Source organism: Cobetia sp. 1CM21F, from assembly GCF_023161745.1.
Taxonomy (GTDB): domain Bacteria; phylum Pseudomonadota; class Gammaproteobacteria; order Pseudomonadales; family Halomonadaceae; genus Cobetia; species Cobetia amphilecti.
Genome location: NZ_JALNTQ010000005.1, coordinates 114,927 through 172,597 on the forward strand (window position 1 = coordinate 114,927; position 57,671 = coordinate 172,597).

Annotated in this window: 44 protein-coding genes and 3 tRNA genes (2 of these 47 cut by a window edge); 28 read left to right on the forward strand and 19 right to left on the reverse strand. The window is 62.9% G+C overall.

The annotated features are described in order from the left end of the window. Window positions 1-253 carry the 5' portion of a primosomal protein N' gene (locus MSG32_RS15255; protein WP_248380548.1) on the reverse strand. 2,006 nt of this gene lie to the left of the window's left edge, so the window shows 253 of its 2,259 coding nt (coding positions 1-253); the start codon lies at window positions 251-253; the stop codon falls past the left edge of the window. Between the two features lie 240 nt (window positions 254-493). Between MSG32_RS15255 and rpmE the strand changes: the two genes are divergently transcribed. Together rpmE and MSG32_RS15265 are read left to right on the forward strand one after the other, a co-directional pair. Next, window positions 494-706 (forward strand): 50S ribosomal protein L31, encoded by a 213-nt coding sequence (rpmE, locus tag MSG32_RS15260; protein ID WP_054556509.1) that lies wholly within the window; start codon window positions 494-496, stop codon window positions 704-706. A 568-nt stretch (window positions 707-1,274) separates the two neighbouring features. Beyond that, window positions 1,275-2,543, forward strand: a complete 1,269-nt coding sequence (locus MSG32_RS15265) for a malic enzyme-like NAD(P)-binding protein (protein WP_043333076.1) — start codon at window positions 1,275-1,277, stop codon at window positions 2,541-2,543. Window positions 2,544-2,738: 195 nt separating this feature from the next. On the opposite strand, the gene MSG32_RS15270 is transcribed toward MSG32_RS15265, so the two are convergent. After that, entirely contained in the window at window positions 2,739-3,500 is a 762-nt protein-coding gene (locus MSG32_RS15270) for a DUF481 domain-containing protein (RefSeq protein ID WP_043332961.1), read from the reverse strand. Window positions 3,501-3,724: 224 nt separating this feature from the next. Continuing rightward, window positions 3,725-6,241: a penicillin-binding protein 1A gene (locus tag MSG32_RS15275; RefSeq protein WP_248380550.1), complete on the reverse strand. Its 2,517-nt coding sequence runs from the start codon at window positions 6,239-6,241 to the stop codon at window positions 3,725-3,727. Window positions 6,242-6,489: 248 nt separating this feature from the next. On the opposite strand from MSG32_RS15275, the gene pilM reads away from it, so the two are divergent. The 12 genes from pilM to eno all read left to right on the forward strand — a co-directional run bounded on the left by pilM (window position 6,490) and on the right by eno (window position 23,908). Then, window positions 6,490-7,554 carry a type IV pilus assembly protein PilM gene (gene pilM, locus MSG32_RS15280; RefSeq protein WP_107335932.1) on the forward strand — a complete coding sequence of 355 codons (1,065 nt, stop codon included), beginning with the start codon at window positions 6,490-6,492 and terminating at the stop codon, window positions 7,552-7,554. Further along, window positions 7,551-8,141 carry a PilN domain-containing protein gene (locus tag MSG32_RS15285; protein WP_248380552.1) on the forward strand — a complete coding sequence of 197 codons (591 nt, stop codon included), beginning with the start codon at window positions 7,551-7,553 and terminating at the stop codon, window positions 8,139-8,141. Before pilM ends, MSG32_RS15285 begins: the two co-directional genes overlap by 4 nt. Beyond that, window positions 8,138-8,770: a type 4a pilus biogenesis protein PilO gene (locus MSG32_RS15290; RefSeq protein WP_043332958.1), complete on the forward strand. Its 633-nt coding sequence runs from the start codon at window positions 8,138-8,140 to the stop codon at window positions 8,768-8,770. Before MSG32_RS15285 ends, MSG32_RS15290 begins: the two co-directional genes overlap by 4 nt. Further along, a complete protein-coding gene (locus MSG32_RS15295; RefSeq protein ID WP_216060542.1) occupies window positions 8,767-9,318 on the forward strand; it encodes a pilus assembly protein PilP in 552 nt (183 codons plus the stop codon). The genes MSG32_RS15290 and MSG32_RS15295 overlap by 4 nt, the downstream gene beginning before the upstream one ends. 152 nt (window positions 9,319-9,470) lie before the next feature. After that, window positions 9,471-11,528 (forward strand): type IV pilus secretin PilQ family protein, encoded by a 2,058-nt coding sequence (locus tag MSG32_RS15300; RefSeq protein WP_248380554.1) that lies wholly within the window; start codon window positions 9,471-9,473, stop codon window positions 11,526-11,528. After that, window positions 11,528-12,070, forward strand: coding sequence for a shikimate kinase AroK (gene aroK / locus MSG32_RS15305; RefSeq protein ID WP_054556506.1), 543 nt, complete (start codon window positions 11,528-11,530; stop codon window positions 12,068-12,070). The genes MSG32_RS15300 and aroK overlap by 1 nt, the downstream gene beginning before the upstream one ends. A gap of 69 nt (window positions 12,071-12,139) precedes the next feature. Next, window positions 12,140-13,246, forward strand: coding sequence for a 3-dehydroquinate synthase (gene aroB / locus MSG32_RS15310; RefSeq protein WP_248380556.1), 1,107 nt, complete (start codon window positions 12,140-12,142; stop codon window positions 13,244-13,246). A gap of 507 nt (window positions 13,247-13,753) precedes the next feature. Further along, entirely contained in the window at window positions 13,754-18,205 is a 4,452-nt protein-coding gene (gltB, locus tag MSG32_RS15315; RefSeq protein ID WP_054556504.1) for a glutamate synthase large subunit, read from the forward strand. Between the two features lie 77 nt (window positions 18,206-18,282). Further along, on the forward strand, window positions 18,283-19,698 hold the full coding sequence (locus MSG32_RS15320) for an FAD-dependent oxidoreductase (RefSeq protein WP_043332950.1): 1,416 nt from the start codon (window positions 18,283-18,285) through the stop codon (window positions 19,696-19,698). 194 nt (window positions 19,699-19,892) lie between these two features. Beyond that, window positions 19,893-21,533 (forward strand): CTP synthase, encoded by a 1,641-nt coding sequence (locus MSG32_RS15325; protein ID WP_043332948.1) that lies wholly within the window; start codon window positions 19,893-19,895, stop codon window positions 21,531-21,533. 131 nt (window positions 21,534-21,664) lie between these two features. Next, window positions 21,665-22,516 carry a 3-deoxy-8-phosphooctulonate synthase gene (gene kdsA, locus MSG32_RS15330; protein WP_043333068.1) on the forward strand — a complete coding sequence of 284 codons (852 nt, stop codon included), beginning with the start codon at window positions 21,665-21,667 and terminating at the stop codon, window positions 22,514-22,516. Between the two features lie 102 nt (window positions 22,517-22,618). Next, complete coding sequence (gene eno, locus MSG32_RS15335; protein WP_043332946.1) at window positions 22,619-23,908, forward strand: phosphopyruvate hydratase; 1,290 nt, start codon at window positions 22,619-22,621, stop codon at window positions 23,906-23,908. 1,262 nt (window positions 23,909-25,170) lie between these two features. Here eno and fdxA read toward each other — a convergent pair. Beyond that, window positions 25,171-25,494: a ferredoxin FdxA gene (gene fdxA / locus MSG32_RS15340; RefSeq protein WP_043333067.1), complete on the reverse strand. Its 324-nt coding sequence runs from the start codon at window positions 25,492-25,494 to the stop codon at window positions 25,171-25,173. Window positions 25,495-25,753: 259 nt separating this feature from the next. Further along, a complete protein-coding gene (gene mutS / locus MSG32_RS15345) occupies window positions 25,754-28,333 on the reverse strand; it encodes a DNA mismatch repair protein MutS (RefSeq protein WP_248380558.1) in 2,580 nt (859 codons plus the stop codon). 214 nt (window positions 28,334-28,547) lie between these two features. On the opposite strand from mutS, the gene MSG32_RS15350 reads away from it, so the two are divergent. From MSG32_RS15350 to MSG32_RS15390, 9 genes are all read left to right on the forward strand, one after another. After that, window positions 28,548-29,036, forward strand: a complete 489-nt coding sequence (locus MSG32_RS15350) for a CinA family protein (RefSeq protein WP_248380602.1) — start codon at window positions 28,548-28,550, stop codon at window positions 29,034-29,036. 215 nt (window positions 29,037-29,251) lie between these two features. Further along, a complete protein-coding gene (gene recA, locus MSG32_RS15355; RefSeq protein WP_043332943.1) occupies window positions 29,252-30,319 on the forward strand; it encodes a recombinase RecA in 1,068 nt (355 codons plus the stop codon). Between the two features lie 232 nt (window positions 30,320-30,551). Continuing rightward, a complete protein-coding gene (locus MSG32_RS15360) occupies window positions 30,552-31,136 on the forward strand; it encodes a regulatory protein RecX (protein WP_153636995.1) in 585 nt (194 codons plus the stop codon). A gap of 243 nt (window positions 31,137-31,379) precedes the next feature. Next, window positions 31,380-33,983 (forward strand): alanine--tRNA ligase, encoded by a 2,604-nt coding sequence (gene alaS / locus MSG32_RS15365; protein ID WP_248380560.1) that lies wholly within the window; start codon window positions 31,380-31,382, stop codon window positions 33,981-33,983. Window positions 33,984-34,092: 109 nt separating this feature from the next. After that, window positions 34,093-35,340: an aspartate kinase gene (locus MSG32_RS15370; protein ID WP_043332939.1), complete on the forward strand. Its 1,248-nt coding sequence runs from the start codon at window positions 34,093-34,095 to the stop codon at window positions 35,338-35,340. 358 nt (window positions 35,341-35,698) lie between these two features. Continuing rightward, on the forward strand, window positions 35,699-35,890 hold the full coding sequence (gene csrA / locus MSG32_RS15375; protein WP_043332937.1) for a carbon storage regulator CsrA: 192 nt from the start codon (window positions 35,699-35,701) through the stop codon (window positions 35,888-35,890). Between the two features lie 463 nt (window positions 35,891-36,353). After that, a tRNA-Ser gene (locus tag MSG32_RS15380) sits at window positions 36,354-36,446 on the forward strand. 22 nt (window positions 36,447-36,468) lie between these two features. Beyond that, window positions 36,469-36,545, forward strand: a tRNA-Arg gene (locus MSG32_RS15385). 96 nt (window positions 36,546-36,641) lie between these two features. Next, window positions 36,642-36,718 (forward strand) — tRNA-Arg (locus tag MSG32_RS15390). Window positions 36,719-37,024: 306 nt separating this feature from the next. Here the strand turns inward: MSG32_RS15390 and MSG32_RS15395 are convergent. Further along, window positions 37,025-38,107: a tRNA-dihydrouridine synthase family protein gene (locus tag MSG32_RS15395; protein ID WP_248380603.1), complete on the reverse strand. Its 1,083-nt coding sequence runs from the start codon at window positions 38,105-38,107 to the stop codon at window positions 37,025-37,027. Between the two features lie 256 nt (window positions 38,108-38,363). Here MSG32_RS15395 and MSG32_RS15400 point away from each other — a divergent pair, with 256 nt between their 5' ends. The 3 genes from MSG32_RS15400 to MSG32_RS15410 all read left to right on the forward strand — a co-directional run bounded on the left by MSG32_RS15400 (window position 38,364) and on the right by MSG32_RS15410 (window position 42,061). Beyond that, window positions 38,364-38,630 (forward strand): OadG family protein, encoded by a 267-nt coding sequence (locus tag MSG32_RS15400; protein ID WP_215823509.1) that lies wholly within the window; start codon window positions 38,364-38,366, stop codon window positions 38,628-38,630. Between the two features lie 205 nt (window positions 38,631-38,835). Further along, window positions 38,836-40,671, forward strand: coding sequence for a sodium-extruding oxaloacetate decarboxylase subunit alpha (oadA, locus tag MSG32_RS15405; protein ID WP_248380562.1), 1,836 nt, complete (start codon window positions 38,836-38,838; stop codon window positions 40,669-40,671). 70 nt (window positions 40,672-40,741) lie between these two features. Next, the gene (locus tag MSG32_RS15410; RefSeq protein WP_166018651.1) at window positions 40,742-42,061 is read left to right on the forward strand and encodes a sodium ion-translocating decarboxylase subunit beta; all 1,320 of its coding nucleotides are present in this window, start codon (window positions 40,742-40,744) and stop codon (window positions 42,059-42,061) included. 85 nt (window positions 42,062-42,146) lie between these two features. Here MSG32_RS15410 and MSG32_RS15415 read toward each other — a convergent pair whose 3' ends face one another. The 6 genes from MSG32_RS15415 to MSG32_RS15440 form a co-directional block, all read right to left on the reverse strand. Next, a complete protein-coding gene (locus MSG32_RS15415) occupies window positions 42,147-43,262 on the reverse strand; it encodes a metal-dependent hydrolase (RefSeq protein WP_248380564.1) in 1,116 nt (371 codons plus the stop codon). A 50-nt stretch (window positions 43,263-43,312) separates the two neighbouring features. Next, on the reverse strand, window positions 43,313-43,897 hold the full coding sequence (locus MSG32_RS15420; protein ID WP_248380565.1) for a DNA-3-methyladenine glycosylase I: 585 nt from the start codon (window positions 43,895-43,897) through the stop codon (window positions 43,313-43,315). Further along, a complete protein-coding gene (locus MSG32_RS15425) occupies window positions 43,897-44,301 on the reverse strand; it encodes a DoxX family protein (RefSeq protein WP_043332928.1) in 405 nt (134 codons plus the stop codon). Before MSG32_RS15425 ends, MSG32_RS15420 begins: the two co-directional genes overlap by 1 nt. Before the next feature lie 65 nt (window positions 44,302-44,366). Continuing rightward, window positions 44,367-44,810 (reverse strand): GNAT family N-acetyltransferase, encoded by a 444-nt coding sequence (locus tag MSG32_RS15430; protein WP_153636581.1) that lies wholly within the window; start codon window positions 44,808-44,810, stop codon window positions 44,367-44,369. A gap of 44 nt (window positions 44,811-44,854) precedes the next feature. Next, window positions 44,855-45,460 (reverse strand): glutathione S-transferase family protein, encoded by a 606-nt coding sequence (locus tag MSG32_RS15435; protein WP_248380566.1) that lies wholly within the window; start codon window positions 45,458-45,460, stop codon window positions 44,855-44,857. 133 nt (window positions 45,461-45,593) lie between these two features. Continuing rightward, window positions 45,594-46,196 (reverse strand): LysE family translocator, encoded by a 603-nt coding sequence (locus tag MSG32_RS15440; RefSeq protein ID WP_043332923.1) that lies wholly within the window; start codon window positions 46,194-46,196, stop codon window positions 45,594-45,596. A 157-nt stretch (window positions 46,197-46,353) separates the two neighbouring features. Between MSG32_RS15440 and MSG32_RS15445 the strand changes: the two genes are divergently transcribed. Next, a complete protein-coding gene (locus tag MSG32_RS15445; protein WP_248380567.1) occupies window positions 46,354-47,805 on the forward strand; it encodes a PLP-dependent aminotransferase family protein in 1,452 nt (483 codons plus the stop codon). A 13-nt stretch (window positions 47,806-47,818) separates the two neighbouring features. Here the strand turns inward: MSG32_RS15445 and MSG32_RS15450 are convergent, their stop codons facing one another. The 4 genes from MSG32_RS15450 to MSG32_RS15465 all read right to left on the reverse strand — a co-directional run bounded on the left by MSG32_RS15450 (window position 47,819) and on the right by MSG32_RS15465 (window position 52,875). Continuing rightward, window positions 47,819-49,114 (reverse strand): methylated-DNA--[protein]-cysteine S-methyltransferase, encoded by a 1,296-nt coding sequence (locus MSG32_RS15450; protein WP_248380568.1) that lies wholly within the window; start codon window positions 49,112-49,114, stop codon window positions 47,819-47,821. A gap of 150 nt (window positions 49,115-49,264) precedes the next feature. Next, entirely contained in the window at window positions 49,265-49,789 is a 525-nt protein-coding gene (locus MSG32_RS15455) for an acyl-CoA thioesterase (protein WP_043332919.1), read from the reverse strand. A gap of 272 nt (window positions 49,790-50,061) precedes the next feature. After that, window positions 50,062-51,372, reverse strand: a complete 1,311-nt coding sequence (locus MSG32_RS15460; protein ID WP_153636577.1) for a short-chain fatty acid transporter — start codon at window positions 51,370-51,372, stop codon at window positions 50,062-50,064. Window positions 51,373-51,540: 168 nt separating this feature from the next. Continuing rightward, complete coding sequence (locus MSG32_RS15465) at window positions 51,541-52,875, reverse strand: MATE family efflux transporter (protein ID WP_248380569.1); 1,335 nt, start codon at window positions 52,873-52,875, stop codon at window positions 51,541-51,543. A gap of 273 nt (window positions 52,876-53,148) precedes the next feature. Here MSG32_RS15465 and MSG32_RS15470 point away from each other — a divergent pair, with 273 nt between their 5' ends. Beyond that, complete coding sequence (locus tag MSG32_RS15470; protein ID WP_234368090.1) at window positions 53,149-53,430, forward strand: hypothetical protein; 282 nt, start codon at window positions 53,149-53,151, stop codon at window positions 53,428-53,430. Window positions 53,431-53,537: 107 nt separating this feature from the next. On the opposite strand, the gene MSG32_RS15475 is transcribed toward MSG32_RS15470, so the two are convergent. The 3 genes from MSG32_RS15475 to coaD all read right to left on the reverse strand — a co-directional run. Continuing rightward, window positions 53,538-56,468 (reverse strand): MASE3 domain-containing protein, encoded by a 2,931-nt coding sequence (locus MSG32_RS15475; RefSeq protein ID WP_248380570.1) that lies wholly within the window; start codon window positions 56,466-56,468, stop codon window positions 53,538-53,540. A 539-nt stretch (window positions 56,469-57,007) separates the two neighbouring features. Next, window positions 57,008-57,265, reverse strand: a complete 258-nt coding sequence (locus MSG32_RS15480) for a YfhL family 4Fe-4S dicluster ferredoxin (protein ID WP_043334597.1) — start codon at window positions 57,263-57,265, stop codon at window positions 57,008-57,010. A 10-nt stretch (window positions 57,266-57,275) separates the two neighbouring features. After that, window positions 57,276-57,671: the 3' portion of a pantetheine-phosphate adenylyltransferase gene (coaD, locus tag MSG32_RS15485; protein WP_043334599.1), read on the reverse strand. 114 nt of this gene lie beyond the right edge of the window; only the last 396 of its 510 coding nucleotides appear in the window; its start codon lies beyond the right edge, outside the window — the gene reads right to left on this strand; its stop codon occupies window positions 57,276-57,278.

Consider the following 57,671-nt stretch of genomic DNA (forward strand, 5'->3'; position numbering starts at 1 on the left):
CGTCATCGATGACTTCGCTGACAGGCTTGAGCTTGTCGATGGGGAAGCTTGAGTCGCTGCGCAGCTCGGCGATCACCCCGACCAGCTGGCGACGCCCGAATTCGACGCGCACGCGCAGGCCCACCTGCCAGCCGTGGCGGGGCGGTTGGCGGGATGGCAGGTAGTCGAACAGATCGCGCAGCGGGCCGGGAATCGCGATGCCCAGCACACGTCCCGGCAGGTGAGTCGCAGTCTTGTCGGTAGTGTCAGGCACGCAAGGTATCCGGATATGAGGTGATATGAGGCGTTCAGTAAAACAGGGATATGCCGTGGCACGCAGTCTACAGAGTGTTGCCCGCAATAAACGGCACAAAGTTTGGTCTTGCGGCAGATGACTGGTAAAATGCGCGGCCTTCCGTCGGAAACGGCGGAATGACCGGTTCAATCCAAAACCCGTGTACGGTGCCTGGCAAGTGATCAGGTGGCGGTGCACAGCGACCTGAGGTTACACATCATGAAACAGGGTATCCATCCGGACTACCAGCGCCAGACCGCAACTTGCTCCTGCGGCGCGCAGCACGAAATCGGTACCACTTCCAAGCAGACTTTCGCGCTTGACGTGTGCTCCGAGTGCCACCCGTTCTACACCGGCAAGCAGAAGCAGGCTACCACCGGTGGTCGCGTCGAGCGCTTCAACAAGCGTTTCGGTGCTGCCATCAAGCGCTGATACCTTCAGCTGCTTGTCGCTTTCATGGCGCTGCGCATCTTGCAGCGTCATGGACGAAAAACCCGCTCACGAGCGGGTTTTTTTGTGCCTGTCGTTCAGGCCGCTCTGAAGAGAGCCACGACCATGGCAGCCGGCCCGGGATGCCCTTGTCGTGATGGTCTGGTCGCAATGGTCTGACGTGATGGTCTTGCCGTAATGCTCTTGCGAAGATCTCACCCCTGCGCTGCGCTTGCTGAAAGGAAAGATTGTTTCCGATTTGGCACTTTTTCTGCTCTGCCTCTGCATCAAGTGCGCCGGAATGGCGGGTTGCGTCAGCGAACGGCCGAAAATCGAGGATCTTGCGCGAATCGTGGCGTCATCTCGGGCCGAAATCGACGCGAAAGCCGGTCAGTGATAAGGAAAGGTTTATGGCTGAGTAGGGCATCCATAACGTTAGACGAATGGCTAAAATGTTTTTTAAACAAACGTTTTAAAGTCATGCATAACAGCAAGTTGCGTCGGTTGTTCAGAGGTGTCTTTTTCTATATTCTGGAGCAGCCAACCCCCCGCCAAATACCGGATGACACGCATGTCTGATGCCATGAAGAAAGCAGCACTGCAATATCACGCCGAACCGATTCCCGGAAAGCTCTCCATCGAGCTGACCAAGCCGACCGAGACCGCCAAGCACCTGGCGCTGGCCTACAGCCCGGGCGTTGCCGAGCCGTGCCGCGAAATCGCCGCCGATCCGGAAAATGCCTACCTGTACACCGGCAAGGGCAACCTGGTCGCGGTCATCTCTGACGGGACTGCCATCCTTGGCCTGGGCAACCTGGGGCCGCTGGCTTCCAAGCCGGTCATGGAAGGCAAGGGCGTGCTGTTCAAGCGCTTCGCTGGCATCAACTCCGTCGATGTCGAAGTGGATGCGGAAAGCCCGCAGGCCTTCATCGACACCGTGCGTCGCATCCACACCACCTACGGTGGCATCAACCTGGAAGACATCAAGGCACCGGAGTGCTTCGAAGTCGAACAGGCGCTGATCGAACAGTGCAACATCCCGGTCTTCCATGACGACCAGCACGGTACCGCCATCGTCACCGCGGCCGGCATGCTCAACGCCCTGGATATCGCCGGCAAGAAGCTGGAAGACGCGCGTATCGTCTGCCTGGGCGCCGGCGCTGCCGCCATCGCCTGCATGAAGCTGCTGGTGGCCAGTGGTGCCAAGGTCGAGAACATCTTCATGCTCGACCGCAAGGGCGTGATCCACAGTGGCCGTGACGACCTGAACCAGTACAAGGCGATGTTCGCCACCGAGACCGAGCTGCGCACCCTGGACGACGCCATCGATGGTGCCGACGTCTTCGTCGGTCTGTCCGGCCCGAATCTGCTCAAGGCAGAGCAGCTCAAGAAGATGTCCGCCAATCCGATCGTCTTTGCCTGCTCCAACCCGGACCCGGAGATTCATCCGGATACCGCTCGCGAAGCACGCCCGGACGTCATCATGGCGACAGGTCGCTCCGACTACCCGAACCAGGTCAACAACGTGCTGGGCTTCCCGTTCATCTTCCGTGGCGCGCTGGATGTACGTGCGACGCGCATCAATGAAGAAATGAAGCTGGCCGCCGTTCACGCCCTGAAAGACCTGGCGCGTGAGCCGGTCAGCCAGGATGTGCTGGATGCCTACGAGATCGACAGCCTCGAATTCGGCCCGGGTTACATCATCCCGACGCCGATGGACTCGCGTCTGCTCGAGCGTCTGCCGGCCGCCGTGGCCCAGGCGGCCATCGATTCCGGTGTCGCACGCAAGCCGTACCCGGCGCACTACCCGCTGACCAGCACGGATCAGGTCTACGGTTAAGCGTCAGCGGTCGAATGGCCGGTTGGCGGCGTCGCTGAAGCGACGCAAGACATGAAAAAGCCCTCGTCGGAGTTTCCGGCGAGGGCTTTTTGTTGGTGGCTGCTTTCAGCCTTGAGCCTAGAGCCTTGAGCCATGAACCGCGAGCCATGAGCCACCAGCGACTGGCACCTGGGTAGGCAGGCGTCAGGCCTGTGCTCAGAAGCTGTAGAGGATGGAGGCCGCCGTGGTGGTGTCGGTCTTGGCATCCGACTCGTCGGGCGGGTTGGTGTTGTTCTCGATCTCGTGCGAGAGCTTGAGAGCGAGGCTTGCATTGATGGCGACCGTCAGCGCGGTATAGCTGCGACTGATCACGTTCTCGCGCGTGGCCTCCGCCGAGAACTGCTGCTCGAACTTGGAGGTGTCGGAAAGCTGCCAGCGGTAGTCCATCGCGCCATAGCCCAGCAGGTAGTTCTCGTGATCCCCCGCCGTGATGTCATCGAAGCGATAGCCCGGCCCGGCCTCGAGGGAGAGGTTGTGCTCGGGGCCATCCAGTATCGTGATGCCCTCGCCGACGATGGAGGTGACCTGGTGGTTGTAGCCGGAGAAGCGCTCCTTCTCCCAGCGCAGCAGCCCGAAGGCGTAGTGGTCATCGCTGAGGTCATAGCGCTCGCGCTGGCCGACCAGGTACTTGTCGGTCGTGGTCTCGCCACTGCTGGAGACATGCTTGGCCTCCACACGGAAGGTGTGGGTCCAGGGCTTCAGGTGCCAGGAGAGGCTGGTCTTGCCCAGCAGGGTCTCGCTGTTCGAGTTGCCCGACAGCTTGGTGAAGCCCAGCTCGGCCTGGCCGCTGAAGGGTTCAGAGTCCTCGCTGGCGGGTGGCGGTGCATAGAAGAGGTCGTCTGCGACAGCCGTGTCGAGGGGAAGCAGGGCCAGGCACAGAAACGCGGTCCTGCGCAGTGTGGGCAATGGGTGAAGCATGCGAACTCCGGCATGTTTGAGGCATGACATCATCATCGGGAATATGGCTTGCGAGATGACGCTTGCTGAGCGAGGCGGCCTGGCGCGTCATCCGTACGCTACCAGTGGATCGCGATACGGGGGAGCCTTGCGAATGCTCAGATGGCAGAAGAGCGACCAGCGGCCGCTCTTCCTTGGGCTCTCCCCCTGCCGATGAGGCTGGCAGGCGAGGTCTGGAGATCAGATCAGAAGATGGCCTCGAAAGTTCCGGTACCTTCCGAACCGCTTTCCTGCTCCAGCTCCTTGCGGATGGTGCGTTCCTTGTAGGGCGGCAGATTATCCTTGCGGAACAGCTCACTGATGCCGCCGGACTGACCGCTGCGCAGGCGCTTGCCAGAGTCCGGGTCGATGGTCGCCGTCACGATGTTGTCCGGACGCTCCATGGTGGAGGACGGCATGCCCTTGAGAGCGCCGCGCATGTAGTCGACCCAGATGGGCAGGGCAGCCTGGGCGCCATACTCGGCCAGGGTGTCGTTGGAGTCCTTGCCGACCCAGACCGTGGCCACCAGCTTGCTGTTGAAGCCGGAGAACCAGGCATCACGCTGGTCGTTGGTGGTGCCGGTCTTGCCGGCCAGGTCATCACGACCCAGCGCCAGGGCGCCACGGCCAGTACCGCGCTTGATGACATCCTGCATCATGTCACGGATCAGATACATGGCTTCGGGGGAGGCGACACGCTCGGCCAGCGGGTACTGGCGACCGTCACGATTGACGGTGACCATGCCCGGCGCACAGTTGGCGCAGGCAACCGGCGGATGCGCTTCATAGTCGGTCTCGTCATCGCCACGCGTGATGGTATCGATGTACCAGGGCTCGACACGGAAGCCGCCATTGGAGAGCACGGCATAGCCGCGTGCCATCTCCAGCGGGGTCAGCGAGGCGCTGCCCAGGGCCAGTGACAGGCCATTGGGCAGCTCGTCACGCTGGAAGCCCAGCTTGACCAGGAAGTCGAGGGTCTTGTCGAGGCCGACCGTCTGCAGCAGACGCACGGAGACCAGGTTCAGCGAGCGATACAGGCCAACGCGGATACGGGTCGGGCCGGTGAACTTGCCGCCGGCATTTTCCGGACGCCACACCTTGCCGCCATCCTGAAGCACGACGGGGGCGTTGTTGATGATGGTCGCCGGTGACATGCCAGCCTGTTCGAGCCCGGACAGATAGACGAACGGCTTGAAGATCGAGCCTGCCTGACGGCGTGCCTGGATGGCGCGGTTGAACTTGCTGGCGGAATAGCTGAAGCCGCCTTGCAGGGCGAGGATGGCGCCACTTTCCGGGTCCAGCGAGACGATGGCGGATTGCGCGTCCGGCAGCTGGCCCAGACGGTAGCCGTCGTCCTGCTTGATCACGCGTACCAGATCGCCGGCCTTGGCGATCTCGGCGGCCGAACCCGGCACGCCACCACGCCATTTGGCGCTCTTGTACTCGCGTGCCCACTTCAGGCCGTCCCAGTCGAGGGTCACGACCGTGGCGTCGGCCAGCAGTGCCTTCATCTGCTTGCCGGTGCTTTCGACCACGATGGCGGCCTTCAGCGGGCCGTAATCCGGGGTGCGATCGAGCACTTTCAGCCAGTTCGAGACATCACGGTCGATGCCGGCGATGCGCTTCTCGCTCTTCTGGGCCGCCTGCTTGGCGGTTTCCAGCACTTCCGGTGACTTGGAGAGTTCTTCCTCGAGGCCGGCCTGATCGGTCTGGTCCTGAGCTTCCGCCAGCGAGGCGGCGATGTCGGATTCCTCGACCCCGCGCCAACCGTGGCGGGTATCGTAGGCGATCAGCCCCTTGATCAGCGCATCACGTGCCATTGGCTGCAGCGAGCTGTCCAGCGTCGTGGTGATGCGGACGTTGTCGGTGTAGGCCTTGTCGCCGAAGCGGTCGACGGCGAAGCTGCGTGCCATTTCCGCGACGTAGGGTGCCTGCACTTCCGGCCGGGAGTAGTGGCGTGCCGCGGTGATCGGTGCCTTGACGGCTTCGTCATAGGCCTGCGGCTCGATGTAACCCAGCTCCTTCATGCGCAGCAGGATCCAGTTGCGACGGATCAGTGCGCGCTGCGGGTTGGTCAGCGGGTTGAAGCTCGACGGCGCCTTGGGCAGGCCGGCCAGCATGGCCTGCTCGGCCAGGGTCAGTTCATCCAGGGACTTGTCGTAGTAGGTGCGCGCAGCGGCGGCGATCCCGTAGGCGCGATGGCCCAGGAAGATCTTGTTGACGTAGAGCTCCATGATCTCCTGCTTGGAGAGGATCTCTTCCATCTGCAGCGACAGCAGAATCTCGCGAATCTTGCGCGTGAAGGTCTGGTCCAGCGTCAGCAGATAGTTGCGCGCCACCTGCATGGTGATGGTACTGCCACCGGACTGGATGCTGCCGCTGGAGGCCAGCTGCACGGCCGCGCGCGCCAGCCCCTTGGGGTCGATGCCCGGGTGGGAGAAGAAGTTGCTGTCCTCGGCGGCGAGGAGGGCGTCGACGAAGGTCTCGGGGATCTCGTCGTAGGTGACCGGGATGCGGCGCTGGTCACCGTATTCGCCGATCAGCTTGCCATCGCGGGTATAGATGCGCAGCGGCGTCTGCAGCTTGGTATCCTGAAGCTGGTGGACGTCGGGCAGGCCCGGCGAGAAGTACAGCGAAGCGCCAACGATGGCCAGAAGTCCCGCGGCACATAGTGATAGCAGCAGCCAGAACACTGGCGAAAATAGTCGTCTCAATAGCTTCATGGGCAAGACAGGGTCCGTGGGTAAGAAAAGCGAGTGGCTGCGCGGGGATTGGCAATTCCATTGCTGGGGCATTATAAGTAGCGGGTTCAGATGCGGCCAGCGTTGAACCCTGACTTGCGCGTCTGTTGTGTTATTCTGGGAAACATAATGTAACATCCTGGAATGATAGAGGGTGTCGCGGCAACGTCGTCAGGGAACCGGCGGCCAGCCAGTCTGGCAAGATCGTCATCAGAGCAGGGGAACGCCAATTGCTGGGACTCAAATCCGCCGGCAAGGGACTCATCGGGGTCGATATCACGTCGGCCACGGTGAAGCTCCTGGAGCTGTCCAGGCAAGGAAATCGATACCAGATCGATAGCTATGCGGTGCGTCCACTCAAGGAAGGCGCAGTCGTCGAGCGACGTATACGGGACATGGACGAAGTCGTGCTGGCCATCAAGCGCGCGGTCGAGCAGGCACAGCCGCGCTCGAAGCGTGCCGTGGTCGCGGTTCCCGCGAGCGCTGCCATCACCAAGACACTGAGCTTCCCGGCCAATCTCGCCGATGACGAGATCGAGCAGCGCATCGCGCTCGAGTCCGAGAAGCACTTTCCCTTTCCGCTGAACGATGTCGCGTTCGACTTCCAGCATCTGGGCGTCAATCCGCGCAATCCCGATCAGCAGGACCTGCTGCTGGTGGCGTGTCGCAGCCTGGATGTCGATCAGCTGACCTCGGCACTGTCCCAGGCCGGCCTCGAGCCGGCTGCCGTCGATGTCGAGACCTTCTCCCTCGAGCGCGCCTTTGGCGAGCTGCGTCATCAGTTGCCGCCGACCTACGACAACGAAGAGTGCGTTGCCGTCGTTGATATCGGCGCGACGATGACCGCCTTCCACGTCATCCAGAATGGCCGCATCGTCTACAGTCGCGACGCCGTCTTCGGGGGGCGTCAGCTGACGGACGAGATCATGAATCGCTTCGATCTCTCCAATGATGAGGCGGGCCTGGCCAAGAAGCGTGGCGGTCTGCCGGATACCTATGACAGCGAAGTGCTGGGTCCGTTCCGCGAGACGCTCATCCAGCAGATCGCACGCTCACTGCAGCTCTATTACACCGCCGGCAAGCGCCGCGAGGTGCAGCGTATCCTGCTCGGGGGCGGTACTGCCGCCATCGTCGGGCTGCGTGAAGGCCTGGCGGAGCACACCGGGCTTGAAGTGATCATGGCCAACCCCTTCACTCACATGAGCGTCAATCCGCGCGTCGACATCCAGGCGCTGGCGGGCGATGCCCCGGCGATGCTCACGGCCTGCGGTCTTGCGATGAGGAAGCGCTCATGACCATCGAGATCAATCTGCTTTCCTGGCGTGAAGACCGGCGTGAGAAGCGCAGCAAGCGCTTCATGGGCATACTGGCGCTGGCGGCTGTCATCGGTATCGGTGGTGGCTATGGCATGAGCGAGTATTACCAGAGCCAGCTCGAGGCGCAGCAGCAGCGCCATGCCTTCATCGAGAAGGAAATGGCCCGCCTCAATCGTGACATCAAGGAAGTCGAGGACATCGAGGCACGCCGCACCCAGATGCTCGACCAGATAGAGCTGATCCGCAGTCTGCAGTTCTCGCGTCCGGAAACGGTGCGGGTCTTCAATCAGCTGGTGACGTCTCTGGTGGACGGCGCCTGGTATCAGAGCATCAGTCGCAGCGGGCGCCAGCTCAAGGCGAATGGCACGGCGGAAAGCACGCGTCAGGTCTCGGGCCTGATGCGCGCCATCGCCCTGTCGGATTCCTTCGGCACCCCGACGCTATCCGATGTGCAGAGCAATGACGACGATCAGCGCAGCTTCAACATCATGATTCCGGAGCGCCCGACGGGGTCGGCGCTGAACGCTGCCGATGCGGAAAATGACAAGAAAGGAGGTCGGCGATGAGTTTCATCGATGCTGAAATCCGCCGCCTCAAGTCGACGGATTTTCGTGATCTTGACCTGAAGGAAGCCGGCATCTGGCCGGTCACGCTGCAGGCCGTGCTGGCACTCATCGTGCTGGGCGCTCTGTTCTGGGCGTCCCATTGGTTCCTTGCGGCGCCCAAGGCAGAAGACCTCGAGCGTCTGCGTGCTCAGGAAAGTCAGCTGCTCCAGCAGTTCGAGAGCAAGGCATTCAAGGCCGCCAACCTGCCGGCCATGCGCGAGCAGATGGTGGAGCTGGAGTCCCGCATGGGGCAGCTGCTGGAAATGCTGCCCACCGACGCGGAAGTCCCGGCGCTGCTGGATGATATCAGCGAGACGGCGATCAACAATCAGCTGGCGGTCGAGTACATTCGTCTGAAGCCAGCGGAGAATCGCAACTTCTACGTCGAACAACCTTTCGATATCAAGGTGCGCGGCGACTATCATCGTATCGCCGCCTTCATTTCCGGTGTCGCGGGGCTTTCACGCATCGTGACGCTGCATGATTTCGTGCTGACGCCGGTCGCCAACAGCGATGACCTCGAGCTTTCGCTGCTGGCCAAGACCTACAATTATCGTCAGACCCCGGCAACATCAGGAGGCAAGCAATGAGCCTGATGACACGTCGAAATACCGTGTTGGGAAGTGCGTTGCTGGTCACTTTGCTGGCGGGTTGTGGAGATCCGCAGCTGGGCGCGCTGGAGGGGGAGCTCGAGTCCTTGAGAGGGCGTCCTTCCGGCAAGGTGCAGGAGTTGCCGCCGCAACCCGAGTATCATCCCGTCACCTATGACATGGCGGATGCGCGCAGTCCTTTCCAGTCACGCCTGCCGGAGCCCGAAGAGGAGCTGACGGCCGTCGACAACGGTGTACGACCGGACCTCGATCGCCCTCGTGAACCACTGGAAGCCTGGCCGATGGAGCAGCTCAGCATGGTCGGGACGCTGGATGTCGATGGCGCGCGTTCGGCGTTGATTCTGACGCCGGAGCAGGAAGTGCAGCGTGTGCGGGTCGGCAACCATATGGGCAGCAACTTCGGCAGGATCACCCGTATCGGTGATACGCAGATCGATATGGTGGAAATCGTGCCCAATGGTCAGGGCGGTTGGATAGAGCGGTCTCGCGCCATGGCGCTGAAAGAGCCCGTGTCGCAAGGTGGTTGAGATCACTGGCGTTGGCAGTAGCCATATTGTCACGGAAGACGAACGGTCGACCCGCAAGAGTTGGCGACCGACACCATAACGCTTCGATAAGAATAAGGCGCGATCAGCCCGACGGTTGAACGGAGCCACGGCGAGACAGGGGACTAGGGAACATGACGCGATTGCAACGAATGAGTCTGCTGGGGCTGGCGGCAGTCGGTAGCCTGATGGCGAATGTGGCGATGGCTGCGTCGTCGCTGCAGGATCTCAACTTCACCGCCCTCGGGGGTGACCGTATGGAGCTCAAGCTCGACTTCGTCGGCGGAGTGCCGGAGGTCAAGGGCTACCGTATCGAGACGCCGCCGCGCATCACCATCGACCTCCTGGATACCAGCAGCCAGCTCGACAAGCGTCGCTTCGACCTGGGGCTCAGCGGCGTGGATGAGCTGGTGGCGCTGGAGGCCGGCTCGCGCACGCGTCTGGTCATGAAGCTCAGCCAGTCCAAGCCGTACGTCACGCGCACCGAGGGCAACAGCCTCTACGTCATCATCGGCGAGCAGGGCGGTGCGCCGGGCGCTCAGCCTGCGGCTGCCTCCCAGGCGAACGCCGCCAACGTGCCGCCGGACAACCGTGCCCTGGAAGTGGCCAGCGAGCCGGCCGTCAGTGGCATCGATTTCCGTCGTGGCACGGACGGTGAAGGTCGCGTCGTGATCAACTTCAACCGCTCCAACGTCGAGTCACGCGTTACCGAGCGCGGGCGCAAGATCTACGTCGACATCAAGGGCGTGAAGCTGCCGCCGGAGATGAATCAGGTGCTGGATGTCGGCGATTTCGCCACGCCGGTGACGCGTATCGACCCGCAGCGTACCCGTGATGGCGTGCGCATGGTGGTGGATGCCAGTGGCTACTACACCCAGCTGGCCACCCAGGCAGGCAACGAGCTGGTGCTCGAGGTCAAGCCGCTGACGCGTGAAGAGCAGGCGGAGCGCATCAAGGACAAGTTCCCCTACACCGGCAAGAAGATCTCGCTCAACTTTCAGAACATCGAAGTGCGCTCCGTGCTGCAGATCATCGCTGACTTCACGGGGCTCAATCTGGTCGCCAGTGACAACGTCACCGGCAACGTGACCCTGAACCTGAAGGAAGTGCCCTGGGATCAGGCGCTGGATCTGGTGCTCAAGTCCAACGGTCTGGCCAGTCGTCGCATGGGGAACGTGCTGATGGTCGCCCCGGCGGAAGAGCTGGCGGCACTGGAGCGCAAGGAGCTCGAGGCGAATCAGCAGGTCAAGGAACTGGCGCCGATGACCACCGAATACATCCAGGTGCGTTATGCCAAGGCGGCGGATCTGGCGGCGTTGCTGCGTGGTGAAGGCGGTATCGGTCTGCTGTCCGAGCGGGGCCGCGTGATGGTCGATGAGCGCACCAACACCATGCTGATCCAGGATACCCGCGATACGCTCGAGTCCATTCGCGGCACGTTGGAATATCTCGATATCCCGGTGCGTCAGGTGCAGATCGAGGCGCGCATCGTCATCGCACGCAGCAGCGTCTCCAGCGAGATCGGTGTCAATTGGGGGCTTTCCAACAGCAGCAACGGCAAGTTCGGCCTGGAAGGCGCGTCGACCGGTACGACCAGTGATGGCGGCCTGAGTGTCAATCTCGGCGATGACAGTGATCCGGGCAGCACCTTCAGCTTCGGTTACCTGTCCGGCGATATCCTGCTGGACCTGGAGCTCTCGGCGCTGGAAAGCGAAGGCAAGAGCCAGACCATCTCCCAGCCCAAGATCATCACCGCCAACCAGAAGAAGGCCGTCATCAAGCAGGGTCAGGAAATTCCCTACGAGGAGGCGACCTCCAGCGGTGCGACCAACATCGAGTTCAAGGAAGCGGTGCTGGCATTGGAAGTGACGCCGCAGATCACGCCTGACAACCGCATCATCATGGATCTGTTGATCAACAATGACGATGTCTCCGATGACAGCTTCAATGGCGAACCGGCCATCGATACCAATGAAATCGAGACGCAGGTGCTGGTCAATGACGGCGAAACCGTGGTACTGGGCGGCATTCTGACCTCCGAGCAGATTCGCAGCGTCTTCAAGACGCCCTTCCTCGGGGACCTGCCGGTGATCGGGAATCTGTTCCGCTATACCGAAGAGTCCAACGAGAAGGTAGAATTGCTGGTATTCATTACCCCGAAGATCATCGAGGACGGCCTGGCGGTGCGCTGATGCATGTGATTCCCAACGTATTCCTTGTCGGCCCCATGGGGGCCGGCAAGAGCACTATCGGCCGCCTGCTGGCGGCCGACTTGCATCGTGAATTTTGCGATAGCGACCATGTGATTGAAGACCGCTGCGGAGCCAGCATTCCGTGGATTTTCGACGTCGAGGGCGAGTCCGGCTTTCGTGAACGTGAGCAGGCTGTCATCGATGAGCTGACCTCGCTCAGGGAAGTCGTGATGGCCACCGGTGGTGGCGCCATCATGGCGGAGGCCAATCGGCGCGTACTGCGCGAACGCGGCACTGTCGTGTATCTCTACGCGCCTGTCGAACAGCAGCTCAAGCGAGCCGGCCGTGATCGCAATCGTCCGCTGTTGCAGCAGGATGACCCCGGGCGGGTGCTCAAGCGCCTGTTCGAGTTGCGTGACCCGCTCTACCGCGAGACGGCCGATATCATCGTGCGTACCGATCGGCGCAGCCCTCGGGCGGTCACCAACGAGATCCGTCGCCGCATCAAGGCACTGGCGGACCCGTTGCACGCCCCTGGCTAGTCTCATCAGCGGCTGGTGGCCCTGGCGGGCATCAGTCGCTGTCATCTGTTTCGCCCAAGGAGAATTCTGATGTCCCTGGCACCTGCTCATCGTCTTGATGTCGCGCTCGGCGAGCGTAGTTACCCCATTCATATCGGGCCGGGCCTGACCGCACGTGGTGATCTGATTCGGGAGCACCTTGCGGGGCGTCAGGTGATGATCGTCACCAACACCGTGGTGGCACCGCTGTATCTGGACGCACTGAAGGCCTCGTTGGGCGAGGGGCTCGATATCCGCGAGGTCATTCTCGACGACGGTGAGCAGACCAAGCACATGGCCAGCATCGGCCTGATCTGGGATGCCCTGCTCGAGGCCGGCTTCAATCGCCGCTGCACCCTGATCGCCCTCGGTGGCGGTGTGATCGGTGACATGACCGGCTTCGCGGCGGCCTGCTATCAGCGGGGCGCAGCCTTCATCCAGGTGCCGACCACGCTGCTGTCGCAGGTGGATTCCTCGGTGGGCGGCAAGACCGGCGTCAACCATCCGCGCGGCAAGAACATGCTGGGCGCCTTCTGGCAGCCGCGTCTGGTGCTGATCGATACCGCAAGCCTCAAGACATTGCCGCAGCGTGAGCTGTCAGCGGGCATGGCCGAGGTTATCAAGTATGGTCTGCTGTGGGATGAAAGCTTCCTGAGCTGGCTTGAAGACAACATGACGGCCCTGATGGCGCTGGACGAGACCCTGCTCGGTGAAGCCATTCGCCGCAGCTGTGCCATCAAGGCGGATGTCGTGGCGCAGGACGAGACAGAGCAGGGCGTGCGTGCGCTGCTCAATCTGGGTCACACCTTCGGGCATGCCATCGAGACGGACCAGGGCTATGGCGTCTGGCTGCACGGCGAAGCCGTCGGCACCGGCATGCTGATGGCGGCTGAGCTTTCGGCGCGCATGGGCTGGCTGTCGAGTGGGGATGTGGAGCGTGTCTCGCACATCATCGCCAAGGCAGGCTTGCCGCTGGCGGCTCCGGAAGACATGGGCGTCGAGGACTTCCTCAAGCACATGCAGCTGGACAAGAAGAATGTCGATGGCCGTCTGCGCCTGATCCTGCTTGAGCGTATCGGCCGAGCGGTGATTACCGAAGAGGCGCCAGCCGGTGTGCTGGCCGACATGCTGGAGCACTGGCCACGCAGCTCTCGCTGATATCCCGGCCAGCCAACGGCTGGTACATGGGCGCTGCACGACCACGCAAGCCGTCACCCTCTGGGTGGCGGCTTTTCTTTTGACGGGTGTCAGCGCGCCGTGGCGGAGTCAATGGTGGAGAGTGATTCCTGAATTGGTATGCCGTATGCGTAATCGGTATGGGGTAAATCGAATAAAAACGCTGTTTTTTATTCAACCAATACTAAAGTTGCAAGGCGAAATTCATGAGGCATGTCTACCCGCTAAGCGCTTGAGCCTACAGGGTTTTTTGGTTGAAGGTTCTTCTAACCTTCGGTTTTGTCAGGTTTTTTTGGTCGATGGGCGACCTGTGGAGAATTGCGCAGGCGGGAAGCTGGGGGATATGCTCGAGGGAAATCTGGCGTCGTGTAGCGACACTGATGGCGCCACTATCGGCAGGTATAAAAATAAAGATAACCGATAACTATAACCGGGAAAATGCTTGAAAAAAAGCATCTGGACACATGATTTCTCCGTGAGGCACGCCCCATGAACAAAGGTCTCCACCATCCGGGAGAGTTCCGCGACAACTGCGGCTTCGGTCTGATCGCCCATATGGAAGGGCAGGCGAGCCACGAACTCCTGCAGACCGCCATTGAATCCCTGACCTGCATGACCCACCGTGGCGGGATTGCCGCTGACGGCAAGACCGGCGATGGCTGTGGCCTGCTGCTCAAGATGCCGGACGGCTTCATGCGCCAGATCGCTCGAGAGACCCTCGGGCTGGAACTGGGCGCCCGCTATGCCGTCGGCACGCTTTTCCTGCCTGACGATGACGCGCGTGAACAGTCCGCGCGTGACGCCTTCGAGTCGGCGCTGAGCGCGCGCAATCTCGAGGTGCTGGGCTGGCGCGACATGCCGGTAGATGACAGCGTGTGCGGCCCGATGGCCCGCGACTGCCTGCCGCGCATCCGTCAGGTCTTCGTCGGCGCCGCCGACGAGCGCACTGACATCGCCTTCAATGTCGATCTGTTCATGGCGCGTCGCTATGCCGAGCAGGCGCTGAAGAGCGAAGAGGACTTCTACGTCTGCTCGCTCTCCGGCAAGGTCATCTCCTTCAAGGGTCTGGTGATGCCGGAAGACCTTCCGCGCTTCTACAAGGACCTGGGCGACCCGCGCCTCGAGACCGCGATCTGTGTCTTCCACCAGCGCTTCTCGACCAACACCGCGCCGCGCTGGCCGCTGGCCCAGCCGTTCCGCTTCCTCGCCCACAATGGCGAGATCAACACCATCGAGGCCAACCGCGGCTGGGCCAACGCGCGCAAGGAGAACTTCGTCTCCGAGCAGCTGCCCGAGATCGCCGAGCTGGACGAGATCGTCAACACTGTCGGCTCCGATTCCTCCAGCATGGACAACATGCTGGAAGTCCTGCTGACCGGTGGCATGGATATCTATCGCGCCATCCGCATGATGGTGCCGCCGGCGTGGCAGAACGTCGAGCAGATGGACTCCGATCTGCGTGCCTTCTATGAATACAACTCCATGCACATGGAGGCCTGGGACGGCCCGGCGGGCATCGTGCTCACCGACGGTCGCCACGCCGTGTGCATGCTGGACCGCAACGGCCTGCGTCCGGCGCGTTGGGTCATCACGCGCAATGGTTTCATCACCCTGGCTTCCGAGATCGGCACCTACGACTACAAGCCGGAAGATGTCGTCGCCAAGGGGCGCGTCGGGCCGGGTCAGGTGCTGGGTGTCGATACCGAGACCGGTGAAGTGCTGCACACCGATCAGGTCAGTGAGCGCCTCAAGGGCGCGCATCCCTACAAGCGCTGGCTGCGCGAGAACGCCAACTATCTCGAGTCGGCACTGACCGAGCTGGCGCGTTTCCAGCCGATGGATGCCGATCAGCTGGACGTCTACCAGAAGATGTTCCAGGTCAGCTTCGAGGAGCGCGATCAGCTGCTGCGCCCGCTGGCCGAGAGCGGTCAGGAGGCGGTCGGCTCCATGGGCGATGACACGCCGATGGCCGTGCTGTCGCGCCAGAACCGCGTGCTGACCGACTACTTCCGTCAGAAGTTCGCCCAGGTCACCAACCCGCCGATCGATCCGCTGCGCGAAGCGATCGTGATGTCGCTGGAGACCTGCTGTGGTGCCGAGCTCAACATCTTCGACGCGACGCCGGAGCACGCGCATCGCCTGATCCTGACCACGCCGGTGCTGTCACCGCGCAAGTTCAATGCGCTGGTCAATCACGAAGATCCGGCCTTCACCTCGCAGACGCTCAAGCTGCACTACGATCCGGCGCAGGACTCCCTCAAGCAGGCCCTCAAGGGCCTCTGCCAGCAGGCTGAGGAAGCGGCGCGCAATGGCAAGGTGATCCTGGTACTCAGCGACTGTGGCTTGAAGAAGGGGCAGCTGCCAATCCACGCCGCTCTGGCGACCGGCGCCATCCATCATCATCTCGGTGCACTGGCCCTGCGCCCGCGCGTCAACCTGGTGATCGAGACCGGCTATGCGCGTGACGCGCACCAGATGGCAGTGCTGTTCGGGGTGGGCGCCACGGCGGTCTACCCGTACCTTGCCTATCAGGTGATGGCTGACATGCATCGCACCGGCGAGCTGTCCGGCAACCCGGCAGATGCCCGCGAGAACTATCGCAAGGGCATGCAGAAGGGGCTCTACAAGATCCTGTCCAAGATGGGCATCTCGCACATCGGCTCCTACCGTGGCTCGCAGCTGTTCGAGGCGGTCGGCCTCAACAGTGAAGTCATGGACATGTGCTTCACCGGCATGGCCTCGCGCATCGAAGGTGCCGGCTTTGCCGAGCTGCAGTTCCAGCAGGAGCTGCTGGCCCGTGAAGCCTGGCTGCCGCGCAAGCGCATCAAGCAGGGCGGACTGGTCAAGTACGTGCATGGTGGCGAATACCACGCCTACAACCCGGATGTGGTGGTGAAGCTGCAGCAGGCCGTGCAGCAGGGTGACTACGGCAAGTGGAAGGAATTCGCGCGCCTGGTCAACGAGCGCCCGGTGGCGACCATTCGTGACCTGCTGACCCTCAAGCCGGTCGCCGAGCCGCTGCCGATCGAGGAAGTCGAGTCCGTCGAGTCCCTGTTGCCGCGCTTCGACAGTGCCGGCATGTCGCTTGGTGCACTGTCTCCCGAGGCACATGAAGCGCTGGCCCAGGCCATGAATGAGGCCGGTGGGCGCTCCAACTCCGGTGAGGGTGGTGAGGACCCGGCGCGTTACGGCACCGTGCGCTCCTCCAAGATCAAGCAGATCGCCTCCGGTCGCTTCGGTGTCACGCCGGCGTACCTGGTCAATGCCGAGGTACTGCAGATCAAGGTCGCACAGGGCGCCAAGCCCGGTGAGGGCGGTCAGCTGCCGGGCGGCAAGGTCAACGACCTGATCGCACGTCTGCGCTACGCCGTGCCGGGGGTGACACTGATCTCGCCGCCGCCGCACCACGATATCTATTCCATCGAGGATCTGGCGCAGCTGATCTTCGATCTCAAGCAGGTCAATCCGTCGGCGCAGGTCTCGGTCAAGCTGGTCTCCGAGCCGGGGATCGGCACCATCGCCACCGGTGTCGCCAAGGCGTACGCCGATCTGATCACCGTCTCCGGCTATGACGGCGGCACCGCGGCCAGCCCGATCACCTCGATCAAGCACGCTGGTTCCCCGTGGGAGCTGGGGCTACCCGAGGTGCATCAGGCGCTGCGCATCAACCAGCTGCGCCACAAGATCCGTCTGCAGACGGATGGTGGCCTCAAGACCGGCCTGGACGTGGTCAAGGCCGCGATCCTGGGCGCCGAGAGCTTCGGCTTCGGTACCGCGCCGATGGTCGCGCTGGGCTGCAAGTACCTGCGTATCTGCCACCTGAACAACTGTGCCACCGGTGTCGCGACCCAGCACCAGGCGCTGCGTGACGAGCATTTCCGCGGCACCGTCGAGATGGTCAAGCACTACTTCCGCTTCATCGCCGAGGAAGTGCGCGAGCTGATGGCACTGCTGGGCGTGCGTCAGATCACCGACCTGATCGGTCGTACCGATCTGCTCGAAGTGCTGGAAGGCGAGACCAACGCGCAGCGTCGTCTCGACCTCACGCCGTTGCTGGGCAATGACTTCGTGCCCAAGGACGCGCCGCAGTTCTGCCAGGTCAGCCGCAATGAGCCGCATGATCCCGGCGCCAAGAACCTCGAGATGCTGGCCGCGATGGAATCGGCGATCGACAGCCGCAGCGGTGGCGAGTTCAGCTTCCATGTCACCAACTGTGATCGCTCGGTGGGCGCGCGTGTCTCGGGTGAAATCGCCAAGCGCTATGGCGAGGCCGGGCTGGCAGGCTCGCCGCTCAAGGTCAGCCTGACCGGTGTGGCAGGCCAGAGCTTCGGTGTCTGGAACGCGCACGGACTCGAGATGCATCTGGAAGGCGACGCCAACGACTATGTCGGCAAGGGCATGAACGGCGGCAAGCTGACCATCGTGCCGCCGCGTGGTTCGCGCTTCGAGAGCCACAAGACCGCCATCATCGGCAACACCTGCCTGTACGGCGCGACCGGCGGGCGGCTGTATGCCGCAGGCACCGCCGGCGAGCGCTTCGGGGTGCGCAACTCCGGTGCGCACGCCGTGATCGAAGGCGCGGGTGACCACTGCTGTGAGTACATGACCGGTGGTCTGGTGTGCGTGCTGGGCGAGACAGGCGTCAACTTCGGTGCGGGCATGACCGGCGGCTTCGCCTACGTGCTGGACGAGAATCGCGACTTCGTCGACAAGTACAACCACGAGCTGGTGGAAATCCACCGCATCAATACCGAAGCCATGGAGGCCTATCGTCGCCATCTGCGCGAAGTCATCGAGGAATATGTGGCCGAGACCGGCTCCGAGCGCGGGCGCGACATCCTGCGTGATTTCCCTGACTTCGTGCGTCACTTCTGGTTGGTCAAGCCGAAGGCGGCAAGCCTCAACGGCCTGCTGGACCAGTCACGGCGTCAGCCGGAGTGATCGCATCCCTCACCCCAGCATGCCTCGGGTGAGGGCCCGCACCGCGACGGTGCCCGGATTTTGAAGGAGGATTCATCATGGCCAATCAGCTCGCCAACGACTTCCAGTTCATCGATGTGGGTCGTCAGGACCCGCAGAAGAAAGATGCTCGCGTGCGCGCACGTGAGTTCAACGAGATCTATGCCGAGTTCAAGCCGGTAGAAGCCGCCAGCCAGGCGCATCGCTGCCTGGGCTGTGGCAATCCCTACTGTGAGTGGAAGTGCCCGGTACACAACTACATTCCCAACTGGCTGAAGCTGGTCTCCGAGGGCAACATCCTCGAAGCTGCCGAGCTTTCGCACCAGACCAACTCGCTGCCGGAAGTCTGTGGTCGCGTCTGCCCGCAGGACCGTCTCTGCGAGGGCGACTGCACCCTGAATGACGGCTTCGGTGCCGTCACCATCGGCTCGGTGGAGAAGTACATCACCGACACCGCCTTCGCGATGGGCTGGCGCCCCGACATGTCCAAGGTCAGCTGGACCGACAAGCGCGTCGCCATCATCGGTGCAGGCCCGGCGGGTCTCGGTGCCGCCGATATCCTGGTGCGCAATGGCGTGCGTCCGGTGATCTATGATCGCCATCCGGAAATCGGCGGTCTGCTGACCTTCGGTATCCCGGAGTTCAAGCTCGAGAAGGGCGTGATGACGCGTCGCCGCGAGATCTTCGAAGAGATGGGCATGGAGTTCCGTCTCAACGTCGAGGTCGGGCGTGATGTGACCTTCGATGCACTGCTCGAGGAATACGATGCCGTCTTCCTGGGCATGGGGACCTACAACGCCATGAGCGGCGGCTTCCCGGGCGAGGATCTGCCGGGCGTGCACAAGGCGCTCGACTTCCTGATCGCCAACGTCAATCACTGTCTGGGCTTCGAGAAGGACCCGGCGGATTACGTCTCCATGGAAGGCAAGAAGGTCGTGGTGCTCGGCGGTGGTGATACCGCGATGGACTGCAACCGCACCTCCATCCGCCAGGGCGCGGAAAGCGTGACCTGCGCCTACCGTCGTGACGAGGCCAACATGCCGGGCTCACGTCGTGAGGTGACCAATGCCCGCGAAGAGGGCGTCGATTTCCTCTTCAACCGTCAGCCGGTGGCAGTGGTCGGCGATGGCAAGGTCGAAGGCGTCAAGGTCGTGCGCACCCGTCTGGGTGAGCCGGATGCCAATGGCCGTCAGCGTCCGGAAGTGGTGCCGGGTTCCGAAGAGATTCTGCCGGCGGATGCCGTGGTCGTGGCCTTCGGCTTCCAGGCAAGCCCTGCGCCGTGGTTCGCCGACTTCGACATCGCCGTCGATGAGCGTGGCCGCATCGCGACCAGCGCCGAGCGTCATGCCTTCCAGACCACCAACGCCAAGGTGTTCGCTGGCGGTGACATGGTGCGCGGCTCCGATCTGGTGGTGACCGCCATCGATGAAGGTCGCCGTGCCGCTGAAGGGATTCTTGATTTCCTGGAAGTGTGAAGGTCATGTGACGTCACGCATCAGGCCCGCCACGGCGGGTCTGATGCGTTATGGCGGGTGCATCGGATGGTGACGCGAGATGGGCAGGTGGTGGCATTCAAATTGAGCCGGAGCAGCCTTTCCGCTAGACTGGCGACCCATCCTGATCCGTTCCCCCGGATCTCTCCTACAGCTCACGTTTTCGGCAGGTTTCCATGACACGATTTATCTTCGTGACGGGCGGCGTTGTGTCCTCGCTTGGCAAGGGCATCGCATCCGCTTCGCTGGCGGCTATTCTCGAGGCCCGTGGCCTCAAGGTCACCATCCTCAAGCTGGATCCGTACATCAACGTCGATCCGGGCACCATGAGCCCGTTCCAGCACGGCGAAGTCTTTGTCACCGAAGATGGCGCGGAAACCGACCTCGACCTCGGTCACTACGAGCGTTTCATCCGCTCGCGCATGACCCAGGGCAACAACTTCACCACCGGTCGCGTCTACGAGCACGTGCTGCGCAAGGAGCGCCGTGGTGACTACCTCGGTGGAACGGTGCAGGTCATCCCGCACATCACCGACGAGATCAAGCGTCGCGTGATCGCCGGCGGTGAAGGCTATGACGTCGCACTGGTCGAGATCGGCGGTACCGTAGGTGACATCGAGTCGCTGCCGTTCCTGGAGTCCATCCGTCAGCTGCGTGCGCAGCTGGGTGGCGAGCGTGCGCTCTTCATGCACCTGACGCTGGTGCCGTACATCAAGACGGCCGGCGAGACCAAGACCAAGCCGACCCAGCACAGCGTCAAGGAGCTGCGCTCCATCGGTATCCAGCCGGATATCCTGATCTGCCGCAGCGAAGTCGAGATCGAGGAAAGTGAGCGTCGCAAGATCTCGCTGTTCACCAACGTCGAAGAGCGTGCCGTCGTCTCCCTGCAGGATGCCGACACCATCTATCGCATTCCGTTGATGCTCCACGAAGCCGGCCTCGATGAGATCGTCTGCGACAAGTTCCGCCTGGAGGCCAAAGAGGCCGACATGTCCGAGTGGGTCGCGGTGCTCGACGCCAAGCTCAACCCGCTCAAGACCATCAACATCGCGATGGTCGGCAAGTACATGGAGCTGCTCGACGCCTACAAGTCGCTGAACGAGGCGCTGATCCACGCCGGTATCCAGGGGCGTGTGAAGGTCAACGTCGACTTCATCGACTCCGAGGAAATCGAGCGCAACGGCACCGACCGTCTGATCGGCAAGGACGCGGTGCTGGTACCGGGCGGCTTCGGCGAGCGTGGTGTGGAAGGCAAGATCGCCACTGCGCGCTTCGCGCGTGAGAACAAGGTGCCATATCTGGGCATCTGCCTGGGCATGCAGGTTGCCGTCATCGAGTTCGCGCGTAACGTGGCGGGCTGGAGCGATGCCAACTCCACCGAGTTCACCCATGACACCCAGCACCCTGTGGTCGGTCTGATCACCGAGTGGCTGACGCCGGAAGGCAAGATCGAGACCCGCGACGCGGCGTCTGATCTGGGCGGCACCATGCGTCTCGGCGGCCAGGCCTGCAGCCTGCTCAACGGCTCCAAGGCGCATCAGGCCTATGGCAGCGACGAGATCGTCGAGCGTCACCGTCACCGCTATGAGGTCAACGACCAGTTCGTGCCGGCCCTGGAAGAAGCGGGCCTGATCTTCTCCGGTCGCAGCGTCGACAACTCGCTGGTCGAGATGGTCGAGCTGCCGGATCACCCGTGGTTCGTGGCATGTCAGTTCCACCCGGAATTCACCTCCACGCCGCGTGATGGCCATCCGCTGTTCACCGGCTTCGTGAATGCCGCGCTCAATCACAAGGCGGCGCGTACTCGCGGCGAGTGATAGGGTGTTGAGCGGGCGCCACCTCGGGTGGCGCCCGTAGGTCTTCTCCGCGGTGGTTGCATGTATTGATGTTCGCCAGAGCATCATCAGGCAGACTGCCGATGGACAACGATTTGATGGACGGTGCAGAGATGAGCAACGAACAACGCGTGATCGAATTTGCGGGTCTGCAAGTCGCCAACGATCGTCCGATGACGCTTTTCGGTGGCATGAACGTGCTCGAATCGCGGGAGCTGGCGCTGGAAGTCGCCGAGCAGTACGTCGAAGTGACGTCACGCCTGGGCATGCCGTACGTCTTCAAGGCCAGCTTCGACAAGGCCAACCGCAGCTCCATGCACTCCTACCGCGGTCCCGGGATGGAGAAGGGGCTCGAGATTCTGGCCGAGATCAAGTCGCGCTTCGGTGTGCCGATCATCACGGACGTGCATGAGCCGCATCAGGCGGCGGCCGTGGCAGAAGTGGCCGATGTCATCCAGCTGCCGGCCTTCCTGGCGCGGCAGACGGACCTGGTCGTGGCCATGGCGCGCACCGGCGCCGTCATCAACGTCAAGAAGCCGCAGTTCCTCGCGCCGCACGAGATGCGCCACATCGTCGCCAAGTGCGGTGAAGCGGGCAATGACCGGATTCTGCTGTGCGAGCGTGGCTCCAGCTTCGGTTACAACAACCTGGTGGTCGACATGCTCGGCATGGCCGAGATGAAGGATAGCGGCCTGCCGGTATTGTTCGATGTCACCCACTCGCTGCAGCGCCCGGGCGGGCGAGCCGATTCCGCTGGCGGCCGTCGTGAGCAGGTCTTCGATCTGGCACGCTCCGGTGTCGCATTGGGGTTGGCGGGTCTGTTCCTCGAAGCGCATCCGGACCCGGACAACGCCAAGTGTGATGGCCCCTGCGCCTTGCCGCTGGACCAGCTCGAACCCTTCCTGCGCCAGCTTCAATCGCTGGATGCGCTGGTCAAGGGCTTCGCGCCGCTGGACATTCGTTGAGCAGGACTACTGGCCGTTCACCCCTGTGTGAGCGGCCTTTTTGCACTATGGGCAAGATGCCCGTCGTGGTGTTTCAATCCCCCGTGTAGAGGACGACACAAGATGGCCAATATCGTCGAAATCCGCGCCCTTGAGGTGCTCGATTCCCGTGGTAACCCGACCGTACAGGCCGAGGTCGTGCTGGAGGGTGGCCAACGCGCCAGTGCCTGCGCTCCTTCCGGTGCCTCCACCGGTTCGCGTGAAGCGCTGGAATTGCGTGATGGCGACAAGAGCCGTTATCTGGGCAAGGGCGTGCTGAAGGCAGTCGAAGCCGTCAATGGCGCGATCCGCGAGCGCCTCGTGGGCATGGATGCACTCGACCAGCGCGCGCTGGACGATGCCATGCTGGCGCTGGACGGTACCGAGAACAAGGAATCGCTGGGTGCCAACGCGATTCTTGCCGTCTCTCTGGCGGCTGCCAAGGCGGCAGCGCAGGCCAAGGGCATCGAGCTCTACGCTCACATCGCTGAGCTCTACGGCCAGCCAGGCCAGTACTCCATGCCGGTGCCGATGATGAACATCATCAACGGCGGTGAACATGCCGACAACAATGTCGACATCCAGGAGTTCATGGTCCAGCCGGTCGGCGCGCCGACCTTCCGTGAAGCACTGCGCACCGGCGCCGAGATCTTCCACGCGCTGAAGAAGGTGCTGCAGGGTCGCGAGCTGAGCACCTCCGTGGGCGATGAAGGTGGCTTTGCACCGAACCTTGCGTCCAACTCCGAAGCACTGGCCGTCATCAAGCAGGCCGTCAGCGATGCGGGCTACACCTTGGGCACCGATGTGACCCTGGCGCTGGATTGCGCGTCTTCCGAGTTCTACAAGGACGGTCAGTACAACCTGTCCGGCGAAGGCAAGAGCTTCGACGCACGTGGTTTCGTCGACTATCTGGCCGGCCTGGCCGCGGAATATCCGATCGTCTCCATCGAAGACGGCATGGATGAGTCCGACTGGGAAGGCTGGAAGATGCTGACCGACGAGCTGGGCGACAAGGTGCAGCTGGTCGGCGACGATCTGTTCGTCACCAACACGCGCATCCTGAGCCGTGGTATCGATGAAGGCATCGGCAACTCCATCCTGATCAAGTTCAACCAGATCGGCTCGCTGTCCGAGACCCTGGATGCGATCAAGATGGCGCAGGCCGCCGGCTTCACCGCGGTCATCTCCCACCGCAGTGGCGAGACCGAAGATACCACCATCGCCGACCTCGCCGTCGGTACCTGTGCTGGCCAGATCAAGACCGGCTCTCTGTGCCGCTCTGACCGTGTCGCCAAGTACAACCGTCTGCTGGTGATCGAGCAGCAGCTGGGTGACGTGGCTTACAACGGCCTGAAAGAGATCAAGGGTCAGTAATCGCCTGTGATGAGAGGGCTCAACGCCCAGCATCGCAGAGGTAACTTGCAACGGGGTCGTGCCTTCTGGCACGGCCCCGTTGTGCATTGCAGGCGATGATTGCGTGCGTTTGAGGGGGAGGCAGGAAACAGGCCGCTTTCAGGCACTGATTTCGTGTAAGCCATCTCTTACAAATCCCGCAGGACAATCGAGACACTGGCTGCGAGTTGCCTGCGGATATGAACGTATGTTCTTCAATATCTATTTGATTTTATTGAATATATTTTCTTTGACGGCCTGTTCAGGTATAGCGGGTTAAGCGGTTTGGCTAGTTGCCTCGCCGGCGAATGCTGCCCAGAATGGCTGCATGGACGTGAGGGTGCGGCGGGACACCGCAGTCTCGGCAGGATGCCAACGGGATGATCAGAAAAGACTTGATGGCGAGACAGGACGTTTCGCCCCGCTGAGCAGGACGCTCGGCGGAAAAGGACCTGACATGGACGTCGGTAGCAGAGAGCTGCATATCTTCGCTTGAAGGAGTCAGGCGAGAGATGCCAGGGAAGCAAGGATAGCGGGCATGACACCGGAGTGTGTCAGGATCAGGATGATCCGTCGGCGATGGGAAGCGCCACACAGGCAGGAAGCACGATAACGACACGGAGTGTCGAAGAGCCCCAGGCTCTGATATGCAGTCAGGAAGCTTGCCCTTCACAGGAAGTGACGGATGACGGGACATCATCCGCGTCAGGAATGATGGGGCAGACAGCGGCAGCATCAAGTGGCAGGAAGCCACGACAAGGATGGTCGGACAAGGAATGTCGTGAGGCTGTCAGCTGCACAGGCAGGGAGCGGTACAGGCAGGACGCCGGGCAATGCATGGGCAGGACAGCAGGACAGGCAAATATCTGCACTAACGGGCATTGCGGTGGGACAGCTGCGCGAGCAGTGCTGCAATGCCCGCCACGCGTGACGGTGCGCCCCGAATGACAGGACGTCGTGAAGGGCAGGGACAGCACTCAGGAGTGCGATCCAGGATGGATCGACAGGGACACGCTTGGAGCGGGCGACCTTACGGGGTCGCCCTTTTTTATGCCCGGATGTCAGGGGGCTGAGCTCCTGACATGAGCTTGAGTCTCCGACTTCAGGCACCGACTTCAAGCATCAGATACAGAAACGGCAGCGGCTCCCGGGGGAATCGCTGCCGTTTCTGTCGTGAGACCCGGGCTTGCCCGGTCAGGGCGGGCAAGCCGCTTGCCACGTGAGATGCGGTTTGCTTGAGGGGCTTACTGCTCCAGATACTCAAGCTTGCCATCGACACCATCCCACTTCTCGGCGTCTTCCATGGCGTCCTTCTTCTCGCTGATGTTCGGCCAGACTTCGGCCAGATCGGCATTCAGCTCGATGAATTCCTTCTGGTTCTCCGGCACTTCATCTTCGGAGAAGATGGCTTCGGCGGGGCATTCCGGCTCACACAGCGCGCAGTCAATGCACTCATCCGGGTTGATCACCAGGAAGTTCGGGCCTTCGTAGAAGCAATCCACCGGGCAGACTTCCACGCAGTCGGTGTATTTGCAGCGAATGCAGTTCTCGGTGACGATGAATGCCATGCAGGTCTCCTGACGCGGATTGGCGTCTCTCTCGTAGGTCGTGGTCCAGGCGCCCACCATGTGTCGTCTCGGCGACATCATGGTCTTCAGGTTATAAGCGGCGCAGATGTTATAAGGCGTTATTCTAGTGGCGCTCTGCCGCCCCCGCAATCAGCAGGGGCGGATCGTTTTGGAATGGTGCTATGCCCGAAGGTTGCTGTCGAGCCTTGCCGCTCATTCTCGGGCCAGGCGCGCCAACGCTGGCTCGGTGTGACGGTGCTCAGCGCTGACGGTGCCATTCGTAGATCAGCTCCAGCGCTCGCTTGGGGCTCAGGTCATCCGGGTCAAGACCATTGAGGGCCTCGACGACCGGATGCGGCGGTGCCGCGAACAGGTCATTCTGCTGCGGTACCGGCTGGCCCAGCGCATCCTCGCGCGCCACCTGCGGACGATCGACTTCCTGCTGCTCCAGGCTGGTCAGCTTCTCGCGTGCCCGCAGGATGACGCTCTGCGGCACCCCGGCCAGCTGGGCCACCTGCAGGCCATAGCTCTGGCTGGCAGGGCCTTCCTCGACACGGTGCATGAAGACGATGCCATCGCCGTGCTCGGCGGCCGTCAGGTGCACGTTGGCGACGGCATCGGCATGCTCGGGCAGCGCTGTCATCTCGAAGTAATGAGTCGCGAACAGGGTGAAGGCACGCGTGCGCGCCAGATGCTCGGCGCTGGCCCATGCCAGTGACAGGCCATCGAAGGTCGAGGTGCCGCGGCCGATCTCATCCATCAACACCAGGCTCTCATCAGTGGCGTTGTGCAGGATGCTGGCGGTCTCGGTCATCTCGACCATGAAGGTCGAGCGTCCGCCGGCCAGGTCGTCCGAGGAGCCGATGCGCGTGAAGATGCGGTCCAGCGGGCCGATGCAGGCGCGCGACGCCGGCACGAAGCTGCCGGTATGCGCGAGCAGAGCGATCAGTGCCGTCTGGCGCATGTAGGTGGATTTACCGCCCATGTTGGGGCCGGTGATCACCAGCATGCGCCGCGCATCATCGAAGCGCACATCGTTGGGAACGAAGGGATGATCGCTGACATGTTCGACCACCGGGTGGCGGCCGCCTTCGATATCGATGCCCGGGGTCTCGCTGAGTTCGGGGCGCACGAAATCGAGCGCGGCAGCGCGATCGGCGAAGGCGGTCAGCACATCCAGTGACGCCAGTGCGCGGGCCGTCTGCTGCAGGCCATCCAGTTCGGTATTCAGGTCATCCAGCAGGTGCTCATACAGCAGCTTCTCGCGCGCCAATGACTTGGACTTGGCGGACAGCGCCTTGTCCTCGAACTCCTTGAGCTCGGGGATGATGAAGCGCTCGGCATTCTTGAGGGTCTGGCGGCGGATGTATTCCGGCGGGGCCTCGGCCGATTGCGAGCGCGGCAGCTCGATGAAGTAGCCATGCACGCGGTTGTAGCCGACCTTGAGGTTGCTCAGGCCGGTGCGCTCGCGCTCGCGGGTCTCGAGTGCGACCAGATACTGGCCGGCGTTTTCGGACAGGCCGCGATACTCGTCCAGCTCATCGTCGTAGCCATCGGCGATCACGCCACCATCGCGCAACACTACCGGCGGATTCTCGACCAGCGCCTCGCTGAGCATCGCGGAAAGTGCCGGGAACAGGCGGATGGCATCGCGCAGGTCATCGATGGCGCTGCCTTTCTCGACGCTGGCGAGCACGGCGCGCAGCTCGGGCAGGGTGTTGAGGCCATCGCGCAGGCGTGCCATGTCACGGGGGCGTGCGCTGCGCAGTGCGACACGGGCGAGGATGCGCTCCACATCGCCGATGCGCTTGAGCAGGCCTTGCAGCTCGAAGGGATAGTCGCCATCCAGCAGACGTTGCACCGCCGCCTGACGCTGGCCGATCTGGAGCTGATCGCGCAGCGGGCGGTTGAGCCAGCGCTTGAGCAGGCGTGAACCCATCGCGGTCGCGGTGACGTCCAGCACGCTGGCCAGCGTGTTGTCGCTGGTGCCGCCCAGGTTGGTATCGATCTCGAGGTTGCGACGGCTGGCGGCATCGATCACCACCGAGTCATCGCGGCTCTCGACGGCCAGCGCGGTCACGTGGGGCAGGCCGGTACGCTGGGTGTCGCGAGCGTAGTCGAGCAGGGCACCGGCTGCCGTGACGGCGCGCGTCAGGTGGCTGCAGCCGAAGCCGTTGAGGTCCTGGACGCCGAACTGATCGCACAGCAGGCGCAAGGCAGTCTCGTGATCGAAGTGCCAATCGCTCTGGCGGGTCAGGCCCGGGCGCGAGGCCAGGCTGGCGGGGAGGGTACGGCTTTCGCCGACCATGACTTCGGCAGGCGACAGACGCTGGATCTCGGCCAGCAGCTCGTCATCACCATTGACCTCGAGCACGCTGAAGCGACCGGAGGAGAGCTCGAGAGCGGCCAGGCCCCAGGTCTCGCCATCACGGTGCAGCGCCACCAGCAGGTTGTCACGGCTGGCATCCAGCAGCGCCTCATCATGCAGTGTCCCCGGGGTGACGATACGCACGACCTTGCGCTCGACAGGTCCCTTGCTGGTCGCCGGGTCACCGATCTGCTCACAGATGGCCACCGATTCGCCCATCTTGACCAGGCGTGCCAGATAGCCTTCGGCGCTGTGGTAGGGCACCCCTGCCATGGGGATCGGTGAGCCACCGGAGCTGCCGCGCGCCGTCAACGTGATATCGAGCAGTTGTGCTGCGCGCTTGGCGTCCTCATCAAACAGTTCATAGAAGTCGCCCATGCGATAGAACAGCAGCACGCCGGGGTGCTCGCGTTTGATCTTCATGTACTGCGTCATCATCGGCGTCATCTGGGGCGCGCTGTTCTTGGCCATGGCCATGGACTTCCTTGACTGCACTGCAATGGGAAAAAGCACACATGCGAGAGCACGGCATGCGGGATGCGCGATATTCTACGGACTGGCGCGGCCGGCTCCAATGCCTGTGATGTCTCATGCTCGCTGCCCTTTTCACCCGATGACCTCCACAAGGAGAAAGTTCGTGAGCCAATTGACTGGTACGACCCCTGAGGCTGCGTGCGCGAATGCCCTGGCTGAGCAGCTGCAGGCGCTGGCGGTCGCGCGCGGCGTGCGTGTCACTACCGCCGAGTCGTGCACCGGGGGCGGGGTGAGCGCCGCGATCACGGCGATTGCCGGCAGCTCCAGCTATTTCGATGCGGGCTACGTGACCTATTCCAATGCCACCAAGCAGCGCCTGCTGGGGGTCAGTGAGGCATCGCTTGAAGAGTTCGGTGCCGTCTCAGAGGCGGTCGTGTGCGAGATGGTGCGGGGCGCCTGTCGCGAAAGCGGCGCTGAGCTGGGGGTGGCGATCAGCGGTGTGGCCGGCCCCGGCGGGGGAAGTGACGAGAAGCCCGTCGGCACCGTGTGGCTGGCGTGGGGGAGCGAGGCGCGCCAGCAGGCACGCTGCTGTCACTTTCCCGGCGACCGGCAGGCCGTGCGCGACGCCGCGGTGCGGGAAGCGTTGCAGGGCTTGATCGAGCGCGTGGAGGCCTTGCAGATCGGCACCGAAGAGGCGTGAGCCCGATGCAAGCCCCGCGTTGAGGGTGCTGCCTGAAAAAGCGCATCACCGGACTGGCAGAGTGACGCAACTTGCGGCATTATACTGTCCATGTATACAGGGTTTTGCCACGACACCTCAGCCGCTAGTCTGACGGTGTCTGCTCAGCTCTCAGTGACAGAATTCTCTATTCCAGGTGGCAGCCCGTGTGGCTCCGCCGTTTGACAGGAGGCCACATGGCAAAGGACGACAATCGTACCAAGGCGCTGAACGCGGCGCTGTCCCAGATCGAGCGCCAGTTCGGCAAGGGCGCCGTCATGCGCATGGGCGATGCCCCGCGTGTGGCCATCCCGTCGGTTTCCACCGGTTCTCTGGGGCTGGATATCGCACTCGGCATCGGCGGCCTGCCCTTCGGGCGCGTGGTCGAGATCTATGGCCCGGAATCCTCGGGCAAGACGACACTGACCCTCTCGGTCATCGCCCAGGCGCAGAAGCAGGGCAAGGTCTGTGCCTTCATCGATGCCGAGCACGCACTGGATCCGTCCTACGCCGAGAAGCTGGGCGTCAATCTGGACGAGATGCTGGTCTCCCAGCCGGACACCGGTGAGCAGGCGCTCGAGATCGTCGACATGCTGGTACGCTCCGGCGGCGTTGACGTCATCATCGTCGACTCCGTGGCAGCACTGACGCCGCGTGCCGAGATCGAAGGCGAGATGGGCGACTCCCACGTCGGCCTGCAGGCGCGTCTGATGTCCCAGGCACTGCGCAAGGTGACCGGTCACATCAAGAACGCCAACTGCATGGTGGTGTTCATCAACCAGATCCGCATGAAGATCGGCGTGATGTTCGGCAGCCCCGAAACCACGACGGGCGGTAACGCACTGAAGTTCTACTCCAGTGTGCGTCTGGATATCCGTCGTACCGGCTCCGTGAAGTCCGGTGATGAAGTCACCGGTAACGAGACCCGCGTCAAGGTCGTCAAGAACAAGGTCGCACCGCCGTTCCGTCAGGCCGAGTTCCAGATTCTCTACGGCAAGGGCATCTATCACGCCGGTGAGGTGATCGACCTGGGCGTGCAGTGTGGTCTGGTCGGCAAGTCCGGCGCCTGGTACAGCTATCAGGGCAGCAAGATCGGTCAGGGCAAGGCCAATTCCGCCCAGTACCTGGAAGACAATCCCGCCATCATGGAGGAGATTGAAACCCAGATCCGTGCCCAGTTGCTGGCAGCACCGGAAGCCAAGGAAGAGCCGAAAGAGACCGCGGCCGCCGAGAGTGAAGACGACCTGGATATCGATCTCGATTGAGGTTCGTCCAGAAGAAAAAGCAAGAGCGCCAGCCGCCAGGCTGGCGTCATCGCACCGTGTCGTTTCCGACCCGGTGCGATGATCCCAAGGCGCCCGCCCCGATGACTCGGAGGCGGGCGCCTTGCGTTCACGTCCATCGATGTCCTTCTGCTCAACCCCGGGGAGCATGACCATGCACGATGACAGCGCTGAAATGGGTGGGTCTGAGTATCAACCGCTCGATTCAGGCGAGATGACGCCGCAACGGCGTGCGCGCAATGATGCCATCGCGCGTCTGGCGCGCCGCGAACATAGTCGCCGCGAGCTGCACGACTATCTCAAGGAGCGTGACTACCTGCGGGCGGTCAGCGATGACGAGTTGGCAGAGCGCCAAGCCGCGGGCGAGGAGGGCGCGCAGGCGGCCTTGAGTCGCGATGAGGTCGAGCTGCTGATCGAGGAGGTGCTGGAGCGCATGGCCGAGGAGGGCCTGCAATCCGATGAGCGCTTTGCCGCCAGTTTCCTGCGGACGCGAGTGCTGCGCGGGCAGGGGCCGAGGCGTATCCAGCAGGAGCTGCGCCAGCGTGGTATCGATAGCGAGACGCTCAATGCCGTGATGCGTGCCGCCAGTGACCCGACGCCGGATGCCTTCGGTCATGTCGAGGCGGTGGATTTCTTCGAACTGGCGCGCGAGACGCTGGCCAGGCGCTTCTCCGGCCCCGGCGAGGGGCACAAGGAGCGCGCACGGCGCGAGCGCTTTCTGCTCCAGCGCGGCTTCGACTATGAGCAGCTGCGCTATGCCATGGAGTCCGCCTGGAGTGATGAGGGCGAAGAAGGCTAGCTGGCGGGTGGCTGTTTGGCTCTCATGACGCGCAAACCGGCGCTTCAAGACATTCCCCCCCCCTTTAGCTTGCGCGAACAGGCGTTATACTAGGTCGTCTTGCGACGGCACGGGGCAGGCGCCTTCTTTCATGCTTTTCATTGCACCTCCATGCATACCCACATGGATGAATATGCAGAAACCATGCGGAAGTCATGCAGAAGACCCCCGGAGCGTCTTTACGCACATCGCTACGGAACCTCTATGAAAAGCGCAGAAATCAGAAACGCCTTCCTGACCTATTTCGAGAAGCAGGGCCATACCATCGTTCCCACCAGCTCCCTGGTGCCGAACAACGACCCGACCCTGCTGTTCACCAACGCCGGCATGGTGCCCTTCAAGGATGTCTTCCTGGGCCGTGATCCGCGTGGCTACAGCCGTGCGACCTCCGCGCAGCGCTGCGTGCGCGCCGGTGGCAAGCACAATGATCTGGACAACGTCGGCTATACCGCCCGTCACCACACCTTCTTCGAGATGCTGGGCAACTTCAGCTTCGGCGACTACTTCAAGCGCGAAGCCATCCAGTTCGCCTGGAAGTTTCTGACCGAAGAGCTCGGCCTGCCGAAGGAGAAGCTGTGGGTCACCGTGCACGTCAGCGATGACGAAGCCCGTGACATCTGGTTCAACGAGGTCGGCATCGATCAGAACCGCTTCTCGCGTCTCGACGAGGACAACTTCTGGCAGATGGGCGACACCGGCCCGTGCGGCCCGTCCTCCGAGATCTTCTATGACCACGGCGAAGATGTCGCCGGTGGCCCGCCGGGCAGCCCGGACGAAGATGGCGATCGCTACATCGAGATCTGGAACCTGGTCTTCATGCAGTTCGACCGTGACGCCGAGGGCACGCTGCACCCGCTGCCCAAGCCGTCCATCGATACCGGTATGGGTCTGGAGCGTGTCGCGGCCGTGATGCAGGGCGTGCACTCCAACTACGAGATCGATCTGTTCCAGAATCTGCTGGCCGCAGCAGCCGAGATCATCGGTCACGACAACATCGCCACGCCGTCACTGCGCGTGGTGGCTGACCACATCCGCTCGTGTGCCTTCCTGATCGCCGATGGCGTGCTGCCGTCCAACGAAGGCCGTGGCTACGTGCTGCGTCGCATCATTCGTCGCGCCGTGCGTCACGGTCACAAGCTGGGGGCGCGTGGCAGCTTCTTCTACAAGCTGGTCGCGGCTCTCGACAGCGAGATGGGCGATGCCTATCCGGAACTGCGCGCCGCTCGCGAGCAGATCGAACGTGTGCTGCTCAAGGAAGAGGAGCAGTTCGCACGTACGCTGGAACACGGCATGAAGCTTCTTGAAGAAGCCATCGCTGGCCTCGAGGGCAATACCCTCGACGGCGAGACCATCTTCAAGCTCTACGACACCTACGGCTTCCCCTATGACCTGACCGCCGACATCTGCCGCGAGCGCGAGCTGATCCTCGATGAGGCAGGTTTCCAGGCGGCCCTGGAAGCACAGCGTGATCGCGCCCGTGCCGCCAGCAACTTCGGCGGCGACTACTCCGCCAACCTGGTGCTGGAAGGCGAGACCGTCTTCACCGGCTACGACCAGCTGGAAGGGGAAGCCACCGTCACCTCGCTGTTCGACGCCGAAGGCAATGCCGTCGAGCAGCTCGAGGTGGACACCAAGGGCATCGTGGTACTCGATACCACCCCGTTCTACGGCGAATCAGGCGGCCAGGCCGGTGACACCGGTTATCTGCATCTGGATGGCGGCCGCTTCCAGGTCAGCGATACCCAGAAGCAGACCGGCCATCACCTGCACCACGGTGTGCTGATCGAAGGCACTCTCAAGGTCGGTGACAAGGTGCGTCCGCAGGTCGATGCCGAGCTGCGCGCGGCTTCCGTGCGCAACCACTCCGCCACGCACCTGCTGCACGAAGCGCTGCGTCTGGTGCTGGGCGAGCACGTTCAGCAGAAGGGCTCGCTGGTCACGGCCGAGCGTCTGCGCTTCGACTTCAGCCACTTTGAGGCGATGACGGCCGAGCAGCTGTCCGAGGTCGAGCGCATCGTCAACGCGCAGATCCTGGCCAACGCCGAGACCACCATCGAGTTCATGAGCCTCGATGAGGCCAAGGCGCGCGGCGCAGCGGCGCTCTTCGATGCCAAGTATGGTGAGGAAGTCCGCGTGCTGACCATCGGTCAGGATGCCTTCTCCATCGAGCTGTGTGGCGGGACTCACGTCAAGCGCAGCGGCGACATCGGCCAGATGCACATTCTCGCCGAGACCGGCATTGCATCCGGCGTGCGCCGTATCGAGGCCATCACCGGTCGCGCCGCGCGTGACTTCCTGCTCGCGCAGGAAGCGACTCTGGCTCGCCTCGGTGAGCGCCTCAAGGCCAAGCCGGAGCAGGTCGAGGAGCGCGTCGGCAGCCTGCTGGAGCGCAACCGCGGCCTCGAGAAGGAGCTTGAACGCCTCAAGGCCAAGCTGGCGTCCGCCTCTGCCAGCGACATGCTCAGCGACATAGCGAATGTCCAGGGCATCAAGGTGCTGGCCAAGCAGGTCGAAGGCGTCTCCGGCAAGGAGCTGCGCGGCCTGATGGATGACCTCAAGTCCAAGCTCGGCTCCGGCATCCTGGTGCTCGGCGTCGCGGACGGTGACAAGGTCAGCCTGATCGCCGGTGTCACCGACGACCTGACCTCGCGCGTCAAGGCGGGTGACCTGGTGCGTCACGTGGCCGAGCAGGTCGGTGGCAAGGGTGGCGGTCGTGCTGACATGGCCCAGGCCGGTGGTAGTGACGCCGCCTCGCTTCCGGGCGCACTGGCCGGTGTGCCATCATGGGTAGACGCCCAGCTGGGCTGACAGTACAAGATGAAGGCCGGGCTCCTCTTGGGGAGACCCGGCCTCTTTTTGGGCTCACATGAGCTTCATGTGGGGACAACGCAAACGGACACGGATAACGGAAACGCACATGGCGCTATACGTTCAGAAGTTCGGAGGCACTTCGGTCGGCTCGGTGGAGCGGATCAAGGCCGTTGCCGAGAAGGTCAAGCGATTCCGCGATGAAGGCCATCAGATTGTCGTGGTCGTCTCTGCCATGAGTGGCGAGACCAACCGACTGATCGGTCTCGCCAGCGAGATCAATGATGACCCGACACCGCGCGAGATGGACATGCTGGTCTCCACTGGCGAGCAGGTCACCATTTCCCTGCTGGCCATGGCGCTGCAGAAGATCGGCGTCGACGCGACCTCCTACACAGGGGCGCAGGTGGGAATCCGCACCGATAGCGCGCACACCAAGGCGCGTATCCAGCACATCGATACCGATGACCTGCGTGAAGACCTCGACGATGGCAAGGTGGTCGTGGTGGCAGGCTTCCAGGGTGTCGATGAAGAGGGCAACATCACGACGCTGGGTCGTGGTGGCTCTGACACCACCGGTGTCGCCCTGGCTGCCGCACTGAAGGCGGATGAGTGCCAGATCTACACCGATGTCGATGGTGTCTATACCACTGACCCGCGCGTGTGCTCCAAGGCACGTCGTCTGGAAACGGTGACCGTCGAGGAAATGCTGGAAATGGCGAGCCTGGGCTCCAAGATCCTGCAGATCCGTTCGGTGGAATTCGCCGGCAAGTACAATGTTCCCCTGCGTGTGCTGTCTTCCTTCGAGGATGGCCCGGGTACCCTGATCGTCGCTGAGGAAGAAGACAACATGGAAGAACCGCTGATCTCCGGCATCGCCTTCAATGTCAACGAAGCCAAGCTGACTCTGCTCAACACGCCGGATATCCCGGGTGTCGCTTCCAAGATTCTGGGCCCGATCGCCGATTCCAACATCGAAATCGACATGATCGTCCAGAACGTCTCTCCGGACGGCAATACCACTGACTTCTCCTTCACCGTCGCCAAGACCGACTTCAAGGCGACCCAGCGCATCCTGACCGAGACGGTGATTCCGTCCGTCGGTGGTGGTGAGATGCGCGGTGATGACAACATCGCCAAGGTCTCGCTGGTCGGTGTCGGCATGCGTTCTCACGCCGGTGTCGCCTCCAAGATGTTCCGCGTACTGGCGGAAGAAGGCATCAATATCCGCATGGTCTCCACTTCAGAGATCAAGATTTCCGTCCTGATCGACGAGAAATTCATGGAGCTGGCGGTTCGCTCCCTGCACACCGCTTTCGGGCTGGATGCAGAAGCGATCAGCGACGAGACTGCTTGAGTCTCACCACGGAGCGTGCAGCAAGGAAGTCGTAAAGACACCGACAATCAATGACTTGCCAAAGTCGTGAAGCGTCGGTGCCCAGGCCGGGGAGGTTGGTCTGGCAGACGTGCGGCACGTGAAGTCGATAGCGCCCGATGCATTTTCTGTCATTCTTCTGAATGTCAGTCTGTGCATCGGGCGCTTTCATTCAACGTGTCTATCGGGTGTGATGAAGGTATGGCATTGGCCGTCGGAGCATGCATAGCGCATAATTCGAGCTTCATGCATCAGGGTGGTCGACTTGTCCCGGTCGATCGCCGCCTCCACATCCCGTTGAAGTCCCAGCTGTTTTGAATTTCTGACAAGGAGATCAGTCATGCTCATCCTGACCCGTAGAGTGGGTGAAACTCTGATGATCGGAGACGACATCACTGTCACCGTTCTCGGAGTGAAAGGTAATCAGGTGCGTATCGGTGTGAACGCGCCCAAGGACGTTGCCGTCCATCGAGAAGAGATCTATCAGCGCATCCAGCGTGAGAAAGAAGACAATGGCGATGCCATCGCCTGACGGCATGCTGCGCCTGCACGTCGCACGACCCTGCACGACCCGATGAACGCCAGCCATTGTCCCCATGGCTGGCGTTCGCGTGTGTGGGCCTGGCGCAGGCGAGGGCGGCCCGCTTAGCTCATGAACAACGGCGTACTTACCTCCATGAGCAGCGGCTCATGCGGGGTGATGAGAGGGCGGCTTGTTCAAGTCTGTGTTCCGTAAGGGAAAAATTTGGCTTTTTTCTCAAAAAGGGGGAGACAAGCCGATTCTGGTTCGGTAATATGCCCGCTCCCTCGAACGAGACGCGACGACAGGCTAGCCATCGTCATGTTCTGGTTCATGCGGGGAGATTGCTTGGGGGCGCGCAGCCTCGAGCCTGTTGTCGAGTGGTGATGAGATGTTCAGCATCGAAGCCAAAAAATCGACACAGGGGCTGGACAAAGCCCAATCAAATGAGTAAGATATGCGCCGTACCTGATGAGGAGAGGTGGCCGAGTGGCTGAAGGCGCTCCCCTGCTAAGGGAGTATAGGGTTTATAGCCCTATCGAGGGTTCGAATCCCTCTCTCTCCGCCATTAGGTACAAATGCAGTAAGATGCGCCCTTAGCTCAGCTGGATAGAGTACCTGACTACGAATCAGGCGGTCGGAGGTTCGAATCCTCCAGGGCGCGCCACTGCAACGCAACACATGAAGTTGGAAAGACGCAGTACTCGCACGATAAAGTCCTGAAGTCATTTGAAATGCTCAGGCCACAGATTTCAAGGTTTATGCGCCCTTAGCTCAGCTGGATAGAGTACCTGACTACGAATCAGGCGGTCGGAGGTTCGAATCCTCCAGGGCGCGCCAATTGAAAAACCCGCTTCACTGAAGCGGGTTTTTCTTCGTCTGAAGAAAAGTCAGGCAATGAAAGAAGCCAGGCTATTGAGCCAGGCTATGAGGCAAGATCAGTGCCGAGTGATCGCCGCCTGCACGGCGCCGATCCCCGCATTGCTGACGATCTGAGTGTTCTACCGCTTTCCTTGACTGTGATGTCACGCCTTCGGGCGGACGATCGCCAGGGCGCCCTTTTCGCGAGGGGCGCCCTTTTTTTGTTCACTGATCGGGGCAGCGGCCGGATCGGGTGTTGGCCGGTGCTGATGTTCAGGTTCCGGTTCAGGCCCCGGCCAGGGTAGCCGCGGCTTCCGTTTCCGATGCCTGGGTCGATTCCGATGCCTGAGGCGATGCTGGTACCTGAGCCGGTTCCGGCATGCGAGTCACCGACGTCAGAAGACTCGGTGCCAGCTCCAGCGCAGTGCCGGCCACCAGGCCGGTGAAGAACTCGGCGCGCCCCTTGTGACGCTTGATGGCCTGGAAACGGCTTTCGGCTTCCGCGTTGCCGCTCTGGCGCATCATGTTCATCCACTGCTTGAGCAGCGGCACCATCACCTTGTCGGGGAGGTGGGCGCAGCGTTCGGCGTGGGAGAGCAGCACCTGCGCACGCTGTGTCCAGTCCGTCTCGGGCAGCAGCTCGCCGGTCGCTTGCCAATGCTTGATGCGCGCCGCCAGGAAGGGGTCAGCCAGGGCGGCACGCCCCAGCATGACATCGCGACAGCCGGACAGGGAGCGCGCCCGCCAGTAGCAGTGCATATCCCAGATATCGCCATTGGCGACCACCGGAATGGAGAGCTCGGAGGTGATCTTGCCGATCCATTCCCAGTGCGCCGGTGGGCGATAGCCTTCCTGTTTGGTTCGCCCATGCACCACCAGCTGAGTCGCACCGCCTGCCTCGGCCGCCTGAGCGCAGGCCAGCGCCAGGCGCCGATCATTGAAGCCGAGACGAATCTTGGCGGTGACCGGTACGCCCGTCCCCTCGAGTGCCTTGCGCACGCCTTCCACTGCGCGGAAGACGCGTTCCGGCGAGCGCAGCAGTGCCGCGCCACCATCATGTCGGTTGACGGTCTTGGCCGGGCAGCCGAAATTGATATCGACGCTTGGGGCCCCCAGGCGCGCGGCGACCCGGGCATTGATGCCCAGTGCCTCGGGATCGGCCCCCAGCAGCTGCAGGGCGACCGGGGTCTCGTGTCGTGTTCGTGCCGTCTGTGTCGGGGAGGCTTCGAGCAGCTCCGGACAGATGCGCTTGAAGACGCGCGGCGGTAACTTGACGTGGGTCACGCGCACGAATTCCGTCACGCACCAGTCGTAGCCGCCAAGGCCGGTGAGACATTCGCGCGTGATGTCATCTATCACGCCTTCCATCGGCGCGATGCCGATGCGGCCGGCCCGCGCGAGGGCCTGTGGGGTCAACGATGGTGTCATTGCAATTGCCGTGGAATCAGGCACTTTAGAGCGACCAACAAGCATTGAATGCAGCTGCATGGGCATACCGACAGAGGCTATCGGCGGCGGAGCCTATCCGTCGTGCCGTGTCCGGCGTGACCGAAGACATTGGCGTTCAGCGCAGGCGCTGCGCCGTAGTGCGGCTCGATAACGAGAAAGACTCGAGGACACTGGCATGCAAGAGAATGATCTGCTCGGTGAAGGCTTGAACCTGATGGTGTTCGGGATGGGGTTCGTGTTCGTGTTTCTAAGTCTGCTGGTGGTCGCCATGATGGCGATGGCCAGGCTGGTGGATCGCTTCGCGCCTGCACCAGTGCCCGCTGCGCCAGGTGCTGCGCGGGCGCCGGCTGCCCCGGCACCTGCGGCAGAGGACGACAGCGAACTGACGGCCGTCATGGCCGCGGCGATTCACCGCTTCCGGCAGGACCAGCACAAGCACTGACGCTTGCGCGGCTTCGCCGATAGCGTCTGGGCTCTGCCGAGCGTCTGACCACTGCCGAGAGTAGCAGGCGGCGATTCTATCACGAGCAGTACGGTGGGTAGACCTCCCCCCGAGTGCAATATTCTGTGTTGCAGGCTGACGCAACAGGCTGCCTGCAGCGCGCGCAGAACTCGATATCCACAATATAAAGAACAAGGGATCACTCATGGACAAGCAACCGCTGGGCATCACGGATGTGGTACTGCGCGACGCGCATCAGTCACTGCTGGCCACGCGCATGCGCCTCGATGACATGCTGCCGATCGCCGCCAAGCTGGACGACATCGGCTTCTGGTCGCTGGAGAGCTGGGGCGGCGCGACCTTCGACGCCTGCATTCGCTACCTGGGCGAAGACCCCTGGGCACGCATTCGTGCCCTGAAGGAAGCGATGCCCAAGACCCAGCAGCAGATGCTGCTGCGCGCCCAGAACCTGCTCGGCTATCGTCATTACGCCGATGATGTGGTGGATACCTTCGTCAAGCGCGCCGCGACCAGCGGTGTCGATGTCTTCCGTGTCTTCGATGCCATGAATGACCCGCGCAACCTCGAGCGTCCGCTCAAGGCGGTACTGGATCAGGGCAAGCATGCCCAGGGCACCATCTCCTACACCGTGAGCCCCGTGCACACCCTGGAGATGTGGGTCGAGCTGGCGCAGAAGATCGAGTCCATGGGCGCCCAGTCACTGGCGATCAAGGACATGGCGGGCCTGCTGACGCCGTACACCGCCTTTGAACTGGTCTCGCGCCTCAAGGCGAGCCTGTCGATCCCGATCCACATGCAGTGCCACGCCACCACAGGGCTTTCCACCGCCACGGCCCTCAAGGCCATCGAGGCGGGCATCGACAACGTCGACACCTCCATCTCTTCCATGTCGATGACCTACGGCCATAGCCCGACGGAATCCGTGGTCGCGATGCTGGCGGGGACCGAGCGCGATACCGGGCTCGATCTTAAGAAGCTCGAGGATATCGCCGGCTATTTCCGCGAAGTGCGCAAGAAATACGCGGCCTTCGAGGGCAGTCTGCGCGGTATCGACTCGCGCATCCTGGTCGCGCAGGTGCCGGGTGGCATGCTCACCAACATGGAAAGCCAGCTCAAGGAGCAGGGCGCCGGTGACAAGCTGGATGACGTGCTCGCCGAGATTCCGCGTGTGCGCAAGGACTTGGGCTATATCCCGCTGGTGACCCCGACCTCACAGATCGTCGGCACCCAGTCGGTGATGAACGTGATGATGGGCGAGCGCTACAAGTCGATCTCCAAGGAAGTGCAGGCGCTGCTCAAGGGCGAATATGGCGCGGCGCCGGCGCCCTTCGACAGTGAGCTTCAGTCCCGCGTGCTGGAAGGCGGCGAGCCGATCACCTGCCGCCCGGCCGACAACCTGACGCCGGAGATGGAGCGTCTGCGTGAGGAGCTCAAGGGCAAGGCCAGTGAAGAGGGCATCACCCTGGAAGGCGGCGAGCGCGAGACCGATGACGTGCTGACCTACGCGCTGTTCCCGCAGATCGGCCTCAAGTTCCTGCGCAACCGTGGCAACCCGGATGCCTTCGAGCCCGCCCCGCAGGCTGTCGATGACAAGGCGTCCAAGGCTGCAAGTGCGCCGGTCTCCAGTGCTCCAGCCGTCAGTGCTCAAGCCGCGTCCAGCGGTCCGCAGACCTACACCCTGAACGTCAACGGCAAGCAGTATGTGGTCGAGGTCGCCGAAGGCGGAGACATCACCCAGGTGCAGGCCAGCGCGCCAGCGGCGCCTGCTCCGGCCGCCGCAGCGGCGGCACCTGCCGCACAGGCCGCCTCCGGTGAGCCGGTGAGTGCGCCGCTGGCGGGCAACATCTTCAAGGTCAATGTCAGTGTCGGTGACAGCGTGGCCGAAGGGGATGTGGTCATCATCCTCGAGGCGATGAAGATGGAGACCGAGATCCGTGCCCACCAGGCCGGTACCGTCTCCGCGGTGAAGGTCAAGGAAGGCGACAGTGTCAGTGTCGGCGACGTTCTGATCACCCTCTGAGCCGGTGTGTCCGGCCCGTCGTCATGCACGGCGGGCCGGTCGGTGATGCTCCTCTGCAAGGCGACACGACATGGACAAGATACTCAACCTCTGGCACGGCTCGGGGCTCTACAACATGAGCTTCGGCCAGCTGGCGATGATCGTCATCGGCCTTGGCCTGCTTTATCTGGCGATCCGCAAGAACTTCGAACCCCTGCTGCTGGTGCCGATCGGCTTCGGCGGCATTCTGGCCAACATCCCGGAAGCGGGGCTGGCGCTGTCTGCCGCCGAGCAGGCGGCCCATCTCGGCAAGCCGGAGCTGCTGGCTGCGATGGCCAATCTGCTCAACGTCAACATCGCCAGCCTGCCGCTGGATGAGGCGCGCCACGCGGTGGAGCAGGCGCTGCATGGCGAGATTCCCGCCGCGCTCAAGCAGCAGGCCAGCAACATGGCGCTGGATGGCGGCTTCTCCAACGGCATGCTCTACAGCTTCTACAGCGTGGCGATCGCCTCCGGCATCGCGCCGCTGGTGATCTTCATGGGCGTGGGCGCGATGACGGACTTCGGCCCGCTGCTGGCCAATCCCAAGACCCTGTTCCTCGGTGCGGCGGCGCAGTTCGGCATCTTCGCGACCCTGCTGGGCGCTGTGGCGTTGACCTCGATGGGCCTGATGGACTTCAGCCTGCAGCAGTCGGCGGCCATCGGCATCATCGGTGGCGCGGACGGCCCGACCTCCATCTACGTCGCCAGCCTGCTGGCGCCGGAGCTGCTGGGCGCGATCGCCGTGGCGTCCTACTCCTACATGGCACTGGTGCCGATGATCCAGCCGCCGATCATGCGCGCGTTGACCACCGCCAAGGAACGCAGCCTGGTCATGACCCAGCTGCGGCCGGTGTCCAAGACCGAGAAGATCCTCTTCCCGCTGGTGCTGTTGATCATGGTGGCGATGCTGCTGCCGGACGCCGCACCGCTGCTGGGCATGTTCTGCTTCGGTAACCTGATGCGCGAGTGTGGTGTGGTGGAGCGTCTGTCGGATACCGCCCAGAACGCGCTGATCAACATCACCACCATCTTCCTGGGGCTGTCGGTGGGCTCCAAGCTGCAGGCCGACAAGTTCCTGGCGGTGGAGACGCTGGGCATTCTGGCCCTCGGCGTGGTCGCCTTCGGTATCGGCACGGCCTGCGGGGTACTGATGGCCAAGCTGATGAACAAGGTCTCCAAGACACCGATCAATCCGCTGATCGGGTCGGCCGGTGTCTCGGCGGTGCCGATGGCGGCACGTGTCTCCAACAAGGTCGGGCTCGAGTACAACCCGCATAACTTCCTGCTGATGCATGCCATGGGGCCGAACGTGGCCGGCGTGATCGGCTCGGCGGTTGCCGCGGGGGTGATGATCAAGTACCTCGGCTGATCGTCTTTGCAGCACTGATACGACAACGCCCGCCATGGCTACCATGGCGGGCGTTGTCGTATCTCGGGCCTTCATCAGCGGCGCTTTATCTTGTCTCGGCCGAGGGATTTGAGGGCGTGGCAGAGACGGTGCGCTGATTCGGCTGCATGCGCGTCTGCGGGTCGTGGACTGCCTGCCAGAGGCTTAGCAGGGCGGCGCGATCGACAGGCCGGCTGGGCAGGCGCTGGCTGTTCTCGAGCCCTTGCCATTCCCCCGCGGCGCTCTGGCGTGCGAGGGCAAAGCGGAAGGGGTGATAGCCGGGTGAGCCCAGACGTGTATCGGTCACTGCCAGCAGCGTCTCACCTTCCGGGGTCCGCTCGCGGCTCGCGCGCAGATAGGGCGCCGCGAACCAGCGCAGACGCTGGCCGTCCTCCAGCTTCGCGACCTCGGCATCCAGCGTCGGATGGCGCGGATAATCACGGCGTGCGAGAGACGCCAGCTGTGCGTCGGAGTCGAACACGCTGACCATCCATTCGTGATCGGCCTGCGGCGTGGTTGCGCTGACACGCCACAGCAGGCTGTTGAAGGGAGTCGGCTGCACCATGCGCGGAGCGTCGGCGAAGCCCTGGCTGGCCAGCAGCGGCGCCACGCGATGTTCGACCCAGCTCTTGGCGGCCAGTCCCCAGCCCAGATAGAGGCTCGAGAGCATGAGGCCCGTGGTCAACAGGTGCCCGGCGCGACCACGAATCGCCACCCACAGGCCGGTGATCAGCAGCGGCAGGGTGTAGAGCGGGTCGATGATGAAGACACTGGCCAGACTGATGGGGCGGCTGGGCCACGGCCACAGCAGCTGGGTGCCATAGGTGGTGAAGCTGTCCAGCAGCGGGTGGGTGACCAGGCACAGCACGCAGTAGGCGATCAGCCGGCCACGGCCGAGACTCGCCAGCCGTGGCAGGCGCGCCAGCAGCCAGCCGAGCACGATGCCCAAAAGCGCCAGCACCGGCAGGGAATGGCTGAAGCCGCGGTGATGGGTGTAATTGGCGACCGCGTCGCCGTAGTCGATCATCACGTCGAGGTCGGGCAGGGTGCCGAGTGCCGCACCGCCGAGCAGCGCATAGCGGATGGCCGCGCCGCGTTTCGGGCTGGGCAGGCGGCGAATGGCCGGCGTCATGACGGCGCCGCCAACGACGGCCCCGAGACAGATCTGGGTAAGGGAGTCCATGCGTGGGCTACCTGTGAGGGAGAAGAGAGCGGGAGGCGTGGGAGCAGGCGTCAGTCATCTGCGCGGATCGCCGCCAGGGCGCCCGGCTCGGCCCAGCGCGGGCCGGCATCCAGCACGCGTGCCTGCACCGGACAGTCATCACGATGACAGCCGGGCAGATAGCCGCAGCTCATCAGCAGCTCGTTGACGATCTCGGGGCCGGTGAAGCGGAAGGTCTTCTTGAACAGCTTGACCCAGGCTGACAGCGGTTGTGGATGATGGGCATCCAGCCAGGCACTGAAGCTGCCGTGGGAGTCCTTGAGCTGCATCACCACGCCTGCGTTGTGGATCACGGCATTGATCTTGAGCCGGTTGCGAATGATGCCGGCATTGCTGAGCAGGCGCGCGCGGTCCTCGTCCCCGTAGGCGGCGATGCGCGCGATATCGTAATCCTCGAAGGCCTCGTGGAAGGCCGCGCGCTTCTTGAGTACCGTCAGCCAGGAGAGGCCGGCCTGATTGATCTCGAGTACGAAGCGTTCGAACAGCACCCGGTCATCGCTGACCGGAAAGCCGTATTCATGGTCATGGTATGGGCCATGAATCGGGTGCTGAGGAGCATTCTCGCAATAGGTGCTGGCGGTGACGACGTCGGCCATCAGTCCTCCTGTACCGCGAAGCGGCCGCTGCCGAGAAAGACGATGGCCAGGGCGCTGGCGAGGAAGAAGCCTTGCAGCTCCAGCGCCCAGCCGCCGGAGGGCGACAGGCTCAACAGCTGGCCCATGTGCGCCACGGCAAAGGCGAACAGCATGTTGGCGACCACGATCAGTCCGGCGATGCGCGAGTGCACGCCGAGCACCAGCATGATGGGCGCGATGATCTCGCCGATGTAGACGCCATAGGCCACCACGCCCGGGATGCCCAGATTCTCGAGCTCGCCGGCGATCCAGCTCAGCGTGCCGCCATCACCGAGCAATTTCGAGAGGCCATGAAACAGCAACAGCAGGCCCAGCATCAGGCGCAGTATCAGCTTGCCGAGGTCGTCATTTTCGAGAAATTGCACGGTAGAGCTCCTTGCTCAGCGGTCGTCGGGCTTGCTCAGCGGTCGTCGGGATAGAGGCGGCTGTCTCAGGCGTTGGGGTTGTCCACCAGAATGCGCGAGAAGCGCACGATCTCGGCATTGCGGTTGGACCAGCCAAGACGCTCCCAGAAGCGGTGAGCGTCATGGTTGTCGTGCAGGGTATCCAGATGCACCTTGTCGATGCCTTCGCAGGCCAGGGCTGCCAGACAGCGGTCGACCAGCGTGCTGGCGATGCCCTGGCCACGCATGTCCGGCGCCGTCATCACATGCTGAAGATAGCCGCGCTTGCCGTCATGGCCCGCCATGGCGCAGCCGACCAGGCGCTCATCGAGAAAGGCCAGATGGCTCATGCCGGGATTGCGCGCCAGATAGCGGGCGACAGGGGCATGGCGGTCGGCATCGCGGATGACCACTCCCGGGGTCGCCTCCATCATGGCGATGAAGGCAGGGTGGTCTTCCGGTGTCATCGGGCGATAGGTCAAGGTTGGCATCGTGTGTCCTGGCAAACGGCGGTCGTCGGGGATGCCATATCCTATCAGTCCCGCGGGATATCGAAATGTCCGGGCTGCACCGCGACACGTGCCAGCCACGCCTGAATGGCGGGATAGTCATCCAGCGCGAAGCCGCCTTCATCGGCAACATGCGTATAAGCATAAAGGGAAATGTCGGCGATCGTGAATCGGTCCCCGACCAGCCAGTCATGCTCGGCGAGATGGTGCTCCATCACGCGCAGGGCACGCTTGCCACCATCCTGCTTGGCGGCGTACTCGGCGCGGCGCTCGTCGGGGAGGCCAAGGTAGCGATTGATGAAGCGGGCGGTGGCGATGTACGGCTCATGGCTGTACTGCTCGAAGAACTGCCACTGCAGCACCTTGGAGCGCAGGAAGGGGTCACTCGGCAGATAGTCACTGCCATCGGCGAGGTAATTCAGGATGGCGTTCGACTCTGACAGCGTCTCGCCGCGATGCAGCTCCAGCAGCGGAATCTTGCCATTGACGTTGCGGGTCAGGAATTCCGGCGTGCGGGTGTCGCCGGCCAGAATATCGACCTCGATGTAGTGATGATGGCGTTCGAGCAGGTGCAGCAGCAGCTCGACCTTGTAGCAGTTGCCGGAGCGGCGATCACCGTAGAGTGTCAGCATGCAGGGAGCGTCCTGTGCGAGCGTGGAATTGGCGTCTCGACAGTCTAACCAACCTCGCCTGCATGAACAGTGATTATTCGAACAGTGTTCGACACTCCGGCGTCATTCGCGTGCTCCAGACGCAGGCTGTGGATCAGCCGAGGATCATCACCACGCAGGAAGCGGTCAGCACGCCCATCACGCGGTTGAAGATCTTCCAGGCACGCTCGGTATTCAACAGGCGCCCGATGGCGGTCCCGAAGCCCGCCCACAGCGAGATGCACGGCAGCGCGACCAGTTCCGCGAAGCCTGCCAGCAATACGGCGTTGAGCAGTGCCGGGCCTTCCTCGGGCAGAAAGCTTGCCATCAGCGCCATGCCCATCACCCAGGCCTTGGGGTTGGCGAACTGGAACAGGCACGCCGCGAGGAAGGTCATCGGACGCGCATCCTGCTGGCTGGCGAAGTCAGGGGGCGGGGCGGTGGCGATCTTCCAGGCCAGGTAGAGCAGGTAGGCACTGCCCAGCACCTTCAGCAGCGTCTGCACGATGGGATAACGCTCGAAGACCAGCCCCAACCCCAGCGCGATGGCGATGAACAGCACCAGGCAGCCGATCAGGATGCCGAAGATGTGCGGCAGGGTGCGCCAGTAACCATAGTTGGCCCCCGAGGCCGTCAACATCACGTTGTTGGGGCCGGGTGTCAGGGTCATCGACAGCATGAAAAGCGTGGCGGGGGCCAGAAAGGCGAGGGATTCCATGGGTGTCCTTCAGCGTGGTGGGCGTTGTCGAGGTGGCGTGTCTGATTGTATGGGTTCAATTTTTGGATGCCGGCAAATTCCTGTGTTTTGTGGCTTGTTGGCGGCATGTTTTGAGCATAATCTGATGACAATTACCGTCAACAGGTTTTTTGTCACCATGACAATGTGGATTCCGACCCTGGACCCCGCAATGCCGCGTTACCGTGCGCTGGCGGAGGCCATCCGCCTCGATATCGCCGCGGGCCAACTCAAGGAAGGCGAGCGACTGCCGCCTCAACGGCGGCTGGCGGATGCGCTGGGCGTGACCATCGGCACGGTGACGCGAGGCTACGCCGAGGCCGAGCGGAGTGGCCTGGTGTCGGCGCGTGTCGGGAGCGGCACCTACATCAATGGCGCCACCCGAAGCGCGCATGGGTCCTCCAGCAGCTTCGGGCATGCCCTGCGTGCCAGCAAGGTCTATGGATTGGCGCCAGAACAGGAGGGCGCGCTGCCGACAGCATCCGGCGTAATCGATCTCACCATGAGCCTGCCACCGCCTCACCCCGCGCGGCAGCAGGGAATGGCGGCGGCGCTGGCCGCGATCAGCCAGTCACCCGAGGCCTTGCAGCGCAGTGTCGAGTATCAGAATGAATTCGGCGACGGCAGCCATCGTCAATTGCTGGCGAGCTGGATGGGCGAGCTCGGCATGCCGGTCGACCCCGAGGAGCTGATGCTGACCCAGGGCGGCCAGAATGGCATCACGCTGGCGTTGTCGGCGCTGCTGGCGCCCGGGGATGCCGTGGTCACCGGCGCGCTGACCTATCCCGGCTTGATCGTCGCCAGCGCCGAACGTGGCCTCAAGCTGTTGCGTGTGCCGCTGGACAAGGACGGCATGGATGTCGAGGCGCTGGCGCGGCTGTGTCGTCAGCAGGCGCCCAGAATGGTCTATGTGATGGCCGAGCAGAACAATCCGGGCGCGGCGCAGTTGTCTCATGCCCGGCGCGAGGCACTGGTCGCCCTCGCACGCCAGCATGATTTCTGGATTCTGGAAGATGGGGTGCAATATCTGCCCGACGAGGAGTGCGGTAAGCGGCTCTATCAGATGGCGCCGGAGCGCACCCTGTATGTCTTCAGCACCTCCAAGTTGCTGGCCGGCGGCCTGCGCCTGGGCGTATTGCGGGCGCCGGTGGAGGTACTGACCCGCATCGGCGCAGTGCTGCGCAGCCACAGCTGGATGGTGGCGCCGCTGTTGATGGAGACGGTCTGCGCCTGGCTGACCAGCGGCAACGCGACACAGCTGGTGGAGTGGCAGATGGAGGAGATGCGCGCGCGCCAGCGACTGGCCCGCACGCTGCTGGCGGAGTGGTCACCGGCGGCGCGGCCGTCCTCGTTCGATCTGTGGCTCGAGTTGCCCGAAGGGCAGCGCAGTCAGGCGATGGTCGCGTCATTGGCCGAGCGGGGGGTGCACGTCACCAGCGCCGAGCCCTTCTGTGTCGGCAATGAGCCGCCACCGCAGGCCATCCGGCTGTGCCTGAGCGCTGCCGAGAGCCGTGAGGCGCTGACCCACGCGCTGGAAATCGTGCGCGAGCAGCTGCAGGCGCCGCCTGCGCTGCGCCCCATGACACTCTAGCGCTTCGCCGCGGTCACTCTCGGCGGGTGCCGGACTCCTGCGCCAATCGGGCCTGCTTGAGCGGCACGCCCCAGCGATAGCCGCCGAGCCCGCCATCGCCGCGTACCACACGATGGCAAGGCGTCAGCAGAGCCAGCGGGTTGGCACCACAGGCATTGGCGACGGCGCGGCTGGCGGTCGGTCGCTCGAGCGCCTCGGCCAGCTGGCGGTAGGTCAGGGTATCGCCGCTCACGGTGGCGTTGAGTTGCTGCCAGACGCTCAATTGAAAGGCGGTGCCACGCACATCCAGCGGCAGTTCGAGCAGCAGTGCATGACTGGTCTCCGGTTGCTCACACAGGGCGAGTAACCGTGCCCCCAGTGAGGCATGCAGCAGGCGACTGGCCGCATGAGCGTTGCCGTCCTGCTCGTCTGGCTCTGTCTCCATCTGCTGCCAATTGGCTTTGGGCAGGCGTGCTTGCAGCGCCTGCTGGCCCGCCTCACGACTGTCGCTGAGCTGAATGACGACCACGCCACGCGCGCTGAGTCCTGCGCTCAGCCAGCAGGACTGCTCCGGTATCCCGAAGCGACACGGCCAATGTAGTGCCAGCAGGTCTTCTCCCTGGCCGCCGGAGCGGCGGGCGCTGGGCGTGATGCCGTCCCTGCGCGCATAGGCGCGACTGCTGGAACGATAGCCGGCGGCGATGATCGCCTCGGTCACGCCATGGCCTTCCTCCAGCAGCGCATGGAACTGCATCTGGCGCAGACCCGCCGAGTACTCGGAAGGTGACAGGCCCAGCAGTGCCGTGAAGCGGCGCTGAAGATGCGAGGCGCTTATCCCGTGCTCCGCCGCCAGGCTTGCGAGTGTCGGGGTGGGCTCGCCTGCGGCGACGGCCTGCTCCAGCTGCCTACATACCGCCAGCGGCCAGGGCGAGGCGGGGGCTGAGGCAGCATCTGCAGGTGTCGAGCGGGCGGCAGTGGAGGCGCGTGAAAGTGGGGCGTTCAATTCCGGCATCGTCGGTGCTCCAGGCGTGGCCCTGACGGGACGGCGAGTCTGCTCGACGGCCTGAGGGCGATCAGGCTTGTCGGACTGCTCAGGATGACAGCGCCGACAGGCGCGCATGCCTGCGGCTCGCGCCGCGTGGGCGTCGTCAAACAGGCGCAGGTTGTCCCGGCGTGGCGCCGGGGATGGGCAGCCGATGCGACAGAAGATGCCAGTGGTGATCACGCCGTAGCGCAGCGCCTCCCCGGCAATCGGCTGGCGCGCCAGCAGACGCTGCCAGATGGTCTCATCGCACCCTTGAGCGTCGCCAGCGGCAGGTGGTGCCGTCATGCCTGCCGCTGTCTTTTCGCCGGACACTGATGTCATCGTTCATCTCGCTGTGCAAGGTTCACGATCAGTATCGCCATCCGCTCGGGGCGGTGCACTCCGTATCTTGTGCTGACTGTCAGGATTGCGCTCGCAGCATTTGCCGGGAGTCGCTCAGAACTCGATGGATTCCTGGCGCTTCTCTTCTTCTTCGGCCTGCTTGCGCAGCTTCTTGCGGATGGCGGCCTTGTGGAAGCGCAGCTTCTGTTCCTGGGTTTCCAGGTTGAGTGGCGGCACCGGCACCGGCTGGCCGTTGGAATCGACCGCGACCATGGTCAGATAGCAGCTGTTGGTATGGCGAATCAGGCGACCCTGGATGGATTCGGCGACCACCTTGATGCCGATCTCCATCGAGGAGCGGCCGACATGATTGACCGAGGCCAGGAAGGTCACCAGCTCGCCGACGTGGATCGGCTGCTTGAAGCGCACCTGGTCGACCGAGAGGGTGACGACGTAGCTGCCGCTGTAGCGACTGGCACAGGCGTAGGCGACTTCATCCAGCTTCTTGAGGATGGCGCCACCGTGCACCTTGCCACTGAAGTTGGCCATGTCGGGGGTCATCAGCTCGGTCATGATCAACTGATGTTGGCCGGGCAGAGCTTCGTTGAGGGCGGTCTGTTCTGGCTGGTTCTCGCTCATTGGGGCGTCCTTCAGGCACGGGCCTGTCAGGTGAGTGGGAGCTGTCAGGGGCTCTCAGGTGAAGCAATGGCTCTGGCATGCCGCGCAGAGAGGGATAATGGCTAGTCTGCGGGATTCGTGACGTCTTGGCACCCCGTGAGCGGCATATCAGCTATCTATAAACGACCTTGCCCCCACAGTCGCCTGTGGGGGCAAGGAGCTTGCGGGGTTATCGGTAAGGCTATCTGAATGGCAGGCTGAAAAGGCTAGCTGACGCCGCCGTCAGCCAGGTATCAGAGCAGCGTCAGACCCAGCGAGATGATGATGCCGGTCACCAGCAGCTGCACCAGGCAGAAGCCCATGATGTCCTTGGCCTTGAGGCCGGCGATGGCAAGCACCGGCAATGCCCAGAAGGGCTGCAGCATGTTGGTCCAGGCATCGCCCCAGGCGACGGCCATGGCGACGCGTGACAGGTCGGCACCCAATGCCTGAGCGGCGGGAATCATGACCGGTGCCTGCACGGCCCACTGGCCGCCACCGGAGGGCACGAACAGATTGACGATACCGGCACTGATGAAGGACCAGAACGGCAGGCTGTCGGCGGTGGCAATCGACACGAAGCCTTCGGACAGCGTGGCGGCCAGTCCCGACTGCACCATGATCGCCATGATGCCGGCGTAGAAGGGGAACTGGATGACGATGCCTGCGCCGCCCTTGATGGCTTCATTCAGGCTGTCCAGCAGCTTGCGCGGCGTGCCATGCAGCACGATGGCCAGGAACAGGAAGCTGAAGTTGATCACGTTCAGGTTCAGTCCGCCGCCACGAATCACGAAGTGATCCACCAGCCAGGCGAGGCCGAACAGCCCGACGACCCAGGCGAGAATCGGCGAGTTCTCGAGACGCTCGGCGGGACGAGGCTGGTCGCTGATCTCGGTGTGCTTCTCCTCGAGCAGGGCCGGGTCCACGTACACGCTTTCCTTTTCGAAGGGCATCATGGCGCGATTGACCAGCGGCATGATGATCAAGAGCGCCGCGACGATGGCGATATTGAAGAAGGCGAAGATGGTGTCCGAAGTGGGCACGATGCCGATGCTGTCCTCGGTGAAGTGGCCAGCGGTGGCGATGGTCAGCGGAATCGAGCCCGAGATGCCCGCATGCCAGATCACGAAACCGGAGTAGGCACTGGCGATCAGCAGGCGGTAATCGACCTTGATCATTTTGGCCAGCTGCTTGGCGAACAGTGCCCCGATGACCAGCCCGAAGCCCCAGTTGATCCAGCTGGCGATCAGCGACACGAAGGTGACCAGCATGATGGCGCTGCCGGGCGTTCTGGCCAGCGAGGCGATGCTGGCCAGGCCTTTCTTCACCGGCGGGGTGTTGGCGAGCATGAAGCCCGAGATCAACACCAGCAGCATCTGCATCGAGAAGGTCAGCAGATTCCAGAAGCCATCGCCCCAATAGCGCATCACCTCGGTGGGGGAGCGCTGTTCGATGAGCATGGCGGCTGCCGCTGCAACGACGGTCAGCAACAAGACGAAGATATAGGGGTCAGGCAGATAGCGCTCAACCAGCTTGACGGCTGGCCGTGATAGCGATTGCAGCATGTGAGAGTCCCTGTTGGCTTTTTATCAGTATGGGAAACGGGTTGGCACGCTCACATTAGTCTATTCGCTATCAGGAGAATATCGCGCGATGGTCGAGTGGCATGCCAATGCCAGCGGCAAGCCTTTCAGCGCTGCATCAACCTGCTGGAGGCTTCAACGGGCATGGCATCAGCGCCAATGATGGCGGCGATGATGCAGGTAGTAGCCGCCGAGCACGGCAGAGCGCACGCTGGTGAACAGCAGGAAGGCCAGCCACAGTCCATGATTGCCGAAGCCTTCGAGCAGCGGCCACAGGCCGATGAAGGCCAGCAGGGATACCACCAGCGTATTGCGCATTTCACGCGTCGCCGTGGCACCGATGAAGATGCCGTCCAGCAGGTAGCTCCACACCGCGACCAGGGGCATGGCGACCATCCAGGGCAGATAGAGGGTGGCCAGGGCGCGCACTTCGGGAATGTCGGTCAGCAGGTGGATCAACGCCGGCCCGCAGAGCCAGAGCAGGCCGCTGGCCGCTGTCGCGGTGATCAAGGAGAAGCGGGTTGCCGCCCCCACGCTGCGCGCGAAGCGTTGCCAGTCGTTCTGGCCGACGGCTCGCCCGACTTCTGACTCCGCCGCCTGGGCGAAGCCATCCAGTGCATAGGACGTCATCATCACGAACTGCAGCAGTACCGCATTGGCCGCCAGAACATCATCACCGAAGCTGGCACCCTGTGAGGTGAAATAGGCCGTCGCGCCCAGCAGGCACAGGGTGCGCACGAACAGATGCTGATTGACGCGGATCAGCGCGCCCCAGGCGGGGAGAGACAGCAGCGCTGCGCGGTCACTGTGCCCCGGCATGCGTCTGAGCTGGCGGGCGACCAGCCACAGGCCCGTGGCCAGCGCACAGTAGTCGGCGATCACGCTGGCCAGCGCCACGCCATCGCTGGTCATGCCCAGCCCGGGCACGAAGGCCAGATCGAGCAGGATGTTGACGCCATTGGTCAGCACGAGGATGCCGAGCGTGACGCGCGAATTACCAAGCCCCAGGAACCAGCCCAGAATCACGTAGTTGATCAGCACCGCCGGTGCCGACCACAGGCGGATGCTGGCGTAGTCATGGGCCAGGGCACGCGTGGCCTCGCTGGCCTCCATCAGCGATAGCCCCAGGGTGATCAGCGGCGAGCCGGCGATGATCAACACCAGCCCTATGGCGAGTGCCAGCCCGATGCCCTGGCCCAGCAAGGTACGCAGGCCATCGTGGTCTTCACGGCCATGGGCCTGTGCCGTCATGCCTGTCGTGCCCATGCGCAGGAACCCGAAGCCCCAGTACAGAAAGCTGAAGAGGACCGCGCCCAGCGTGACCGCGCCCAGATACACCGCATCCTCGAGGTGCCCGACCACGGCGGTATCCACCAAGCCCAGCAACGGCACGGAAATGTTGGAAAGGATGATGGGCCTGGCCAGGCGCCACATATGGCGATCGGCGGAAGGCAGTGTGGCGGTCTTCAGGGAAGGGGCGGGCATGTTGGGTCCGAATGAGGGGTGAAGGTAACGTCAGCCGGGAGCGGTCGCGTTGATCAGGATAAGGCCTGGCAGGGCTGGGCGTAATGGCGCTGGAGCGCTAATCTAGTTCTGGTGACTTGATGGCAAGGCCTGCCATGCGCCAGCCGAGAGATCCACTGGCGCGAAGACCCATAACAGGGACGCATGGAGCGTCCGGACGCAAGGGAACTGACTATGAAACGCACGATTCTTCAGCGAAGCACGCGATTGCGCACTGGGCTTGCAGCAGCTGGCATGACGCTGGTGCTGGCGACGCCGGTGCAGGCCATCGAGCTGCCCAGCGAGCAGGGTGACGACACACCCAGCGCAGGCATGATGGTGGCCGATGCCCTTATCGGACGTCCACTGTTGCTGGCCACAACCGTCGTCGGTGCTGCCATCTTTGTCGTGTCGGCTCCCTTCGCGGCCATGGGGCAGAATATCGATGAGACGGCGCGTGTACTGGTCGCGACTCCGGCGCAGGCGACCTTCGCTCGCTGCCTGGGTTGCAAGACCACGCGGGTCGATTGGGATTGAGGATGTCCTGATCGCGGCTGGTGAGCACGCGCCGCTCATGGCTGGACACGACAACGCCGACCTCGAGGGTCGGCGTTGTCGTGTCTGAAGGGTGGTGAGAGTGGCGGTCAGTGTGCGGTTTGCCTGGCGTGGTTATCGGCTGCAGGCGGCAGTGAGTTGAAGCACAGCACGCGTTTGCGTCCGGCGCGTTTCGCCTGGTAGAGCGCATTGTCGGCCATGTTGAACAGCGCGTCGGTGGCCTGGCTGTCATGCGGTGCGTTGGCGACCCCGGCGGAGAAGCTCAAGCCGGTCAGCGGCCCCAGCGTCTCATGCTCGAAGACTTCTTCGTGGAAGGCTTCGAGAATGGCCTCGACGCGTGCGCGTGACACCGCTGCGCTGGCACCGGGAATCAGGATCACGAACTCCTCGCCACCGTAGCGACAGGCTTCATCGGAGCTGCGCAGCGACTCACGTATCAGGTTGGCCAGACGCGTGAGAACCTGATCGCCCATCTCGTGTCCGTAGGTATCGTTGACCTGCTTGAAGTGGTCGAGATCCAGCACCACCAGGGACAGCGGGTTGCCGATGCTGGCCTCGGCCAGTTTCTGGGGCAGCACCTCATCGAGGTGACGACGATTGAAGAGGCGCGTCAGCGTGTCCTTGCGCGCCTCGTGTGCCAGACCCCGCTTCAGCTGCAGGTCGGCCAGTGCCAGCATCACCAGGTGGCTGACATCTTCCGCCAGGGGCTGCAGGCGCTCCAGGCTGTCCTCTTCCGGCGGGATCAGCAGTACGAATTCCCCTACCTGGCCATCCCCGACCGTCAGCGTCTGCTTGAGGTGACGAGCGTCGGTGGGTGGTGACCCCCAGTTGATGTGCATCGTCTGATTGATGTCATTCGGGTCATGCAGGGTCACGTTGCCTTCGCAGCCGGCGAACAGGCTGGGCAGACGAACATTGAGCTGGGTGATGATCTCATCGAGCTGGGAGCAGGTCAGCAGGCATTCCGCGAGGTGATGGATCTGGCTGCGGCTCTCGGAGAGTCGCGACAGCTTGAGGTTGGCGGCCTGCAGGTCGCGCTGGGCACGCTTGCGATCGGTGATGTCGTGAACGATGGAGAACAGCAGGGTGCGGCCGTTCAGGTCCACCGGGCCGGTAAAGATCTCGACATCACGCAATTCACCGTTGGCAAGCTGATGGCTGGCCTCGAAGTGGTTGTCGGTACGGTTGACGACCGCACGGATGCGCTTGGAGAGCGACTGGCTGGCCAGCACGTTGATACGGCCCAGTGGCATGCCGCACATCTCGCCGATGCTGTAGCCATAGAAGTCGGCGGCGACCGGGTTGGCATCGATGATCTCGGCAAGCTCCGGGTCGATCAGCAGCTTGATGGCGTTGCCGGTGCTGAAGACTTCCTGATAGAGGGTCGCGTTCTCCTCGAGCAACTCGATGGCGCGACGGCGGTCCTCGATATTGTTGATCAATACCAGGGTGCGCTCCTCGCCCTCGAGCGGCGTGAGGGTGACTTCCGCCCAGAACATCTGACCCGTGTCGGTCTGCATGTGGTATTCGTCCTGGAAGCTGCCGCCTTCGCGCTGAAGCTGGCCCCAGGCGCGCTTCATGCGACTGATCTCGTCCAGTGAGAACAGCCCCCACAGCGATTGCTGGAAAAGCTCGGCATCACTCTTGCCCAGCAGGGCATGCATGGCCGAGTTGGCATCCGCGATGGTGCCATCCCGGTCGGCGACGATGATGCCCACCGGGGCGGAGTGATAGATGGAGCGCAGACGGGCACGGCTGCTGATCAGGCGTTGCTGCTGCTCCTTGATCCAGTCGATATCGCTGTGAGTGCCGATCATGCGCAGGGGCCTGCCATCCTCGGCACGTTCCACCACGCGTCCCTGATCGAGAATCCACTTCCATTCACCGTTGCGCGTCAGCATGCGGTGCTCGTTGCGATATTCTGCGCTGTGGCCTTCAAAGTGCTGTTTCAGGTCGTCGAGGGTGCGCGGCATGTCATCCGGGTGGATGCGTGACTTCCATTCATCGAAGCTGCTGCCGATCTCGTGTTCCTGGAAGCCGAGCGTCGCCTTCCACTGCGGAGAGTAGAAGACGTGATCGGTATCCTGCTTCCAGTCCCAGACGCCGGCGCCTGAGCCTTCCAGCGCAAACTGCCAGCGTTGTTCGGCCTCGCCCAGGGCGTCACTCATCTTCTGCAGCTGCTGATAGGGGTAGACCATGCGCGATGAATAGATGGCGTGATAGATCATCGCGTAGGCCACCACCTTGTACAGGTGGCCGAGCAGATTGAAGACATCGAAGGCAGTGGCATAGAGCGTGAAGCACAGCTCGGAAATCCCCGTGGCCAGCGCCGCGACCGCCAGCCAGCCGGCATTGGTGCCTTCAGGCAGTCGGCGCACGCCGAGCAGAAGTACCGCGGCCAGCACAGCGCTCAGCGCCAGGGCCCACTCGTAGCCGATCTTCCAGGCGGTCAGGCCGCTGCCGACGATGAAGGTCTCTGGCAGGAAGTCGAGATGAAAGAGGCCTATCCAGCTCACCGCCAGCCCGATGGCGAGCGTCAAGCCAAAGGCCAGGGGCAGATAGCGGCGCGGTACGGGGCGGGCTGTCAGTAGGCAAGGGGCCAGCAGCGCGATGATGAAGGCGGTCCGCCCTGCCAGCCAGAAATGGATGGCCTTGCTGATGGAGGCTTCGCTGACGAAGTCGGGCATGCCGTCGTAGCTGAAGATGTGCACCATGTCGAAGAAGGCGGAGAGCATGAAGGCGCACCCCATGACCAGAAAGCTGGTCGGCAGCGTCCGACGGTGCCCCTGGAAGATGGAGACGGCAGACATCAGTGCGACCAGTATCGCGCCCATTTCCAGCAGTGAATGCGGGACGAGGTATTGACCGACCGAGCTGAACAGCTGCGGACGCGGCACCACGATCAAGACCACCATGATCGCCAGCATGACAAGCAGCATCGCCGTGCCGGCATTGGGCAGCTGTGTGCGTGTCCCCAGGAAGGGGCGCTTGAGAACGGTAGAGAGAGAGCGAGAGGACATGGGCAATCCGTGCGCGTGAAAGGGTACGACAGTGACTTTATCACTACAGGATAGAATAGGTTGTTTACATTGCCCTAACAGAAAATAACCTGGCGTAGCGTTTGGTATTAATTGCGTAGCCGTTTAGGCCGGGGCCGAGAGCAGGTTGGTAGCCAAGATGTTGTCTGGCCATGTCAGCAGCGGGGCCGGCAGGGAGGACGGCGGGAACAGGCACTGGCGGGTAGAGCGGGAGGTCTGATCGCGAACGAAGTGTGTCGCCAGTCGGCGCCTTTGCCCGTCGGTGCTAGTGCCAGTCGGTTACGTTACCCGTTGGTGTCTCGCGGCAAGAGGCGCCGCGTTGGCGAGTCTGGCGCTGAAGCGTCAGTCAGGGCCGAGCCTGAGGAAAGGGCTTATGGAGAGGGCTTGAGGAAAGAGCTTATAGAGAGGGCTTGCGGAGAAGGCAGGAGGTGTCAGGCAACAAGAAAGCAGCAGCCGTCACGACGGATGTGGCGCAGTACAGGCCATGTCATCGCCATGACGGCTGCCGGAGCAGGCGGCAATCAGTTGCCGAGTGCGGCCGTGATGATGTGGTACTTGTCCATCAGCTCTTCCTGGCTTTCCTTGTTGGCCGGGTCGAGCGGGATGCAGTCGACAGGGCAGACCTGCTGACATTGCGGCTCATCGAAGTGTCCGACGCATTCGGTGCACAGGTCCGGGTCGATGACGTAGATCTCTTCCCCCGGCGAGATGGCCCCATTGGGACATTCCGGCTCGCAGACGTCGCAGTTGATGCACTCATCAGTGATGATCAGGGCCATGATGCTGTCCTCAGCTTGTGGCGGTGTCGTCGTCGGTAGCGGAGAAATGCCGGGCGAGGGTCTCGGCCACCAGCGGATGCACCAGACGCGACACATCACCGCCATGACGCGATATCTCGCGCACGATGGTCGATGAAATGTAGGAGTTCTGTAATTCCGGGGTCAGGAACAGGCTATCGACGTGCGGTGCCTGGGCCCGGTTCATGTTGGCCAGCTGCAGTTCGTACTCGAAGTCGGAGACCGCACGCAGGCCGCGCAGAATGATACGCGCATTCTGTTGCTCAAGCAGCTCTGTCAGCAGGCAGCTGAAACCGATGACCTCGACATTGTCGAGATGCGCCAGAATCCGGCGCGCCAGATCGATGCGCATCTCCAGCGGCAGCGCGGGGCGTTTGCTGGGGCTGTA

Coding starts and splice junctions, on each gene's coding strand:
- MSG32_RS15325 (WP_043332948.1), top strand. CDS start 19,893: ATGACACGATTTATCTTCGTGACGGGCGGCGTTGTGTCCTCGCTTGGC.
- MSG32_RS15400 (WP_215823509.1), top strand. CDS start 38,364: ATGCAAGAGAATGATCTGCTCGGTGAAGGCTTGAACCTGATGGTGTTC.
- MSG32_RS15430 (WP_153636581.1), bottom strand. CDS start 44,810: ATGCCAACCTTGACCTATCGCCCGATGACACCGGAAGACCACCCTGCC.
- MSG32_RS15455 (WP_043332919.1), bottom strand. CDS start 49,789: ATGAGCGAGAACCAGCCAGAACAGACCGCCCTCAACGAAGCTCTGCCC.
- alaS (WP_248380560.1), top strand. CDS start 31,380: ATGAAAAGCGCAGAAATCAGAAACGCCTTCCTGACCTATTTCGAGAAG.
- aroB (WP_248380556.1), top strand. CDS start 12,140: ATGTCCCTGGCACCTGCTCATCGTCTTGATGTCGCGCTCGGCGAGCGT.
- MSG32_RS15395 (WP_248380603.1), bottom strand. CDS start 38,107: ATGGAAGGCGTGATAGATGACATCACGCGCGAATGTCTCACCGGCCTT.
- MSG32_RS15290 (WP_043332958.1), top strand. CDS start 8,138: ATGAGTTTCATCGATGCTGAAATCCGCCGCCTCAAGTCGACGGATTTT.
- MSG32_RS15445 (WP_248380567.1), top strand. CDS start 46,354: ATGACAATGTGGATTCCGACCCTGGACCCCGCAATGCCGCGTTACCGT.
- rpmE (WP_054556509.1), top strand. CDS start 494: ATGAAACAGGGTATCCATCCGGACTACCAGCGCCAGACCGCAACTTGC.
- MSG32_RS15460 (WP_153636577.1), bottom strand. CDS start 51,372: ATGCTGCAATCGCTATCACGGCCAGCCGTCAAGCTGGTTGAGCGCTAT.
- MSG32_RS15410 (WP_166018651.1), top strand. CDS start 40,742: ATGGACAAGATACTCAACCTCTGGCACGGCTCGGGGCTCTACAACATG.
- MSG32_RS15435 (WP_248380566.1), bottom strand. CDS start 45,460: ATGCTGACACTCTACGGTGATCGCCGCTCCGGCAACTGCTACAAGGTC.
- aroK (WP_054556506.1), top strand. CDS start 11,528: ATGCATGTGATTCCCAACGTATTCCTTGTCGGCCCCATGGGGGCCGGC.
- kdsA (WP_043333068.1), top strand. CDS start 21,665: ATGAGCAACGAACAACGCGTGATCGAATTTGCGGGTCTGCAAGTCGCC.
- MSG32_RS15320 (WP_043332950.1), top strand. CDS start 18,283: ATGGCCAATCAGCTCGCCAACGACTTCCAGTTCATCGATGTGGGTCGT.
- MSG32_RS15370 (WP_043332939.1), top strand. CDS start 34,093: ATGGCGCTATACGTTCAGAAGTTCGGAGGCACTTCGGTCGGCTCGGTG.
- MSG32_RS15265 (WP_043333076.1), top strand. CDS start 1,275: ATGTCTGATGCCATGAAGAAAGCAGCACTGCAATATCACGCCGAACCG.
- fdxA (WP_043333067.1), bottom strand. CDS start 25,494: ATGGCATTCATCGTCACCGAGAACTGCATTCGCTGCAAATACACCGAC.
- MSG32_RS15475 (WP_248380570.1), bottom strand. CDS start 56,468: ATGTCCTCTCGCTCTCTCTCTACCGTTCTCAAGCGCCCCTTCCTGGGG.
- MSG32_RS15470 (WP_234368090.1), top strand. CDS start 53,149: ATGACGCTGGTGCTGGCGACGCCGGTGCAGGCCATCGAGCTGCCCAGC.
- oadA (WP_248380562.1), top strand. CDS start 38,836: ATGGACAAGCAACCGCTGGGCATCACGGATGTGGTACTGCGCGACGCG.
- MSG32_RS15420 (WP_248380565.1), bottom strand. CDS start 43,897: ATGGCCGACGTCGTCACCGCCAGCACCTATTGCGAGAATGCTCCTCAG.
- mutS (WP_248380558.1), bottom strand. CDS start 28,333: ATGGCCAAGAACAGCGCGCCCCAGATGACGCCGATGATGACGCAGTAC.
- recA (WP_043332943.1), top strand. CDS start 29,252: ATGGCAAAGGACGACAATCGTACCAAGGCGCTGAACGCGGCGCTGTCC.
- gltB (WP_054556504.1), top strand. CDS start 13,754: ATGAACAAAGGTCTCCACCATCCGGGAGAGTTCCGCGACAACTGCGGC.
- MSG32_RS15440 (WP_043332923.1), bottom strand. CDS start 46,196: ATGGAATCCCTCGCCTTTCTGGCCCCCGCCACGCTTTTCATGCTGTCG.
- MSG32_RS15275 (WP_248380550.1), bottom strand. CDS start 6,241: ATGAAGCTATTGAGACGACTATTTTCGCCAGTGTTCTGGCTGCTGCTA.
- MSG32_RS15300 (WP_248380554.1), top strand. CDS start 9,471: ATGACGCGATTGCAACGAATGAGTCTGCTGGGGCTGGCGGCAGTCGGT.
- MSG32_RS15480 (WP_043334597.1), bottom strand. CDS start 57,265: ATGGCCCTGATCATCACTGATGAGTGCATCAACTGCGACGTCTGCGAG.
- MSG32_RS15415 (WP_248380564.1), bottom strand. CDS start 43,262: ATGGACTCCCTTACCCAGATCTGTCTCGGGGCCGTCGTTGGCGGCGCC.
- eno (WP_043332946.1), top strand. CDS start 22,619: ATGGCCAATATCGTCGAAATCCGCGCCCTTGAGGTGCTCGATTCCCGT.
- MSG32_RS15270 (WP_043332961.1), bottom strand. CDS start 3,500: ATGCTTCACCCATTGCCCACACTGCGCAGGACCGCGTTTCTGTGCCTG.
- csrA (WP_043332937.1), top strand. CDS start 35,699: ATGCTCATCCTGACCCGTAGAGTGGGTGAAACTCTGATGATCGGAGAC.
- MSG32_RS15465 (WP_248380569.1), bottom strand. CDS start 52,875: ATGCCCGCCCCTTCCCTGAAGACCGCCACACTGCCTTCCGCCGATCGC.
- MSG32_RS15285 (WP_248380552.1), top strand. CDS start 7,551: ATGACCATCGAGATCAATCTGCTTTCCTGGCGTGAAGACCGGCGTGAG.
- MSG32_RS15360 (WP_153636995.1), top strand. CDS start 30,552: ATGACGCCGCAACGGCGTGCGCGCAATGATGCCATCGCGCGTCTGGCG.
- MSG32_RS15295 (WP_216060542.1), top strand. CDS start 8,767: ATGAGCCTGATGACACGTCGAAATACCGTGTTGGGAAGTGCGTTGCTG.
- MSG32_RS15450 (WP_248380568.1), bottom strand. CDS start 49,114: ATGACGGCACCACCTGCCGCTGGCGACGCTCAAGGGTGCGATGAGACC.